This is a genomic window from Desulfallas thermosapovorans DSM 6562 (genome assembly GCF_008124625.1).
Lineage (GTDB): Bacteria > Bacillota > Desulfotomaculia > Desulfotomaculales > Desulfallaceae > Sporotomaculum > Sporotomaculum thermosapovorans.
The window spans coordinates 1-47,849 of sequence record NZ_VNHM01000019.1 but is presented as its reverse complement, the minus strand read 5'-3'; the positions used below and the strand labels follow the sequence as shown (position 1 = coordinate 47,849).

General features: G+C 48.3%; 53 protein-coding genes, 3 tRNA genes, 1 rRNA gene, 1 pseudogene and 1 riboswitch. Of the genes and pseudogenes, 13 read left to right on the top strand and 45 right to left on the bottom strand.

Annotated elements, in window-relative coordinates:
- Positions 1-135, bottom strand: a 16S ribosomal RNA gene (locus LX24_RS13360); the annotation flags it as partial.
- Between the two features lie 422 nt (positions 136-557).
- Complete coding sequence (locus LX24_RS13355; protein ID WP_243131749.1) at positions 558-1,022, bottom strand: hypothetical protein; 465 nt, start codon at positions 1,020-1,022, stop codon at positions 558-560.
- A 321-nt stretch (positions 1,023-1,343) separates the two neighbouring features.
- Between LX24_RS13355 and LX24_RS13350 the strand changes: the two genes are divergently transcribed.
- Positions 1,344-1,823 (top strand): superoxide dismutase family protein, encoded by a 480-nt coding sequence (locus LX24_RS13350; protein ID WP_243131751.1) that lies wholly within the window; start codon positions 1,344-1,346, stop codon positions 1,821-1,823.
- A 12-nt stretch (positions 1,824-1,835) separates the two neighbouring features.
- Here the strand turns inward: LX24_RS13350 and LX24_RS13345 are convergent, their stop codons facing one another.
- The 3 genes from LX24_RS13345 to LX24_RS13335 are packed head-to-tail and all read right to left on the bottom strand — an operon-like array spanning position 1,836 to position 5,532.
- A complete protein-coding gene (locus tag LX24_RS13345; protein WP_166512642.1) occupies positions 1,836-3,284 on the bottom strand; it encodes a PAS domain-containing protein in 1,449 nt (482 codons plus the stop codon).
- 27 nt (positions 3,285-3,311) lie between these two features.
- Complete coding sequence (locus tag LX24_RS13340) at positions 3,312-3,926, bottom strand: response regulator transcription factor (protein ID WP_166512641.1); 615 nt, start codon at positions 3,924-3,926, stop codon at positions 3,312-3,314.
- A complete protein-coding gene (locus LX24_RS13335; RefSeq protein WP_166512640.1) occupies positions 3,913-5,532 on the bottom strand; it encodes a sensor histidine kinase in 1,620 nt (539 codons plus the stop codon). The genes LX24_RS13340 and LX24_RS13335 overlap by 14 nt, the downstream gene beginning before the upstream one ends.
- A gap of 304 nt (positions 5,533-5,836) precedes the next feature.
- Between LX24_RS13335 and LX24_RS13330 the strand changes: the two genes are divergently transcribed.
- The 3 genes from LX24_RS13330 to LX24_RS13320 are packed head-to-tail and all read left to right on the top strand — an operon-like array spanning position 5,837 to position 7,624.
- On the top strand, positions 5,837-6,976 hold the full coding sequence (locus tag LX24_RS13330) for a YeiH family protein (protein ID WP_166512639.1): 1,140 nt from the start codon (positions 5,837-5,839) through the stop codon (positions 6,974-6,976).
- 24 nt (positions 6,977-7,000) lie between these two features.
- Positions 7,001-7,138 (top strand): hypothetical protein, encoded by a 138-nt coding sequence (locus LX24_RS13325; protein WP_166512638.1) that lies wholly within the window; start codon positions 7,001-7,003, stop codon positions 7,136-7,138.
- 18 nt (positions 7,139-7,156) lie between these two features.
- Positions 7,157-7,624 carry a universal stress protein gene (locus LX24_RS13320; protein WP_166512637.1) on the top strand — a complete coding sequence of 156 codons (468 nt, stop codon included), beginning with the start codon at positions 7,157-7,159 and terminating at the stop codon, positions 7,622-7,624.
- Between the two features lie 242 nt (positions 7,625-7,866).
- Here the strand turns inward: LX24_RS13320 and LX24_RS13315 are convergent, their stop codons facing one another.
- Positions 7,867-8,538 (bottom strand): Crp/Fnr family transcriptional regulator, encoded by a 672-nt coding sequence (locus tag LX24_RS13315; protein ID WP_166512636.1) that lies wholly within the window; start codon positions 8,536-8,538, stop codon positions 7,867-7,869.
- 371 nt (positions 8,539-8,909) lie between these two features.
- Between LX24_RS13315 and LX24_RS13310 the strand changes: the two genes are divergently transcribed.
- Positions 8,910-10,151, top strand: coding sequence for a DUF3794 domain-containing protein (locus LX24_RS13310; RefSeq protein WP_166512635.1), 1,242 nt, complete (start codon positions 8,910-8,912; stop codon positions 10,149-10,151).
- Between the two features lie 136 nt (positions 10,152-10,287).
- Here the strand turns inward: LX24_RS13310 and LX24_RS13305 are convergent, their stop codons facing one another.
- Complete coding sequence (locus LX24_RS13305; RefSeq protein ID WP_166512634.1) at positions 10,288-12,165, bottom strand: methyl-accepting chemotaxis protein; 1,878 nt, start codon at positions 12,163-12,165, stop codon at positions 10,288-10,290.
- Between the two features lie 344 nt (positions 12,166-12,509).
- Here LX24_RS13305 and typA point away from each other — a divergent pair, with 344 nt between their 5' ends.
- Positions 12,510-14,288 (top strand): translational GTPase TypA, encoded by a 1,779-nt coding sequence (gene typA, locus LX24_RS13300; protein WP_166512633.1) that lies wholly within the window; start codon positions 12,510-12,512, stop codon positions 14,286-14,288.
- A gap of 71 nt (positions 14,289-14,359) precedes the next feature.
- On the opposite strand, the gene LX24_RS13295 is transcribed toward typA, so the two are convergent.
- From LX24_RS13295 to LX24_RS13275, 5 genes are all read right to left on the bottom strand, one after another.
- On the bottom strand, positions 14,360-15,172 hold the full coding sequence (locus LX24_RS13295) for a JAB domain-containing protein (RefSeq protein WP_166512632.1): 813 nt from the start codon (positions 15,170-15,172) through the stop codon (positions 14,360-14,362).
- Between the two features lie 113 nt (positions 15,173-15,285).
- Positions 15,286-16,041, bottom strand: coding sequence for a hypothetical protein (locus LX24_RS13290; RefSeq protein ID WP_166512631.1), 756 nt, complete (start codon positions 16,039-16,041; stop codon positions 15,286-15,288).
- 25 nt (positions 16,042-16,066) lie between these two features.
- Positions 16,067-16,360 carry a hypothetical protein gene (locus LX24_RS13285; RefSeq protein WP_166512630.1) on the bottom strand — a complete coding sequence of 98 codons (294 nt, stop codon included), beginning with the start codon at positions 16,358-16,360 and terminating at the stop codon, positions 16,067-16,069.
- A gap of 109 nt (positions 16,361-16,469) precedes the next feature.
- Positions 16,470-16,961: a 2-thiouracil desulfurase family protein gene (locus LX24_RS13280; protein WP_166512629.1), complete on the bottom strand. Its 492-nt coding sequence runs from the start codon at positions 16,959-16,961 to the stop codon at positions 16,470-16,472.
- A 57-nt stretch (positions 16,962-17,018) separates the two neighbouring features.
- Positions 17,019-17,279, bottom strand: coding sequence for a GIY-YIG nuclease family protein (locus tag LX24_RS13275; RefSeq protein WP_341473578.1), 261 nt, complete (start codon positions 17,277-17,279; stop codon positions 17,019-17,021).
- 388 nt (positions 17,280-17,667) lie between these two features.
- Here LX24_RS13275 and LX24_RS13270 point away from each other — a divergent pair, with 388 nt between their 5' ends.
- Positions 17,668-17,970 (top strand): hypothetical protein, encoded by a 303-nt coding sequence (locus LX24_RS13270; protein WP_166512627.1) that lies wholly within the window; start codon positions 17,668-17,670, stop codon positions 17,968-17,970.
- A 107-nt stretch (positions 17,971-18,077) separates the two neighbouring features.
- Here LX24_RS13270 and LX24_RS13265 read toward each other — a convergent pair whose 3' ends face one another.
- Together LX24_RS13265 and LX24_RS13260 are read right to left on the bottom strand one after the other, a co-directional pair.
- Entirely contained in the window at positions 18,078-18,431 is a 354-nt protein-coding gene (locus tag LX24_RS13265) for a hypothetical protein (RefSeq protein WP_166512626.1), read from the bottom strand.
- A gap of 151 nt (positions 18,432-18,582) precedes the next feature.
- Positions 18,583-20,277, bottom strand: a complete 1,695-nt coding sequence (locus LX24_RS13260; RefSeq protein WP_243131748.1) for a nucleoside kinase — start codon at positions 20,275-20,277, stop codon at positions 18,583-18,585.
- 290 nt (positions 20,278-20,567) lie between these two features.
- On the opposite strand from LX24_RS13260, the gene LX24_RS13255 reads away from it, so the two are divergent.
- Positions 20,568-20,870, top strand: a complete 303-nt coding sequence (locus LX24_RS13255; RefSeq protein WP_166512625.1) for an AMP-binding enzyme — start codon at positions 20,568-20,570, stop codon at positions 20,868-20,870.
- A gap of 57 nt (positions 20,871-20,927) precedes the next feature.
- Here LX24_RS13255 and LX24_RS13250 read toward each other — a convergent pair whose 3' ends face one another.
- The 21 genes and pseudogenes from LX24_RS13250 to LX24_RS13150 form a co-directional block, all read right to left on the bottom strand.
- Positions 20,928-21,578, bottom strand: a complete 651-nt coding sequence (locus LX24_RS13250; RefSeq protein WP_166512624.1) for a C40 family peptidase — start codon at positions 21,576-21,578, stop codon at positions 20,928-20,930.
- A riboswitch (cyclic di-AMP (ydaO/yuaA leader) is annotated at positions 21,579-21,709 on the bottom strand.
- Positions 21,710-21,894: 185 nt separating this feature from the next.
- A complete protein-coding gene (gene pyrE, locus LX24_RS13245; RefSeq protein ID WP_243131747.1) occupies positions 21,895-22,407 on the bottom strand; it encodes an orotate phosphoribosyltransferase in 513 nt (170 codons plus the stop codon).
- A gap of 45 nt (positions 22,408-22,452) precedes the next feature.
- Positions 22,453-23,541 (bottom strand): DUF763 domain-containing protein, encoded by a 1,089-nt coding sequence (locus tag LX24_RS13240; RefSeq protein ID WP_423244343.1) that lies wholly within the window; start codon positions 23,539-23,541, stop codon positions 22,453-22,455.
- A gap of 80 nt (positions 23,542-23,621) precedes the next feature.
- Positions 23,622-23,933 carry a hypothetical protein gene (locus tag LX24_RS13235; protein WP_166512621.1) on the bottom strand — a complete coding sequence of 104 codons (312 nt, stop codon included), beginning with the start codon at positions 23,931-23,933 and terminating at the stop codon, positions 23,622-23,624.
- A gap of 760 nt (positions 23,934-24,693) precedes the next feature.
- Complete coding sequence (locus LX24_RS13230) at positions 24,694-24,948, bottom strand: alpha/beta-type small acid-soluble spore protein (protein WP_166512620.1); 255 nt, start codon at positions 24,946-24,948, stop codon at positions 24,694-24,696.
- 241 nt (positions 24,949-25,189) lie between these two features.
- Positions 25,190-25,265: transfer RNA gene (locus LX24_RS13225), tRNA-Lys, on the bottom strand.
- Positions 25,266-25,291: 26 nt separating this feature from the next.
- A tRNA-Gln gene (locus tag LX24_RS13220) sits at positions 25,292-25,366 on the bottom strand.
- Positions 25,367-25,372: 6 nt separating this feature from the next.
- Positions 25,373-25,449 (bottom strand) — tRNA-His (locus LX24_RS13215).
- Positions 25,450-25,595: 146 nt separating this feature from the next.
- Positions 25,596-26,084, bottom strand: a complete 489-nt coding sequence (locus LX24_RS13210; protein ID WP_166512619.1) for an HIT family protein — start codon at positions 26,082-26,084, stop codon at positions 25,596-25,598.
- Between the two features lie 108 nt (positions 26,085-26,192).
- Complete coding sequence (locus tag LX24_RS13205; protein ID WP_166512618.1) at positions 26,193-26,873, bottom strand: hypothetical protein; 681 nt, start codon at positions 26,871-26,873, stop codon at positions 26,193-26,195.
- A 195-nt stretch (positions 26,874-27,068) separates the two neighbouring features.
- Positions 27,069-27,257 carry an indolepyruvate ferredoxin oxidoreductase subunit alpha gene (locus tag LX24_RS13200; RefSeq protein WP_166512617.1) on the bottom strand — a complete coding sequence of 63 codons (189 nt, stop codon included), beginning with the start codon at positions 27,255-27,257 and terminating at the stop codon, positions 27,069-27,071.
- 158 nt (positions 27,258-27,415) lie between these two features.
- Complete coding sequence (locus LX24_RS13195; RefSeq protein WP_166512616.1) at positions 27,416-28,288, bottom strand: hydroxymethylglutaryl-CoA lyase; 873 nt, start codon at positions 28,286-28,288, stop codon at positions 27,416-27,418.
- Positions 28,289-28,426: 138 nt separating this feature from the next.
- Positions 28,427-29,443, bottom strand: a complete 1,017-nt coding sequence (locus LX24_RS13190) for a beta/alpha barrel domain-containing protein (protein WP_166512615.1) — start codon at positions 29,441-29,443, stop codon at positions 28,427-28,429.
- A 32-nt stretch (positions 29,444-29,475) separates the two neighbouring features.
- Positions 29,476-30,258 carry an enoyl-CoA hydratase-related protein gene (locus tag LX24_RS13185; RefSeq protein ID WP_166512614.1) on the bottom strand — a complete coding sequence of 261 codons (783 nt, stop codon included), beginning with the start codon at positions 30,256-30,258 and terminating at the stop codon, positions 29,476-29,478.
- A gap of 123 nt (positions 30,259-30,381) precedes the next feature.
- Complete coding sequence (locus LX24_RS13180; RefSeq protein WP_166512613.1) at positions 30,382-31,929, bottom strand: acyl-CoA carboxylase subunit beta; 1,548 nt, start codon at positions 31,927-31,929, stop codon at positions 30,382-30,384.
- Positions 31,930-32,253: 324 nt separating this feature from the next.
- The gene (locus LX24_RS13175; RefSeq protein ID WP_166512612.1) at positions 32,254-32,775 is read right to left on the bottom strand and encodes a DUF6125 family protein; all 522 of its coding nucleotides are present in this window, start codon (positions 32,773-32,775) and stop codon (positions 32,254-32,256) included.
- 139 nt (positions 32,776-32,914) lie between these two features.
- Positions 32,915-33,742, bottom strand: a complete 828-nt coding sequence (locus tag LX24_RS13170; RefSeq protein ID WP_166512611.1) for a YkgJ family cysteine cluster protein — start codon at positions 33,740-33,742, stop codon at positions 32,915-32,917.
- Positions 33,743-33,774: 32 nt separating this feature from the next.
- Complete coding sequence (locus tag LX24_RS13165; RefSeq protein ID WP_166512610.1) at positions 33,775-34,038, bottom strand: hypothetical protein; 264 nt, start codon at positions 34,036-34,038, stop codon at positions 33,775-33,777.
- 24 nt (positions 34,039-34,062) lie between these two features.
- Entirely contained in the window at positions 34,063-34,233 is a 171-nt protein-coding gene (locus LX24_RS13160) for a hypothetical protein (protein WP_166512609.1), read from the bottom strand.
- 296 nt (positions 34,234-34,529) lie between these two features.
- Entirely contained in the window at positions 34,530-36,227 is a 1,698-nt protein-coding gene (locus tag LX24_RS13155; protein WP_166512608.1) for a long-chain-fatty-acid--CoA ligase, read from the bottom strand.
- 151 nt (positions 36,228-36,378) lie between these two features.
- Positions 36,379-36,516: pseudogene (locus tag LX24_RS13150) on the bottom strand (adenine deaminase C-terminal domain-containing protein); the annotation flags it as partial.
- A 198-nt stretch (positions 36,517-36,714) separates the two neighbouring features.
- Between LX24_RS13150 and LX24_RS13145 the strand changes: the two are divergent.
- A complete protein-coding gene (locus tag LX24_RS13145) occupies positions 36,715-37,218 on the top strand; it encodes a DUF2269 family protein (protein ID WP_166512607.1) in 504 nt (167 codons plus the stop codon).
- A gap of 79 nt (positions 37,219-37,297) precedes the next feature.
- On the opposite strand, the gene LX24_RS13140 is transcribed toward LX24_RS13145, so the two are convergent.
- A complete protein-coding gene (locus LX24_RS13140) occupies positions 37,298-38,758 on the bottom strand; it encodes a 4Fe-4S binding protein (RefSeq protein WP_166512606.1) in 1,461 nt (486 codons plus the stop codon).
- 204 nt (positions 38,759-38,962) lie between these two features.
- On the opposite strand from LX24_RS13140, the gene LX24_RS13135 reads away from it, so the two are divergent.
- Positions 38,963-39,595: an HAD-IA family hydrolase gene (locus LX24_RS13135; protein ID WP_166512605.1), complete on the top strand. Its 633-nt coding sequence runs from the start codon at positions 38,963-38,965 to the stop codon at positions 39,593-39,595.
- 79 nt (positions 39,596-39,674) lie between these two features.
- Here LX24_RS13135 and LX24_RS13130 read toward each other — a convergent pair whose 3' ends face one another.
- The 4 genes from LX24_RS13130 to LX24_RS13115 are packed head-to-tail and all read right to left on the bottom strand — an operon-like array spanning position 39,675 to position 42,334.
- Positions 39,675-40,898: a hypothetical protein gene (locus LX24_RS13130; RefSeq protein WP_166512604.1), complete on the bottom strand. Its 1,224-nt coding sequence runs from the start codon at positions 40,896-40,898 to the stop codon at positions 39,675-39,677.
- Positions 40,899-40,931: 33 nt separating this feature from the next.
- Positions 40,932-41,447 carry a PilW family protein gene (locus tag LX24_RS13125; protein ID WP_166512603.1) on the bottom strand — a complete coding sequence of 172 codons (516 nt, stop codon included), beginning with the start codon at positions 41,445-41,447 and terminating at the stop codon, positions 40,932-40,934.
- A 7-nt stretch (positions 41,448-41,454) separates the two neighbouring features.
- Entirely contained in the window at positions 41,455-41,832 is a 378-nt protein-coding gene (locus LX24_RS13120; RefSeq protein WP_166512602.1) for a type IV pilus modification PilV family protein, read from the bottom strand.
- Positions 41,833-41,866: 34 nt separating this feature from the next.
- Positions 41,867-42,334: a prepilin-type N-terminal cleavage/methylation domain-containing protein gene (locus LX24_RS13115; RefSeq protein ID WP_166512601.1), complete on the bottom strand. Its 468-nt coding sequence runs from the start codon at positions 42,332-42,334 to the stop codon at positions 41,867-41,869.
- Between the two features lie 284 nt (positions 42,335-42,618).
- Here LX24_RS13115 and LX24_RS13110 point away from each other — a divergent pair, with 284 nt between their 5' ends.
- Positions 42,619-42,768: an aspartyl-phosphate phosphatase Spo0E family protein gene (locus tag LX24_RS13110; protein ID WP_166512600.1), complete on the top strand. Its 150-nt coding sequence runs from the start codon at positions 42,619-42,621 to the stop codon at positions 42,766-42,768.
- Between the two features lie 26 nt (positions 42,769-42,794).
- Here LX24_RS13110 and LX24_RS13105 read toward each other — a convergent pair whose 3' ends face one another.
- From LX24_RS13105 to LX24_RS13085, 5 genes are all read right to left on the bottom strand, one after another.
- Complete coding sequence (locus LX24_RS13105; protein WP_166512599.1) at positions 42,795-43,127, bottom strand: hypothetical protein; 333 nt, start codon at positions 43,125-43,127, stop codon at positions 42,795-42,797.
- 67 nt (positions 43,128-43,194) lie between these two features.
- Positions 43,195-43,455, bottom strand: coding sequence for a phosphoribosylanthranilate isomerase (gene trpF, locus LX24_RS13100; RefSeq protein ID WP_279233228.1), 261 nt, complete (start codon positions 43,453-43,455; stop codon positions 43,195-43,197).
- 136 nt (positions 43,456-43,591) lie between these two features.
- Entirely contained in the window at positions 43,592-44,383 is a 792-nt protein-coding gene (gene trpA / locus LX24_RS13095) for a tryptophan synthase subunit alpha (RefSeq protein ID WP_166512597.1), read from the bottom strand.
- Positions 44,376-45,560: a tryptophan synthase subunit beta gene (gene trpB, locus LX24_RS13090; protein WP_166512596.1), complete on the bottom strand. Its 1,185-nt coding sequence runs from the start codon at positions 45,558-45,560 to the stop codon at positions 44,376-44,378. The genes trpA and trpB overlap by 8 nt, the downstream gene beginning before the upstream one ends.
- 261 nt (positions 45,561-45,821) lie before the next feature.
- Positions 45,822-46,556 carry a sensor histidine kinase gene (locus LX24_RS13085; RefSeq protein WP_243131750.1) on the bottom strand — a complete coding sequence of 245 codons (735 nt, stop codon included), beginning with the start codon at positions 46,554-46,556 and terminating at the stop codon, positions 45,822-45,824.
- Positions 46,557-46,582: 26 nt separating this feature from the next.
- Here LX24_RS13085 and pgsB point away from each other — a divergent pair, with 26 nt between their 5' ends.
- Together pgsB and LX24_RS13075 are read left to right on the top strand one after the other, a co-directional pair.
- Positions 46,583-47,380 (top strand): poly-gamma-glutamate synthase PgsB, encoded by a 798-nt coding sequence (gene pgsB / locus LX24_RS13080; protein ID WP_243131746.1) that lies wholly within the window; start codon positions 46,583-46,585, stop codon positions 47,378-47,380.
- A 4-nt stretch (positions 47,381-47,384) separates the two neighbouring features.
- Complete coding sequence (locus tag LX24_RS13075) at positions 47,385-47,525, top strand: poly-gamma-glutamate biosynthesis protein PgsC/CapC (RefSeq protein WP_341473577.1); 141 nt, start codon at positions 47,385-47,387, stop codon at positions 47,523-47,525.
- Positions 47,526-47,849 lie beyond the last annotated feature (324 nt).

Here is a 47,849-nt window from a genome sequence, read left to right as displayed (position 1 = left end):
GGTTATCCACGCGTTACTCACCCGTCCGCCACTAGGTTTAACAAAAAGTAAGCTTCTCGTTAAACCCCGTTCGACTTGCATGTGTTAAGCACGCCGCCAGCGTTCGTCCTGAGCCAGGATCAAACTCTCCATAAAAGTTTTATGAAAAATTTAATCTTTGACTCGTTTGTGAATTACTCGTTTTAGCGCTTGCCTAAAAGCCTCTGCCGCCGCCGGTTGGCTTGGGCACCGGCTCTTAGCTTTTGCTTGACGAGGTTTGATGTGTTGAACTAGGTTCAACTTTCATCTCTTTGCACTGTTTAGTTTTCAAGGACCGTGTGGTCGTTTTTCGCGACCGGAATTGTATTGTATCACTTTGGCCAGTTTCGTGTCAATGGCAATTTGTGGTTTGCCATTTACGGCCTGTCTACCATTTTAACCAGTATTGCTCTGGTTTAGTTTATTGCACCACCGATGTGGCGGCGACATTTGTAATAATACCACTGATAAAAAACTTTTGCAACAGGTTTTTTCTTACAAAAACAATTTTAAAGAACAAACGAAGTAGCAGCGTAGCTTTATTCCTCCTCCTCTACAATCCATTCCTCATCCCAGTGCATAATCTTGCTTATCTTGCGCGAATTGCTATTAATAAAATGCGTGGCGAAGTAATCGGCGTCCCTTTCCGATTTTTCATCATCGGCAGTCAAAAAATTTGTGGCGGCCTGAAACCGATGCCTAAGCTCATGCACCAGTGCATGCAAAGAATATAACTGTTTGCTGTGCACATCATCACCATCATCTGTTTGCACAAAGATAAAAAGATAAACCGTATCGGTGGATTCGTCATAAGTTCCTTCCAATTCACCACTGAACTCATCCAGGGAAAAATTATGACACTGGGGATAGAATTTAATAATATCCAATCGCGTTTCATACACCACCAGAGTGCGTGGTTTGTAATTTTTACCCAGGAGTTTGATTATACCCTCAATTTGTTGGTTGGTAAGTATATTTTGATTGTTAATGATCCTCACAGCCATCCCCTCCTTTTTATTGTAAATTTGTAACATTTAGCATAAATGCTGAGTATGATAATTTATGCCAGGCACTTCCACATGACACCCGGGTAACAACACAGTGTAGTCCGTGGACTATACACAACCGGCATATTTTTTATTGCGCGTGAAGAAAGGATGATGCTTATGTCAACAAACAATATCCCGGGCTCGTTTAAATACCGGATTAAAGCCGGAGATACTATGTATAATTTAGCACAAAAATATAATGTTTCATTAAATAATATGCTGGCCATGAATCCAAGTATTGATTCGGACAACCTGAAAATAGGCCAGACAATTAATATGCCCCTAAATAACCCGGTTGCCACGGCAAATATAAAAGGCGGTCCCTTAAGACCGCAGATTACAGGAACGGTTAATTTTTTTGATGTTCCGGACGGCACCTGGGTATGCGCGGATATAAGCGGGCTTCCTCCATACCGACCTGCCGTGGGCAGCGCAAACCCCATAGGGCCCCATGGTTTTCATGTCCATGAATTTGGCAACTGCCAAACAGGCGATCCGGGGGATCCATTTCAAACAGCAGGCGGCCACTGGAACCCCACCAATCAACCCCACGGTAATCATGCAGGTGATTTTCCTGTTTTGTTCTCCAACCAGGGCCGTGCCAGTATGTGTTTTTTCACCAGTGCCTTTAAACCCGAACAAGTTATTGGTAAAGCAGTAATAATCCATCAAAATCCCGATGATTACAGAACCCAACCCGCCGGGAACGCCGGAAAAAGATTGGCCTGCGGGGTTATTCAACGGTTTAACGGCTAAACCTTGTACCGCTTATTGTTCATAACCAGTCTCGTTTTTAACGAAGATCAGAGTGCCGGCATACAGGCCGTTGCCGTCCAGCACGGGCAGCAGTTCACAAAGGACACCGGACCAGGTAAGTTTTTCCCTAACCATATGGGTGGAGCCGATATGCTTTTCCACCAGAGAGGTAAGTTCCGTGCTTACCTCGTCAATTTTCATGCCATCATCCAGGTTGCCCAAGTAATACCTGGCCATCATATTACAAGCTACTATTCTGCCTTCCCGGTCTACGAAAACCAGCCCATCCTGCAGGTGTTCAAAAACCCTGCCCATTGCCTTTCGGCAAAGACTTTCCCGCTCCCTGTCCGGGCCGATAACCACCAGTGAGCCGAGCATTTTACCGTTTTTAATAATGGGTGAACGAATGATATCCAGCAAGCTGTCGGACTTTTTTAAGGTCATCTTGCCACCGGCTTCGTCCACAGGACCGATCAAGTCCTCCAGCGCAGTTTTGCCGGGGGTTATTTTTTTACCGTCGAAAATTTGATAAACCGCATTGTTGGCAAACACAAGCCCGCCGTTATTATTGGTCAGGATGATTCCTTCCTGCAGGTTGTTGAAAACGTTAAAGTTTATATCATCAAAGTAAGAGTTTACATTATTGATATTGGCGGCCTCAACGATAAAGTGATAGATTAGGAAATACAGGGCGAATAGCAAAAGCATGATCACCATAATACGGTAGGTATCAAAGTGGTCGTCCCTGAAAAAAAACAATACCTGCAGATCTGACCCGGCGAGGGCGGTCCTTTGTACATTGTACTTGGTACCGGCGGCACTGTAACTGGTGCGATCGGCCGGGAATTCGGTCAACCCGGGAGCAGTAAAGGGCCATACCACCAACCTGTTGTCATCGTCCACCAGGGCTATTTTCATTTTATCAGTGGTGTACCGCAAAAGAAATTTTTGCTGCAGGTCATTAATGCGGTAAAAAACCAGCAAATAGCGTTCCGGGTTAAGATCCTCCGCTAACCGGACCGCCACCGCCACCTCGCTGACCCTCCCCCCCTGGTTAATGGTAAAGGAATAAGGCCGTCCCTGGCGGGCTTGTTTGAACTCCTTACGAGGGTATATGTAACCCTCTCCCTCCCGCAGTGAGTACAGTACCTTTCCAGCTTCGTTTAAAATTTTGATATCCACCACCCGGTTATTGATGGAAGCCATACCAGCCAGCATTGATTCATCCCGGCTGTTATCGCCGGTAAGCCTGGTGGCAACAATATCGGTATACAGCTCCAGTTCATGCTGAAATGACTGCATTTCACCCAGCACGATGCGCTGGATATTATTTTCGTAGTCCACCATAATGTTCTTTAGGAACCTGAACTCCAGTACAAAGAATATGATTATTAATGATATAAAAAAAATTACGGCCAAAATGGCCATTATTTTGGTGGCATTGTCAAACCTTTCGGCCACGTGCTACAGCCCTCCGTTTCACCGGCCTTATTCAATCAGACCCTTTTTAACCGCAGCCGCCAAAGCTTCCTCCACCGTTTCCACTCCCAGTTTGGTGCAAATACCCTTGATCCTGCGCCGCAAGGTGGACAGGCTCATGAACAGGGATGCGGCTACGTCCTTTTGCGTTTCACCTGCAGCAATCATCTGCAGCACCCGGGTCTCAACATCGGTGAGACCCGTTTGGGGGAGTTTCATAATCACATCCAGACCCAGCCCGGGATACAGGTAATGTCCATCCCGGACGGTAATATCAATGGCCGATTTTATTTCCTCAAAGGAGGCATACTTGGGGATAAAACCATGTACGCCACAGTCCAGCGCCTTTCTGATGAAATACGCGTCATCGTAGGTGGTCAGGGCAATAAACTTTAACCGCGGGTTACTTTTGCTCATCACCCGGCACAATTCCAGCCCGTCACCGTCGGGCAGCTTAATGTCCAGCAAAACCACATCGACATTATTGTTAAGCTTCTCCATGGCCTCCGCGCAGGTCCCGGCTTCCGCCGTTACCGACAGGCCCTCTTCCATTTCAATCAATCTCTTTAAACCCTGTCTGACAATATTATGATCTTCCACCAGCATAATATTAATTTTGCTCATCGTTATCTCCCCCTGCGGTCGCGGGAACAGTCAGAGTCAAGGTGAAACCGTTTGGCCCGCTCTGGTATACCAAATCCCCACCGATTAAATTGGCCCTTTCCTTCATCCCCCATAAGCCGTTACCCATAACCAGCTCTTCCGGTGGAGTACCGTTGTCCGTGATTTCCACCTGTAAAGACCCGTCGGATTCCTTGAAATAAATATCCACCTCACCGGCACTGCTGTGCTTGATCACATTGGCCAGAGCCTCCTGAATAATCCGGTACACAATAATTTCCTCGTTTTTACCCAGACTCAAAGCCCGGTTATGGTAATAAAGGTACACTTTGATACCGTGTAGCTGTTCAAACCTGCCGGCATAAGACTCCAGGGCGGCCAGGAGGCCCACACGGTCAATCAGGTAGGGGTGGATGTCGTTCATAATACCGCGCATATCCATCGCAGCGGCCTGGCACCTGGACCTGAGCCGGACCAGATCCTGGTACAGATCGCCGGATACCTTTTGGACCCCGGATTTAAGCATGTAATCAAGGGCGTGGATAATGGCCGACATGTTGCGCCCCACCCAGTCATGTATTTCAATGGATATTTTCTTTCGCTCCGCCTCAATGGCGTCAAATAAAAATCTTTTGTCCCGTTGGATTTCCAATGGATATGCAACCATCAGCGCCCCGGACAAACCACCGGCATAAAACAATGGATGGTAGTCCACCTTAAGCAAATGCTTCTGTGCCTCGGAATTAACAACAACCTGGTTATTAACCACCGCCTTGCCTTTTAAAGCTACATCCGGCAGGGGCGCCAGCAAGCCCTGAAGCAGGGGAAACCGCACCAGGGCCTGTTCAAGGGGCACACCGTTGATATCACCGGCGTTTACCTGCAATAGATTTTCCGCCGCCGGGTTAATATCAGTAACCATACCGCGACGATCAACGACCACCAGGGCTTCGCCGGCCAAATAAGCAAATTGGCTCAACCGGTTATATTTCACCAGCAGTGGGCGGACCACCTGACTTACGCCGTAAGCCAACAGCAACAGCGCCACAACGGCCAGAAAAACGGTGAATGTCCGGGTGCTGTTTTCCATACCAGTAGCCAGGGAAATATTGTGCCAGGTTTCATCCTGCAGGGCGGACAAAGAAGTACCTGCCACATCCAGCAGTTCAGCGGCCAGCGGCTCGCATCTATCACGATAATACTCCATATACCCTGCTTGCCCTGATTCCATCAGTGGTATAAATTCATTTCTGTAGCGGGTACTGTAAGCTTCGGTCAATTCAACTATTTTCTGCAGCGCCTCCTTACCGGCCCCGGAGGTATTGCGGTTATACATCTCAATTCCTTTGGTAACCACCGCAATGCCTTGCCTATCAAACTCTTCCAAATAATGACTATCTTTAAGCAATGCGTAAGCCCTGGCCGCTGAAACCAGACCTTCGACATCCCGGGCCAGTTCCTGATGCTCGCTCAGGTGGGCAAAATTTTCGCTGACATCTTTAACCCTTACCGGTGTCGTCAGTGAATCATAAAGGTACATTGCAGGTATAAGTAATAATATAAATACAAAGGCTCCGGACCAGTAACGAAACCGGTTTATTTCTTGCACTTTTTCAAATCACCCTTGTCCAACTTTTTAAAAGTTTAGTTTTCGTTACACGTACACATAACCCTGCTAGAAATAACCACTATCTGAAAATAATAGTCAAAATTGAATTAAAGTATTCACCAAAATGGACTATTTAGTGCAACTTGGCGAATAAACCATTCATTTTGACCATGCAGCATTGCCTACCGTCAACCCTTAGCTTATATTGTGGGCACTGCAATTATTAGTAAATACTATTAGCAATATAGAGCATGGCACGGGGATGTTTCCCAAAGATGCACCAGCGGAACTTTGGAGGAATACCATGGCTGATTACACTGAAAAAAGCACCACGGGCTTTTATCCCAAAGCCCTCAGGGTCATACCCGGCCTTTTATTAATGTTCTTAATTGCCGCCCTGTGCATGGGCACCAAAGACCTGGGCCTGCCCCGGTGGATCGGACTGGAGGGTATAATTAAGGAAACCTCCCATTACCTGGGCAATGTATTAAAGATTAATTATGTCCTTCTGGTCATTTTAATCGGCATGGTCATTCGCAATACCATCGGCATCCCGTCCTGGGCCGTGGAAGGAGTTCAAACATCCCGCCTGTTTATTAAAATAGGGGTAATCCTGCTGGGTACGCTTTACAGTCTGGCCGAGGTGGCCACACTGGGAGCCACCTCGGTACTATTGGTTCTGTCCTTTGTTTTTTGTACCATTGTATTTGTTATGTGGCTGGGTAAACGCCTGAATATGCCTACATCTTCAACAGCCTGCCTGGCGGCCGGCATGGGCGTATGCGGTATATCCGCCATTGTTGCAGTTGCCCCGGTGGTAAGGGGTAAGGGGGAAGATGTTGCCTATTCCATTGCCACCATATTAACCTTTGGACTGGTTTGCATGTTCACCTTTCCCTTCCTGGGACACCTGATGGTTTTGTCAAGCGAACAGTTCGGAGCCTGGGCCGGCACAGGCATCCTGAACTCCGGTCAGGTACTGGCGGCCGCCCTGGCCTTCGACCCGGGCACAACGGAGACTCCCTCGGTCAGCCTTAAGGTGGGCGAGGTTTACAACCTGACCAGAGTGATATTTCTGCCCCTGGTGGTACTGGTTATTGCCCTGTATTACTCCAAAACAGCCGGTACCCTGGAAGAACGGGGCGCGAACGTACAAGCCGGTTCCTTCCTCTCCAGGTTCCCCCTTTTCGTGGTGGGATTTATCGTTACAGTTATTCTGACCACCTTTGGTGCCTTCGGCTCCACTGAGCCGGCTTCGGAGGAACTTAAGATGTTTCGGGTTCTGTACAGCTGGTTCTTTGCCATCGGCCTGGCCGGTTTGGGGCTGCAGATTTCCTTTACTGAAATGAAAAAGGCAGGAGGCCAACCACTAATAATAGGAACCGTCGCCGGACTGCTAAAAGCCGTTGGCTCGCTGATTGTGGTATTACTGGTGATCGATTAATAGACGTGGGAAGGTGGTATAACCATGCCTGAAAATAAAACAGAAGCTAACCGGGTCAAGGAAACGGATAAACTTTCGCTGTTTGCCAGCGAACGCCATGAGGACCTTGCTGCCATGGCCGGTGCGGCACTGGTAATGGTGCTGGTTTTAACATTTCTATAATCATAAAAAGGGTTACCCATGGGCAAGCAAATTATTTTCGTCACCGACGGCTCCCCTTCTGCCGATCGGGCCGGGGCCATGGCTTTGGATATGGCGGCGCTAATGAAGATAAACATCAAGGCTCTGTACATCCTGGACCGGGGTTGGGGCAGCTTACTGGGTGATGAATGGATTAACACCTCCGAAACCAGGATGAAGTTCTTCCACTGGTTCGAAGGGGAGCTTAAAGACCGGGCCGGGCAAGTGTTGGAGGAGTTTCGCAACCGGGCGCAAGCAAGGGGAATACCGGTGGAAACCGAAATTGTAACGGGCAATACCTTAAAGGTTATCTCCCGCCTGGCCAGTGAGCCCGACACCAGCCTGTTGGTTTTACCCAACCCCAACTCAACCAAACCGGCCGCAGCCGCAGGTCTCAAGTTCAATATCCGGCACCTGGCCCAAAAAATACAATGCCCCTTATTGTTGGGTCCCCGGGAGCCTTTCTAAGAAAGAAGATTTGGTTCGGGTGGGGTTTAACCCGTACGTTGGGGACATACTTCCGACCCCGATGCCATGCCCCCTCGAGAAGAGGTGCGTCCCCCGGCCGCTAAACTTTAGTCGCACTTATTTCGAGTTTATCGTCGCTAAGACTCTCGCCTCTATAGGCGGGAGTCTTAGCGACGATAATCGAGATTAAACAAAACAAGACCGGTATAATTTGCCGGTCTTGTTTATGTTACTTTACTACCCTATACCACCCATTTAGCCAGTTTATCAGGGTAAATAACCCGTATTGCCCTGCCTTCGTATACAATGCTTTTCTCCTGTTTAAAGGTGTTTAGCAGTGAAGTTACCGTTTGCCGGGAAGTGCCCACCATATTGGCTATCTCCTCGTGGGTAATATTTAAGTTTAAACAGGTTCCATTGATGGTCTTTTGCCCCATCCGCTCACCCATCCGCATCAGCATCAGGGCCAGCCTGCCGGGGGCCTGGGTACAAACCAGTTCATAATTGAGCGCTTCGGCCTCACGCATCCTGGCCCCCAGCAATTTAGCCACTTTAATGGCCAAAAAAGAATGTTGCTCCATCAGTTCCTCAAAATCTTGCCTGGTTATAATTACCATCGATACCTTGCCAATGGTGCATGCAAAACACGTCCGGTTAATGCCCAGTATTGCCTCGGACAGGCCCATTAATTCCCCGGGATTGCGAATACTACCCACCGAAACTTTTTTTCCTTCAGCGGAAAGCCGGTACATATTTACCCATCCGCTTTCGATCAGGTATACCCGGTCGGAAATATCACCCGCGGTAAATACCGTATGTTTCGCGGGATATTGTATTGTTGTGCCGGCCTTTCTGATGAGCATCTTCTCCATGTCATTTAACACCAGGTTTGACCTTGGTATACTGTCACGCATAGTTATTCTCCCCTTAAACAAATGCATGATATTCCAAATTCTTTTAGCATTGCCATAATTATCGACGTTTTATTATCGTTTATTGCAAGAGCTATAAATAATAGCCAAAAAATATAACTTTATAAAAATTATATAATGGTTGATTTCCTTTGGCCAATCGGCATTTGTAATTTTTATCATAACCGCCCCTTATAACAGAACCTCTTCCCTTTCACCAATATGTAGTCATCATTTCTATAATTAATCACTCAATTTCCTCACTTTTCCTAGTTTTTCAGCATATATTTAATTTAACGTATATTATTAATACAAATATCTTTGGTCAACCAGCGAACTGTCTTGCAATTTGTGAGAAAGGGGGTCTTGAAGTAATGCCCATTCAATATTTCTACAGCGAGCCTGATAATGTTTTATGCGTCAAAGTAAAGGTTCCAGTGGTTCTGGCAGAAGTGGAAGTACAGGTTGTTGTGGATAACATCGCCACATTGCCCGAAGTGGCGCAAAAAATTGACCATATTGATGCACGCCTGGATGATTTCGAAGCCAGGCCGGTTTTCGTACACGAAAACGGAGACCGGTGGATTAGCGTTATTGAAGAAGAGGGCTGGGAAAGGTTCGGCTGGCACCGTAAACAACACCGCCAGCCAGTGGTGAAGAAGGTGCTTATCAGCGGCACGCTGCACAAGCAAATATATTATGTGGATAAAAACGATCACGTTAAACACATCGGGGAAGACATACCCTTTACCAAGGAAGTAACCCTGGATGCGGCTCAGCCCGTGGTGGACGAAAATGACGTCTTTGTTCAACTTCACCACAAAAAAATAGACATGCGTTGGAGCCTGAGGCGAGGTTCCAGGCTGTCCCAGACCGGGGTAATGATTTTCCGGGTTAAAGTGGTTGAAGAGAGGCAAATTTTCGTGCAGGTTTGTCCGAAGTTAAACGAAAGGTGTCCCCGGGGTATAAATCTCATTAGAGACGGCGGCCTAACCGCCTGGGCCACTGATACCGTACCCATCTTCTGGAGCGGCAGTAACATTTTGCGCTTTGGCAGTGCACTGTTGGGAGCCGACCCCAGCGAACCAGCTGCTTTGTTCCAAACCATTGACCGGTCCTTCCCTGGTATCTCCCCCGATGGCCGGTACCGCCTGTGTTTTGATGCCAGGGAAATCCCCGGGTATAAAGAGGCACAGCAGGGAACGGCCTCCTATACCCTTACAGCGGAAGTACTGATGTTTGATCAATCCGGCAATATCATCTCCAGTGAAACCCGGAGTTGGAATGCCAGCCAAATTCCCGACGATAACTTTACCAATCTATGCTTCAACGGTACAACGCCCGGGGAGACCACTGAAGTATTGGTGCGTTTCAGCTTTGTACCCATTAATTCCGGCAACAATCCCCGGGGGATGTGGCCACCGCCATGCAAGCCAGGACCACCATGTAAACCGTCTCCGCCACCATGTGTACCACCACCATGCAAACCGGAACCCCCGTGCGTGCCGGAACCTCCCTGCAAACCTGAACCACCACCGGCACCGGTCGTACCGGTAAACACCAGCGCCGTAGTCATCGACAATGTCACCCTGATGTGCATGGGGTTATTAACCTAAAGCTGCCGGCAATTTACATTTGCTTTATTATAAACTAAAACATATACCAGGACCGGGCCCAAGGCCCGGTCCTGTCGCCGGCACGGGGTGCTCCCGGCCAACCCCAAGCGCTGTAAACTATTAACTTTCAACATCATTACGCAATTTTAAATTTAACCACCCCGCGCTGCATTTCATCCGCCATGTTGGCCAAATTCTGGGCAGCTTCGGTCACCTGTTCAATGGCCGTGGCAATTTGCTCGGCGGCACCGCTGAGCTGCTGGACATCCTCGCTGGCCTTTTGGGAACTGGCGGCGGCACCTTTAATCATCCCCATGCTTTTTTCCATGGCCTCAACAATTTGATTCAATGCCTTACCGGCCTGTTCCGCCACCTGCACTCCATCGCTGACTTCAGCTGTTCCGTGCTCAATTGCCTTTACGGCTTCCCCTACTCCGGACTGTATATCTTTAACCAACAGCGTAATTTCATTGGCAGCACCGGCCGACTGTTCAGCCAGCTTGCGCACATCCTCTGCCACCACAGCAAATCCCCGGCCCTGCTCACCGGCCCGGGCAGCTTCAATGGCAGCATTTAAGGCCAGCAAATTAGTCCGGTCAGCAATATTGGTAATGGTGCTGATAATCTCACCGATCCGGTTGGATTGCTCGCTGAGCATGTGCACCGCCCGGGACACATTACCAGCGGCTGCAGCAATGGATTTTATCTTATCCACGGTTTTTTGTACCGCCTGATTGCCCTCCTCAGCCATGATCCGCACCTGCTCCGATTCCCTGGCGGCCCCTGCCAGGTCTTGCGCCCCCCCGGCTGACGCAACCGATACCTGGCTGGCGGTACCGGCCACTTCTTCAACGGCTGCACTAACCTCTTCACTGGAGGATACCAGTTCCTGGCTGAAATCCGCCAGCCGCCTGGAACAACCCTTTACGTTGGAGATCATATCACTTAAATTATGCACCATCGTGGCCAATGCCTCAGCTAAAACTCCAACCTCGTCCTTACTTTTCACTCTTATAACGGGCTGTGTTAAGTCTCCACCCGCCACGGCTCCCACCACTGCGCTGAGTTTGGACAAAGGCCGGGTAATATAGGTGGTGATGACCAAAGTAACTATGAGCACCACCAAAACAGCGATAACGGCCTGAATCTGCATATAGCGCAATTCACGGGTCATCCCGGCAATTACTTCCGAGCGGTCATTAATTATCTTTATATAACCAACCGGCTGGCCACTATAGTCTTCCAGGGGAATGATCAGGGCCGCTTTGCGATCATTGTCCACATATATGGTTCTAGTTTCTTTAGACGATAAAATGGTGTTAATATCACTTTCACTGACTGGATAGGGATCCTCTCCAGCTGTGGCCACCAGCAACCCTTCCTGTTCCTCCCAGGCCACTCCGGAAGCAGGTTTACCGTATATGTAATAATCCCCGCCCATTTGTTGTTGCCACTTCTCCAGTAAGGTGGCATTAAGGCCCGGTCCATATTCCACGCTGCCCACCTGGTCACCTTGAAAGAAAACCGGTAGTACCACCCGGAAGCCAAATCCACCCTTGCCCTCCTCCAGGCCCTGGACAATGTTGCCGGTACTGTTGCATTCCAGTACCGTGTGCCGAAACGAGGACAGGTCGTCGCCGTACTGGTCCGGTGCATGTAACCGCAAAAAAGAGGTGGCCGGAGCCAGGTGAAATTGGAATTGTTCTATACCTTCCCGGCTGACCCTTTCATATATAGGCATGGTTAAGTTTTGCAACCTTTCACGGTCCCGCCGGGCAAAGGCTTCTTGGATTTCCGGATTGGCCGCCACCGATTCCAGGCCCAGCTTGGCCTGATTGAAAATATTGTTCATATCCGCCAACACCCGCTGGGCAACCAGTTCATACTTTTCGCCCTCTTGTTCCAACTGCAAATGCACCTTGCTCTTATAATCCTGGTAAATCAACAGCAATAAGACCAGCGAAATAATTAGGGTTACCGGCGCAATAATTTTTAACCGGATACTTTTACCCATGACCCCCTCCTTGCAAAATAAAAAAATAGCTGACCTGTAATCAGTTTGCCTTGAATCCAGAGCCCCCCCTTACCATAAAGTACATAATTCACCAAAATATCTTTATATCTTACATGAAATTATCAAATAATAACTTTAGTTAATGTCAGCAATCCGACGCTCAGAATGTCATATACACGACAATGAACTATGGGAATTTCAGCAATCATGCTGACTGCAATAACACAGGTCCAAACCCGTAAAAAACTATCCTCTCCCCACCAGCACTGTTGAAAATAACACCCAAAAGGAGTAATATCATGTAGGTAAATAAACAACGCAGGACGCCTGGAAAGGATACAAGCATGGAAAAGAACATGATTCGCAATTTAGCCATTATCGCCCACGTTGACCACGGCAAAACCACCCTGGTGGACGGCATGCTTAAACAAAGCGGCGTTTTTCATGAAAAGCAGGTCATTGAAGAGCGCGTCATGGACCGCAATGAATTGGAGCGGGAGCGGGGTATCACCATTATGGCCAAGAATACCGCGGTGCAGTACGGCCAGCATAAGCTTAATATCGTGGACACCCCAGGCCATGCCGACTTTGGCGGCGAAGTGGAACGCATTGTCCAGATGGTGGACGGGGTTTTGCTATTGGTGGACGCCTTTGAAGGCCCCATGCCTCAGACTCGTTTTGTACTGCGCAAAGCACTGGAAGCCGGCCTGGCCCCTATTGTAGTGATAAATAAAATAGACCGGCTGCATGCCCGGCCCGGAGAAGTACTAGATGAAGTACTGGATTTATTTATTGAGCTGGAGGCCAGCGACGACCAGCTGGAATTTCCGGTCATTTACACCAATGCCCGCACCGGTACGGCCACCCTGGACCCTAGCATCCCGGGGCGGGACTTAAAGCCGCTCTTTGACATTATCGTGCAGAGAATCCCTGCCCCCAAGGGCGAACCACATGCCCCTTTGCAGCTGGGCGTCACCTTGATTGATTACGACCCCTACCTGGGCAGGCAGGCCATTGGCCGCATCCATAACGGCACCATCAGTCTAAAGCAGGAAGTTGCCGTGCTCAAACCCGGCGGTGAGATGCAGCGACAGCGGGTAACCGGGCTGTTTGTCTTCAGCGGGCTGAAAAAGGTCCCCGTGGAGAAAGCCGTTACCGGAGACATAGTGGTGGTAACCGGCCTTTTGGATATTAACGTGGGCAACACCATAGCCGACCCGGAGAATCCCGTACCCTTAAGCTTTGTAAACATTGACGAGCCCACTATGGCGGTGGCCTTTCATGTCAATAAAAGCCCCTTTGCCGGGCAGGAGGGCACTTACGTCACTTCCCGCAAACTGGGCGAAAGGCTTTTTCGGGAATCGGAATCGGACGTCAGCCTGCGCGTGGCCGCTACCGGTACACCGGACACATTTTTGGTATCCGGCCGGGGCGAGTTGCACCTTTCCATATTGATAGAGAACCTGCGCCGGGAGGGTTATGAGTTTGAAATCTCCCGCCCGCAAGTGGTGGAGCGAATCATCGACGGGGTGAGAAGTGAACCGGTGGAGGAATTGACCTTGGATATACCGGAGGAATACGTTGGTATCGTCATGGAGCGCCTGGGACCCCGCAAAAGCGAACTGATCAACATGCAGCACAAAGGTGACGGGCGGGTGCGCCTGGTCTTCCACATACCCACCCGGGGACTGTTCGGCTACCGCTCCGAATTCATGACCGACACCAAAGGACTGGGTATTATCCACCATGCATTTCACCATTACGCACCATACCAGGGCGAAATTTATACCCGGTCCCGGGGATCGCTGGTAGCCTTTGAAACTGGCGAAAGCACCACTTACGGGCTGGAAAACGCCCAGGAACGAGGAGAACTGTTCATCGGACCAGGTGTACCGGTTTACCGGGGTATGGTGGTGGGTGAACATGCCCGGCCTGGGGACCTGGTGATAAACGTATGTAAAAAGAAACAACTGTCCAACATACGCAGTTCCACCGCCGAGATTTCAACTAAATTAACTCCGCCACGGCCTATGAGCCTGGAACAGTGCATGGAGTTTATCGCCGACGATGAACTGCTGGAAGTAACTCCAAAATCGCTGCGCATGCGCAAGCAATCAGTTTAATAGTCCCATAAAAAAAATTATCCCGCCCCAAAAAGGGCGGGAGGTTTCTAGGACCTGCCATAACGCGATCATTAATTGTAAGCACAACCACAAACTCTATACTCACCGGATATAATGCGCTTTTGAAATTCCTGACCATACGGAATGACAACTTTCGGCTGCAACTTTACTTTTTTACCGTCTTCCAAATTAGACAGCAAATCTATTAACCGGTCGAGCAATGTGTCACCGGTATACAGCTTACCCAGCCGGGTCAAAAAATCAAAATCCACAGGCCTTTGTGCAAACAGCCTGGCCCAGTAATGTTTTTCATAATAATTACTTAGTAGTTCCAAATTTTGAGCCAACAACTCATTTATTACATCCAGCGTTTCTTCATGTTCCAACACCAGTGCTATCTGCACAAAAAAACTATACATAAACCGTTTGATTTCAAAACCGTTGGCATGAAATCCCCTATCAATGCAAATTCCCTTTTCCGACAGGGCCCGCCTTTTATGGCCGGTGATAATAATATGATCAATCAATTTAATACCCAGTAACGCCAGCTGCCACTTTAACAGCTCGGTGGCGGCAATATCATCCTCGGACGGAACAACTTCTCCATGCCAGGGCAGTGTGGGGTGGTTATGCACCACCAGCGCATCTTTAAATGGAACCCTATAATTGTCAATAGCATTAATAATACTGCACATCGAAGGCGCCATGGCACATGTTTTACTGCAACACGGCCCACACAGCACCCGGATATTTAGATTCTCATCGTATAACACTAAAACTGCTTGCTCCAAAAACCTGGTGCTGATTCTCCTTACTTCCTCAATGCTAAAAATATCCACTCCGTTACATACCTGTTCGCAGGTTGCTTCTTTGGGGGGAAGCACTTTATATCCCTCGCTTCCTGACCAGCATCCCTACCACAGCTCAGTTTTAACCATTACTACTTTTTACATATATCATAGCATGCAACGGGTGTAATGACAATGAAATTTTGAAATTATGTAAAATTATTAATGCCGGCCATAATGGTTTCGTGACAAAACTGGGCCGCCCGGGCACCCCTTTGCAGCAAAACCAGCAACTGCTGTCGCTCCAGCCCGGCATCCCCCTGCCACGAACGCACATCCTCCATCAACAGGGCCAGTGCCCGGGGATCCCGGGCCAGTTCCATAAAAATAAACTCGGCCAGTTCCCGGTCAGCCAAAGCCAGGGGCATTTCCAGCACCCGGTGGTCCCCGCCGGGGCCGCACAGGCAGCGCACCCAGGCCGCTGCGGCAGCACCCAGGGCATCTTCCACCAGCGCCTCCAACATGGCCGCACTTTCCCGTACCTGGGTACCGGCCGGCGTGTGTAAAACCACCCGGGCCTTTTTACCGGATGACTGTTTTTTCACCTGCAGCAGCACAGCCAGTAACCATTTTAGGTCACTGAATTCACCGCTATCCGGCAACCACCGGGCCAAATCGCTGTGCAGTAAATTAAGCAACGCGCCATATTCATCCTGATCCATTAAATGTTCCACCAGTTTGTCCCGCTCAAAACAAGCACTAATAGATACCGCCTGTTTTTTTAAGGGCAACAGAGACAGCGTTACCAGCAGTTCCGCCCTTTGGCTCAAACACCCGGGAGCCTCGGCCCGCCCGGCCCACTGTTTGGCCAGCCAGGGCTGCTCAGCGACACGCTTATGGTCAACCAGCACACCGTCATCCACTTCACTGCTATCCTTTGGCTCAGTTATCCGTTTAATACCCATGCAAACTTCCTCTCTTCCCGTCCATTTAAAAAAAGACCGCACGGGCCACACTGCCCAGCAAATACAAAAGGACCAGAAAACATAACCCGTAACCAATCAGCCGCTCAATTATAGTTTCTTCCTTTTCCAAGGCAAACATAACCCTGTCCACAAAGCTAACTTTCGGCCCTTTTTCACTACCAATTTTGGTATTGACTTCCAAACCAGCCGGAATAACCCTTTTCAACCCGGTTATATGCTCCGCTGCGTGCCCGGTTTTATTTCCGTCAACGGTAACTGCCCGCCCATAATTTTGCCGCATGACGGTATCAAACTGCATTGATATACCCCCTGTCGCCCATCTGGAACAACTGTTTGCATACATTATATGCCCGGGGATTGCATGACGTCAATAGTAAAATAAAATATATGTTCTATAAATACTTGACCTATATATTTTGGGAACCGGGTTGTTTCGCCCGGGACTTATCTTTACCCTGGTAATTTTCCTCGGAACATACCCGGACCCCCTCCCTGATCAACAGGGCGGCGGTACAGCCACAGCCGGGGACCCTCCGGCCACTAAAGGTTCCATCGTAAATCACGGTACTGCCACAGGATGGACTGCGCTCCTTTAATATAGCCATGCGTGCGCCTGTTTTCCTGGCTACGGCCAGCACTTCGGCGGCTCCCTGTAAAAAGGCGGCCGTTTTATCCGCTCCCTTGTCGGTGAGCACCCTGGCCCTGCCGTCCAGCACATCAAAACCGTCACCGCCCACAATTTCATTGGGGTCCCGGGGTACAGGCAGACCACCCAGCACCTCCGGGCAAACGGGTACCGCCTTACCATCCTCCACCAGCTTGCGTAATGCCGGGTAATCAAATCCATCTCCGCAATACCGGCATTTTTCCCCGGCCAAACAGGCACTGATAATAATCATTAATATGCATTGCCCCCTCTTGACCACCGACCACTGGTCACGCGACCACCTTTATATTCAGCCATGGTCAATCAACATTATTTTTTCCCGCCTTGATAATTTTTTAATGGCTATTTCCCTGCGCAAAGCACTGCTTTTGTCCGGCAGCACCTCATAGTAAACCAGCGTCACCGGGAGGCGGGATCTGGTATATTTACTGGCCTGACCCAGGTTGTGCTTTTGCAGCCGCACGGTCAAATTGGTGGTACAACCGGTATAATAGGTGTCGTCGGCACAGCTTAATATATATACATAATACATAACACTGTTATCATACAACAGTACCTGACCTTTGACAATAAAATATTGACCGGTTATTTATCATATATTAATATACTAATTAAGGAGGGAGGCAATCATGGCTCAAATTAAATACATTTGCAAACAGTGCACCAAAGTTTTTACGTTCAAATACCTGTTTATAAAGCCCCGGCGGGTAAACTGCCCGCATTGCGGCAGTACTAATGTACGGGAAGACAAAAAAACAAATTGCGGTTGTTCAAAGAATGGCCGGTTCACCTGAGGTTAAACCACCGGGAAGCGGCGCTTCCAGATAAATACTACCCGTCCGGTCACGGAATTTTGTCCATTATTTTATTATTTAACACTGGACCATGACACCTATTTATGGTAATATATTACAAAAATTACCATAGGAGATGGTTGAATGATCGATATGGTAGAAGAATATACCGAGTATGATATTGCACCCCTTACCCCGGCCTTGAATGAATTTAGCAGGTATGTCCAGCAAGCAATGGCGGGCATCAATTCCGACGCACTGAATAACCGCTTGATGCTGGAAGCCGCCATATATGGTTACCTGGTACAAACCCTGGATAAATACGGCATGCGCACATTTGGCCTGGCCACCGCTATAAAAAAATATTTTAGCTATTTTGTTGTGGAAGTAATACTAAATGCCCCCGAGCCCAAAACAATAAAGGAGATACGAATACCCGTACGCTAATGCACTTCAGAAACGCATACCAATAATAAATGGCGAGGTGCTTCGGCCCTCGCCACCAACTTGATAGCAGCACCAAAATTGCAGGAATACCGGTTTGGCGAACCGGTTCAACTATCAATTTGCATGGCTGTCACCACAATATAATCCTTATCCCCGATACCCCTGACCGACAGGGTGTCTGCTTTTTCATCCCAGGTGAGCAGTACATCAACACCTCCGGAGCAGTTTATATTCTTTAAATCCACTCTGGCCTGGCGCATCCAATCCTCCGTAAGGTGTACAAAAACCAACTCGAATACATTGCTACGGAAGAACTTAAACCGCGATTCACCCACCAGTGTATAAAAAACTGTTACATCCTTGACCTTTTCATCAAAAATACGCTGGTCAGTCAATTGAAAACTTATCCTTCCGGCCTTCTCCATGTCCTCAGTTAACAGGCCGGCTATATCTAAAGACACCTTAATCCCCCCTCGGATTTACTTTAATCTCTTAACTCCCTACATTCACAATAACCATCCAGACCCCCATGCCGCCAACGCGGCACCGGCAAAGGATAAATATTACCTAACGCTATGCTCTGGATAGTTGATAAAAGATATGACTGGCAGCTCAGTGTCCTAAAAAGCAACTGCCCCCGATAAATTCCCTGATAATGGAGTTGGATGGCACCTCATCCGCTGCCAGGGGTTCAAAATAGCCCAGAAAACGTTTCAAGCGCCGCACCATGGCATATTCACGATTTTCCCGCCCAACCATGTTTAAGACCGGTTCCACGTAACCCTTCAGCACGGCTAATTCATATATTAGAGCCGAATTAAACATAACATCGGCGCTCTCCTGGAACGGGAATATATGCCGTTCTTCACCACGCCGCACCGACGGCCACCGGCGAATGGTCTCCACTGCGGAATACCCGCGGTGATGATAATCCCGCACTGTCCGGCGCAATATCCGCAAATAGGTGGTGGGAATCCAGTTGTGGTTGTCCAGGTTAATTTGGGTCAGGGCACTAACATATATTTTAAACTTCCGCCCCTTGGGAATAGAAGCCGTCAGCAAGTCATTCAGACCGTGAATACCTTCCACAATAAGCAAATCCCGGGGACCCAGCTTTAAAGTTTTATATGTGTCACTTCGTTTACCGGACAGAAAATCATAGGTGGGCATTTGCACCTCTTCACCCTGAATCAAACTAATTAAATGTTCATTGAACAATTCCCTGTCGATGGCATCAATGCACTCGAAGTCATATTCACCGTGTTCATCCCGGGGGGTTAACTCCCGGTCCACAAAGTAATCATCCAAAGATATGGGTACCGGTCTGATACCGTGAATGCGCAACTGCACACCCAGGCGCTGGGCAAAGGTAGTTTTACCCGATGAAGAAGGACCTGCTATCAGCACTATGCGAATCAAGTCCAGGTTATCGGCTATTTGATCAGCAATCTGCCCGATCTTTTTTTCATGAAAGGCCTCGGCCACCCGGATCAAGTCACCCCCTTTACCTTGCAGTATTAACTCATTCAGTTCCACCAGATTATGTGCTTGCAATATACGGCTCCATTTTTCAGACTCATAATAAATATTAGCCAATTTCCCCTGCTCTACATATTCGGGTATCACGGTGGGGTTTTCTTTACGGGGCAATTCCAAGATAAAACCGGGCATGTAATACCGCAGCCTGAACACACCAAGGCAACCGGTATCGGGCACCATGTTACCGTAAGTAAAATCTTTAAACCAGCCGCAGGTATGCACCCATATGGTGGAGGACCTGCGGTAACGCAGCAGATCCAGTTTTTCCGCCTGGTTGGTACTCAATAACAGTTTTTTCATTTCTTCTTTGGGCACCGGATCTATAACCACGGGTTCATTGGCACGGACAATTTCAAACATGCGCGCTTCAATTTGCTCCACATCGGCCTTGCGCAGGGGACGACTGTAATCAACTTCGCCATAGACACCATTACCCAGGGTATGCTCCATCCTCACCCGGCATCCCGGTAAAATTTCGCTGGCGGCCCTCACCAGCAACATCACCAGGCTGCGGGTATACACCCGCATACCATCATCGGACTCCAGGTCAACGAATTCAATGGTGCTGTTTTGATGGACATTCCAGCGCAAGCCCACCAGTACATTGTTAACCATGGCGGCAACCACGGGGGATCTGCGCTGAACAGTGTCATATTTCAATAATTCCTGCAAAGAAATACCGGGCGGTACCTCAAAAGACCCGGCGTTTGCTATATATACCCTAATCCTTTCAACACCGTCGGTTATGGCATTATTCTTTTCCGTCACATCTATCCATTCCTTTCCCTTCAGGAAACATGGCCAAAGATTATACAGCCAGTTAGTTGGGTTATTTTGTTTAAGTATTCACAAAACAGTCCCTGTGTGTAAAAGATAACATAGAGGACGTGATAATTCAACAATTGGACAACTTGTTAATAATATTACGGCAAATAATGTTTTCCACTGGATCAAAAAAAATAACCGTTGGGAAAAAAACTGTTGCATTTGAGCCATCTTAATAGTATAAATATTATAAATATTCTGTTAAATTTTTTTATATCCGAGGAGTGAATCCTATGCTCAGCACATTATCACCCAACAACCTGGTTCTGCAATTGAAAAAATTGGAACGGGCGATAAGCAGACATCCCCACGTAGCTGACGCGGTGGTTGTATCTTTAAACACACCCGCCGGTGAAACAAGAATCAAGGCCTTTGTTGAACCAGGGGACCCACCACCCACAGCCGAAAGCATCAGGGAATATTTCAATGAAAATTGGGCCGGCAACCCAATACCCATAGATTTTATTTTTAGAAGCATTCCCCGTACCCCCTCGGGCAAGGTAATCAGGCAGCAGTTGATCAACAGCGAAGCTTAGCTTGCTATATGCTAAAAACCCGCCAGTTCAGGCGGGTTTGTTTTACTATACATTTGGTTACCGGGGTATTATCCTGGAAAAGCCTAATAAATGATCCTTCCAATACGAGCCGTAAACCGGGGTTATATCAACCCCATTGCTTGAAGTGGCACTGATAAAATTACCGTTACCCGTATAAATACCAATGTGTGATATGTAATCGCCGGTTTTAAAAGCCACCAAATCACCGGGCCTGGCTTCACTTGCCGGTATAGCTTGTCCCATATGATACTGCTGCGCGGCAGTGCGGGGTAAATCGATACCAAACCGGGCAAATACATACTTTGTATAACCCGAGCAATCAAAACCGCTGGGCGATCCCCCTGCCGAAACATAAGGCACCCCCAAAAACGAGCGAGCATAATCAATAATTTCATCAATACGATCGCGGTTTCTGGAAACTTGGTTGGCCATACCGGCCTGGACCGCATCGCCACCGGCACTGCTTCCCGGCACAACCAGCAACCGTTGACCGGGATAAATGGTTATGGAATCAAGGGCATTTAATGATGTGATTTTTTCCACCGTAGTGTTGTAAATCCGCGAGATTTTCCAAAGGGAATCACCTGAGTTGACTGTGTGATAAGTGTCGGCCGAAGAATGACCGGGCAGGATAAACAAGGATACTCCCAGCGCAAGTGAAGTAAAGAATACCTTTGCCTTGGACATGTTGCCTCACTTTCTACACCTACGAGGTTAGCTGACGGGTTAGGACGAAGTGACAGCCCCATGCTTTATTGCATTTCACCCCAAAACTGGTTCCCCCGCTTCCCGTAACGGGAACTCGGTGACAAAATTTTTATTCGCCCCCTCTTATTAGGTACGTTACCTTATTTTATATGTTTTATTTTAACCAGTCAAAAGAATGGTTGTTTATTTTGCCGGAATAGCTCGCTTTTATAAAAAAAAGGCACTTTTTTTGGTTGAATTAACAGGCTTGTTTCATACCTGATAAGTTGAAAATGGCGGGTTTTGGCCCGCACTATTACAAGCCAAAATCCGCCGCGGTAAATATAGACTCCACTCGAACACCCATCCCCTCAAGGGTCTGGGTACCACCTTCCTGCCTGTCCACCAGGGCAATGGCCTTAACCACCTTACAGCCGATTGCCCGCACCGCCTCCACAGCTTTGATTACAGATCCGCCGGTGGTTATTACATCATCAACCACAACCACCCGCTGGCCCGCTTTTAATGGCGGCCCCTCTATTTGCTGCCTGGTGCCGTGCTGCTTGGCCTCTTTGCGCACAATAAACAGAGATATGTCCAAGCCCCGCTGGTAGGCCACCGGTCCCAGCGCCCCTACAATGGGATCGGCTCCCATGGTCAGTCCCCCCACCGCATCTACCTGATCGTCCTTTATCATATCGCAAATAAGATGGGCGATTAAATAAGCCCCCCGGGGATTCAGGGACACCTTCCGGCCATCAAAATAATAATGGCTGGTCTTACCCGAGGAAAGCACCACCGGCCGGCGTTCAAATGCCTGGCTATCCAATAGTTCTTTAAGCGCTTCACGATTATCTATTTTACACACCTCCTGTTAATGGCTAAAACCCTTTTGTAATGCAGCCAGACGGCCCAGTGCGTCCATTTTATCCCTTTCACCAACCCGCACCCGCCGCAGAGCTGTTTCCAGCATGCCTATAGAACGGTCATAGTTTTTTCGATCCACCGGGTAGGGGTGACCGTCTTTGCCACCGTGGGCAAAGGAGTAACGCACCGGGTCTTTAAAGCTGGCCCGTACCCCGTATACCACTTCCCCCACCAGGGCAAAGGCCCGTACCGTAGCCGGGCCAACCCCCCGGGCACCCAGCAGCTGCTCATAATTTTCCGGTGCCAGGTCATACAGGTAACGCAATGTTTTTTCAATCCTGCTCGCCTGGGGCACCGGATGGGCGGCGGGCAATTGCAGCATGGCGATTTGTTCCCGGGGCAAAGCAGCAATCTTCTTCAATGTCGCAACAACCTCATCCGGTCGTTCCCGGGCCTGAAAGACCGATACATCACGGGCTCCGGCACTTTCCCGGGACACCATATTTAATATCTTCGGCCCTAAACTGCCGCAAACAGCAGCATGGGGTTCCTCAACAAAGTTTTGTAGATTATCGCTGAGCCAGTGGTAACGCCTGGCCCAACCGTTTTGGCCGTTCATACCCTGCTGCACCACCGCCCAGCTGCCATCCCGGGTAAACATAAAAAAGTGCTGGTAAATCTGATAGCCGTCTTGCACTGCTGCCGAATCCACCTTGGCACACATCCGGCTGGCATACTGCAAATCCGCCACATGATCAGGCAGCCCGTACAGGTCGGTATAATTTGCTATTTCTTGCGGGGTCTTACGCGAGGTCATGGCCTTGCCCCCCGCAAAGAATATCCCGGCATCCCCCTGGCGATCGGCCATACCCTGTTTTAATGCCCCGCAAAGCACCGTGGTTAAACCCGAGGAATGCCAATCAAATCCCACCACGCAGCCAAAGGCCTGAAACCAAAAGGGATCGGCCATGCGGCGCAGCACTTCCCGGGGACCGAATTCCTCCACCACCGCTTCCACAATGGCGGCACTGAGGCGCACCATCCGGTCAAAAAGCCACCTGGGGCAGCGATGCCCATGCAAAGGTAAATTAGCTATACCGGTGCGCATTAATCCACCCCTTCCAAACAGGTGTTTGCATTATTTTACACCTGAGGGATGACACCGTCAATCGTTCATTATTCCTTTTCAGCCAGGTTGACATAAATGGCTTTATCCTCGGGATTAAACTCGGCGTCAAAATTGCCCCTTTTCCCTTCCAGATCGAAAAATTTAAATATCCCCCGAGCACCAATTTTATTTTTATTGAGCAGCAAACCACCTTCGGCCACCGCTTTTATTCTTAATTGTTGAGTTTCCCTGTCGTAGGCCACTTCAACCCGGTCACCCTTTAACTTATCAGCCAGTTTAACTCCCAGTCTAATATGGTGTTTTGTAAAAGCAACGACGTTATCCTTGGACGATCTTGGTTTATACACTTCAAAAGCCAAATTTAAGACCTCCCATGCATAATTTTATTTTATTTATTACCGCAAACGAACACATATAGTCTATTACATTTTCTTTTATAATAAATATTAACATAAAAATAATAACATATAAACTTTTTTCCCCATACATTTTCGTTTGAAACCAAATAAGATCCTGCGTGGCGCAGGACCTTATTTTCATTTAATATCATTATTTTACACATATCCGGGCATAAAAACATAAAAGCGATCTAAAATACAACAGAGTAAATAATGCTAAAGATACCTTTAAGTTTTATATGGGCAGTTTAACGTCATACCCGGGACAGTACCGGGCACCCTCCCTTGCAGTGTGTCACCGGACGGAGCATATAACGCTTGGCTAACATAATAATCACCTCCCCTATATTCATATTATTTTAACTCAAGTAATATTATGAATAATTAAGATTGTTTTTCGCACGGACATTTAATTATCTAAACTAATGCGCATAAAAACCCGGCCTGTTGAAAAATATACTGTTAGGCAGTACCACGGTCACTTTTCTCCGAAGTGATGCAAAATGCAGAATTATATGAAGCCAGGTTAATTAATCGAAGCTCGTCGAATTTGTAAAATACTCCGCCTAAGCTTCCTTCAGAACCCAGAGTTGCCGGTGACGCCCTTGACTACGGGTTCTCTTCCCGCTGGTTAGGTGACAGGGTTTCTTGCAACCCACCGGCTCGGCTGGCATGCCGGGCGAATACATAAAAACCGGCCCTTTAAAGGACCGGTCTTATTCTAAGGAGTCGGCTGCTGGTTGGTAACCTGAGGAGTAGGTGGTTGTTGACCCTGGGCCAGGCTTTGCTCATAAGCGGCGATCATTTTCTTGACCATATTACCGCCGACGGCTCCGTTAACCCTGGAGGGCAAATCGCCAAGATAACCCTGATAGTTTTGAATTCCCAATTCCGCCGCTGTTTCATATTTAAATTGTTCCATTGCATTAGCAGCCTGCGGTATCAGTTTTCTGTTCCTTTTTTGTCCTTGTGCCATAAGAAAAACCTCCTTGTTGATTGTTTTTTTTCTGGCGGTGTTTTTATGATGCCCGTTATAATAACGAGTATGTGTGACACAATTTAGCGCCAAAGGAACAAAAAAACCAGAAGAATTAACTTCCCCGCCACCAAAGCTTGCCTTTCAAACAGAATCCGCAAGCATTTTTCCGCGCAATCATTAAGGCCGGTGTAAGGCAGCACAACAAAAAAATCCCGTGACAATAATCACAGGATTTAACTGGTGACCCATCCGCGACTCGAACGCGGGACACCCTGATTAAAAGTCAGGTGCTCTACCGGCTGAGCTAATGGGTCATATGCGGTCGCATAGCGACCGGTTTTGGCTGGGGCGGCTGGATTCGAACCAACGAATGACGAGTCCAAAGCCCGTTGCCTTACCGCTTGGCTACGCCCCAAGAAATTGGGGTGGATGATGGGATTTGAACCCACGACCCCCAGAGCCACAATCTGGTACTCTAACCAGCTGAGCTACATCCACCACATTACTATATAAATGTCTTTTCCTCAACGCAAGAATTATCTTATCATATCCCTTAATTAAAGTCAAGAAATGTTTTCTAGTAATATTAACCATATTTTTGAGCCATATTTTCTGGCGATCACAATTTTTGTACGGTAGAATTACTACTCCTGCTCCAATGCCTGTTTCAGTTTGGCAAAGGTAGTCTCCAAAGCTTCAGATATTACCCGGACATCACCCAACACAGGCATAAAGTTGGCGTCACCTTCCCAGCGGGGCACTATGTGGATATGCAAATGCCCCGGTATGCCGGCCCCCGCTACTTTACCCAAATTAATCCCCACGTTGAAACCGTTGGGATTAAACGCTTTACGCTGCACCTTGACCATATGCCGGGTGACAGCAAATAATTCCTGCATTTCATCAATATCCAGATCCTCAATATCACCCACGTGGCGATTGGGTGCCACCAGCAAATGACCATTGTTATAGGGATAGATATTTAAGATCACAAATACCTTGTCGCCCCGGTACAGGACGAAATTTTCCCTGTCTTGCTCCAAACCCGCACTTAACTTTGCACAAAAAATACACTCCGAGCCATGTTCTTTACCTATATAGACACCGCGCCATGGCGCCCATAGCCTGTCCATATCCTTGCCCCCTGTGCCGTTGTTAATTTTTATATAGTAACATTTTCTTTATTCGCGGGGCAAATCCTGCCTGACACCAGGCCCCAAGCACCAATACCCCGGTATTTACTACTTTCTCTGCCACACTTCCAACTGCGGGTAATATTTATATGACTGCCCGTTACCCCGGCCGAAATAATTAAAAGAAACCAGCCGGCCACTGCTGTCGAATTGCATTTCCCCCGAGGCGTCCCAATGGGGACAAGTTAATTCATTATAAATTACTATTTGTCGCAAGTTGTCGTTATGTTCCAAAAAATCAATAAATTTATTTAATACACCGATGGCTCTTACCCGGTCATGTTCGTGGTTCCAGACCCCGTATTTTTCTTTACCCAGCAAACCGCGCAGCAGCTGGGGATGAAATAGAACTATATGATTGAAAAGCCCGATGGGAGTTATTTTCGTGCTGCATTGCCAACCCGGCAGGTTCCAAAGTTTAATCCGCACCCTCTTCAACGTCGCCAGCAGAGGCTTTCTTTCCGCCACCACGGACTGGCAATGCTCGCGCAAAACCTCTATACCGTATTCCAGCAGCAGGCGCTGCACCTTTTGCCCCACCAAATCAGCGCCTTTAAAATCGGGCTTGTCCCCAAAATATGAAAATCTTTTAACCTTCACCAACTGGCTCATCACCTTTTGGGGGACCTCCATGAGAATATCGTCCAGTATTATGCGTTCAATCATGTCAAAACCAAAATCACAGCCCATTTCCAGGCCGTCACCGGTTACTCCCAAGATGTAATACAAGCTGTTCACCTCCAATAATAATGATAAAGGTTTTTACTTCCGGCAACAACGATTTATAATGTCGCTTCCTGACTTCATTTAACGATGTACCGGACAAAATTTGCGCCGTCAAGTAACAAATGGTCGAACATATAAAATAATAAACCCACATCCGATGGGACATGGGTTTATTATGCGATCATATTTAATTTTATATTATGATTCGCTAATGGTAACAGCACCGTTCGGGCAAACGCTTACGCAGGTTTCGCAACCCAGGCAGTCACTGGGATCACCGGAGACGGTGGCTTTATCGCCGTCCATTTCCAGGATTTCAGCCGGGCAGGAAGCAGTGCATTCGCCGCAACCTTCGCATTTATCCGGGTCGATTTGCACCATGAACATGTAAAGGACCTCCCTCTCTCCAATTAATTTCCGGGGCTCGTACCCCTTAATGCCGGTTAATTAACCGTCTATCTAATTGTACAAAACCCCAACGATTACGTCCATAGTAATTTTTGCGAACCATAATAAAAAATAAGGCTAAAGCTGTTTTATGTCGATTACGGCCCGCCCAAACACTGTTCCAAATACCGGGTACACCGGTTCAATCGTGGAAGATCCACTCCGGTCTCAATACCCATATTGCCCAGCATCTCCACCAGGCCGGCGGTGGCCAGGTTGCCGGCGGCACCGGGCAAAAAAGGGCAACCACCCAACCCGCCAAGGGATGATTCCAGCACGCTTACCCCTGCCAACACGCCGGTAACGGCACTTGCCAATCCCCACCCCCTGGCATCGTGCAAGTGCAGCCCCCAGCATACTTGCGGGTAACGCCTCTTCACCTCATGAACCAGCTCATATACCTGCCGGGGATTACCAAGGCCCGCTGTATCCGCCAGCCCGACTTGCCGAATACCCGCCTCCAGCATACCTTCAATGATTCTAAAAACATCACCGGCACCGATAACCCCCTGGTAAGGGCAACCAAAAGCTGTGGCCACGGTACCCCGCACCTGAAGCAGTCCTCCGGCCAGGCGGCATATTTCTTTAATATTATTTAGCGTACCGGCCACTGAACAATTCAGGTTGGCCCGGTTATGGGCTTCACTGGCGGAGGCCACCACCACTATCTCCTTTAGAGGCGTATGCCGCACAGCCAGCGCCCTTTGCAACCCTTTGACATTGCCCACCAGGGCACTGACAGTCACCCCGGGATCAAGCCCCTCCAACCCGTTAAGCACGGCTTCGGCATCACTTAACTGGGGCACAGCCCGGGGATGCACGAAGGAAGTGGCTTCTATGGCCTTGATACCGGCACCGGCCAGTTGCCTGATTAAAGCAATTTTCATAGTGGTGGACAGCATGACTTTTTCATTCTGCAAGCCGTCCCTGGGGCCAACCTCGCGAATCATAATTTTTTCAGGCCAATACACCGCCCGCCCCCCCAACTTCGTTAATGACAACCTTTGCCAACCAATGCCATCACCGATGGCCCGTTGGACGATGCAAAACAGGCTCACCTGCCGGCATGGGTGTTTTGTTTATGCTAATGGTACGACACCCGTTATGGACTAGAAACCGGTAGCCCCCTTGGGAATACGTCCTGTTTTAATGCATTCGCTACGCAGCCGGCGGCCCAGAATTTTCTCCACCATACGACCTATTTCCAGCACCCGGTCCACATCAACGCCCGTGTCAATGCCCATTTCGTCCATCATCACCACCATATCCTCGGTGGATACCAGGCCGACGATATTGGGGTCCTGGTAATAATATGAACCGGTACCCGATACGGGGCAGCCGCCCACAAAATTAGCAGGCTGGCCGCCCGTACCGCCCATGGTGCATTCAAAACGGGTAATACCGGCCTGCAGTGCAGCCAACACATTGGCCAGGCCCCAGCCCCGGGTAACATGGAAGTGAGCTATGTGCAAATCGGGGTTGGGGATAGCATCCAAAATCATGGAAAAATACTCGTATACTTTATTGGGCGGTGCAGACCCGTCATGATCGGCATGCTCAATATCGTCGGCCCCCAGTTCCAGGTACCTTTTGGTAAACTTTACCGCTTCTTTCAGCTCGGTGGGTCCTTCGATTGGGCAACCCCAGATGGTACTTACAGTGCCGTTGACCTTAATGCCCGCATCATGGGCTTTTTTAATGGATTCTTCCGTCATCTTCCAATACCCCTGGTGATCCAGCCCCGAATTTTTATACATGTGCGAAGCCGATGTGGATACCATCTGCAATATACGGGTGGGACCATAACCCTTTTTCTTTAATTCGATAGCCCGGTCCACCGCCTTTTCCCTGATGGTGATGGCAGTGAGTTCAACACCGGCCAGCTTATCTTTCACTCTCCTGGAGTTATACAGTTTATAGAAAAGTTCATCGGCATCGGCAAACTGGGGCATGCCCCGGGGATTTCCAAGGTTGGTGACCTCAACATCCTTAAAACCTGCCAGTATCAACTCTTCCAAAACCCACAGCTTGGCATTGGTGGGCACAATTATTTCCTCATGCTGAAAACCGTCCCTTACGGTTATTTCACCTATACGCACTTTTTTGGGATATTGCAGCTGAAACATATATACCCTCCTCACAACCAAAAAGTAAGTTTTTACCTGCCTTTATACACAGGCTTACGCTTTTCATTAAAAGCCAGCAACCCCTCATCCCGGTCCTCGGTGGCCAGGCAGACATTGTAACACTCGGCTTCCAGGGCCAAAGCAGTATGCAGCTCCAGTTCCAACCCCAGGTTGATTGACCGCTTGGCTTGCTGCAAAGCCACCGGGCCGTTTTTAGTTATCTCTCGCATGATCTCCATGGTCTTTTCCATTAACTGATCCGCCGGCACCACATGGTTAACCAGGCCGATTTTATAAGCATCCCGGGCGCTGATACGCCGCCCGGTAAAAATAAGCTCCTTGGCCAGATTACGCCCGATTACCCTGGGCATAAGCTGGGTACCGCCCCCACCGGGTATAATGGCCAAACCCACCTCTGGCAGGCCAAAGGAAGCCTTTTCCGAAGCAATGATAAAGTCACATCCCAGGGCGAATTCACAACCGCCTCCCAGGGCGAAACCATTTACCGCCGCCACCAGCGGCTTGGGGAACTCGGCCACTGCCGTAAAAGTGCGAACGAAAAGGGCCCGCTGTTTTTTCATTTCCTCCCGGGTCATGTTCTTTCTTTCCTTGAGATCGGCGCCTACACAAAAGGCTTTGTCACCTTCGGCGGTAAAGACCGCAGCAAACACATTGTCATCCAGTTCCATTTCCTCCAAGGCGGACAGTATCTCCCGGGCGGTTTGGGTACTCAGGGCGTTCATGGCCCCGGGCCGGTTAATGGCCATGATAGCTACGTGGCCCTCCCTGGTTAATTTGATGTTCTGGTATTCCATAACGCAACACTTGCCTCCTTATCAACAATTCCTCGGGTAAACGGCACCATTTGGCCCTGCCGTTTCGACAAAGAACCGCGCTTTACCGGCTAAAAAACACCGGCATAAACGAGTACATAAAACTTAAACGGGGTAAACCGGGTGTTTGCGTTCCGTGAACACCCTGGTCTTGGACTCGTATAACGCAAACCGTTTAATTAGCTCATCCCGCAGTTCGGCACCGCTCACTATATGGTCCACCACCAACTCCGAGGCCAGGCGGTATATATCCACGTCCCGGGCGTACTCTTCCCGTTTTTGCTGTACAAAGGCAGGCCGTTCCTCGGGGGGCAGGGCGTTGATCTTGTTTTCGTATACCGCATTCACAGCCGCCTGGGGCCCCATTACTGCAATCATGGCCGAAGGTAGGGCCATGCAGCAATCGGGTTCAAAGGCCGGCCCGCACATGGCGTAAAGCCCCGCCCCGTAAGCCTTGCGTACCACCACGGACACCTTGGGCACCGTGGCCTCGGACATGGCCGAAATCATTTTGGCTCCGTGCCGGATAATACCCTGGCGCTCCACGGCGGAGCCAATCATAAACCCGGGCACATCCATTAAAAATAGCAAAGGAATATTAAAGGCGTCGCACAAGTTCATAAACCGGGCCGCTTTATCCGCCGAATCGACAAATAGCACACCGCCTTTAGCCAGGGATTGGTTGGCCAGTATACCCACCGCCCGGCCGCCAATCCGGGCCAAACCCGTGATTAATTCCGGGGCGAACAACTTTTTAATCTCAAACCAGCTGTCCCGGTCAATAAGCCGGTTGATTACTTCATACATATCAAAGGCCTGGTTTTCTTCCACCGGTACTATTTCTTCAATATCTCGCCCCGGGGCAGGCGGCTGTGCATGAACCAAAGGAGTTTTTTCCCTGTAATTCTGGGGCAGGTAGGTGAGGTAGCGGCGGCAAGCTTCGATGGCCTCCTGCTCCGTAGCCGCCAGCAAATCACCGCACCCGCTGACACTGCAGTGCATCCGGGCACCGCCCATTTCCTCCAGGGTAACCTTTTCAAAAATCACCATTTCCGCCATCCGGGGTGAGCCCAGGTACATGCTGGCATTACCTTCCACCATGAACACCACGTCGCAAAAGGCGGGAATATAAGCCCCGCCCGCGGCGGAGGGTCCAAATAGCAGGCATATTTGCGGTACCATGCCCGACATCTTTACCTCGTTGTAGAAAATACGACCCGCACCCCGACGGCCGGGAAACATTTCGATCTGGTCCGTAATTCTGGCCCCGGCGGAGTCCACCAGGTACAGCATGGGCACCTGCATGTTCATGGCCGTCTCCTGAATACGGATAATTTTTTCCACCGTGCGCCAGCCCCAGGAGCCTGCCTTCACCGTAGAGTCATTAGCCATTACACATACAGTACGCCCGTGAATTTTACCCACGGCTGTCACTACACCATCAGCCGGCAGGCCATCCGCCAGGTTATTGGCCCACAGTCCGTCCTCCACTGTGATGGAACCGGGATCAAGCAGCAGTTCCAACCTCTCCCGGGCGAACAGTTTGCCCTTTTTGGCATTACTGGCATGGTACTTGGGAGCACCGCCCTTTTTAATCATAGAGGCTTTTTCGTTTAGCTCCACATCAAGGGCCTGCAGGTTTTTATCACTCATCATTCATACCCCCGTAAAAGAAAGTATATTGTGTAAATATTTTTTACATTTTTAAATGGTTGAATATTTAGACATTTTATTCGCCAAATATCCCCCCACCGTCTATGCGGCAGTCATTGGCGCCCTTTTAACAACCATCACCTCCAATTGGCGCACCCGGGTTTAATTTATTAAAGTATTTATTAAAAGTTATAATGCAAAATCAATACCAGCTTTTATAAACCCATTCGCCTGCTATATACACTATATATAAAATGAGGCCGGCTAAAGCCCCAGAGCAGCATTACCGGCCGTTAACAACCATGTGCTACTTTTGTTTACAATTTACTCCTCCAGTGTGAACTCCCAGGCACAGTGGCAACCCTCTTCAGGCTCATCGGGCGGGCAGCAAATACACCGGGTACTGATACGCGGGTCGATGGTACGGGCAAAACCGCTATATTCCACCAATCCTACGGGCTTGCATGGGAAAAAGTCCATTTTTTTACGCTCCCGGGCTGCCTGCACCCGGCAGGTGTTCATTCGAAATACCAGCTTATTGGGCGCCTGGCGGATAATTTCCTGCTTATTTAAAAAGGCATACAGGCGGAACCGCAAAGCCTGCTCCAGGGCATCCAATCCACCCTGCTCGGGCAGGCCGAGAAACTTTTTAATCCGGTTGGCCTCGTTGACGGTAAACTTTTCCCAGGCTGCGGCATCGGCCTCAATGGCCTTGTCCAGGCCGTATTTTTTTTCTACAGCCTGAAACCATAGCCCGTCATGAGCCAGCCAGCGTTTACTTAAATCAGCTACAAAATCAATTAACTGCTCCCGGGTTAAATCATGTATGTTTTTGACAGATGACATAACAAATCCCCCCGCGAAATTATTTAATTATGTTCATATGCAAAATATATGCCTGTGATTTTACACCCCGCCCGGCGGCAAAAATCCCGGGCGATAAAAATGCCCGGGACAGTTAATATATCAAGCCTGCTTTTCAGTTTTATGCACCGGCAAGCATGACCTTCCGCACCCGGTCCATCAGGCTGCCGGTAAAGGCATCTACACCAACCTCGGCCTGCGGCCCGTAACCAAATCCCGAAGCTATATCGGTGAGAATAAGTTTAACGGCTTGCATGCGGCGGCGGTGGAATTCCCGGTGCTCAATTTGTTCCTCGCTGATATTAAGCTTGTTACGCAGCATATCCGGGGCAAACAAAAATGGCATTAGCATTTGTATTATCTTTGGGCTTAGCCATTCCCGGCACTGTAGTACCCGTACCGCATAATCAACCAGTTCGGTATATTCATCGGACATTAGATAAAAATCCTGTGCAGCAGTATCATCAAACCATTCCTGGACTGTCCAAACCCGCTGGGAGGTGTGGCCCAGGCAAAACTGCATGCGATCCACCATAAAAATACGCTCTTCTTTGCGACACCGGTCACCGTCCCGGTGGTAGCGCACGGCCCGGCCCAGGGGATAAGTGCGGCAGTTGCGGGACCGGGCCGGGTATATGGAACACCGGCCATCCTCCAGCATAAATGCACAATGCCCCTTTGCGGCGCTGGCCAGCCACACCAGGGGCCAACCGCTGTCCCGGTCGGGTTCCGTTGCACAATAACGGGTAAAAAACTGCTGGCCGGGCATGTCAAGGTGCCGGGCCATCACTTCCACATCCCACGGGTCCAGTAAAATGGTGATGTTTTGACAGCACCGGCCCATACATTCCGGCCCGCAGGCAAAGTTAAACTTGTCCTCCATATTGAGCTGTTCCAGGGTGCCATTGGTCAACTTCTCCATAATCCCTTGTTGAAAATCCAAAACCATTAAGCGCTCTCCTTCCCCGTACTCCCCGTATTTTAAGTCACAATAACATTATAACACACCGGCTTGATACCATCACCGCCCGCCACGGCAACATCAAGAACGGTAAGGCCCTGGCCGGGCGCCACACTCGCCACGGCAAAGTAGCCGTCCCAGTACCGGTGGTGATCAAAGGGCTTTTCCGCCCCCAGCATCACCTTGTCCCAACCGCACCCGAAACAGCGATGAAATTCTTTTTTAAAGGTTATCTCTTCGTCCACATCGGGCAAATCGGTCCAAACAGCTTTAAGATTGCCCACGGCAACCACTTTACGGGGCCAGTCTCAACCGGGCTCGTAAAAATATACGGGCACAACGGTGCCACCGGTTTCTATTTTTTTCAACAACCCGCCATCCATGGTACCAAAAACAACCATCCCCCGGGCAGCCGCAATGCGGCTGGCGGTGGCCAGTTGCTCCCGGTTGATGGCAGCCAACAATATCTGGGCCGGCATTTAATTCCATTTCCTTTCTACACGTTTTCTTACCTGTTTGAAAAGTATATAGATTAACCTTACACGGTGGCGCCGGGTGTTGAAGGATTAAAAATTCTTTAACTTTCAATCCTTCAACACCTGACACCAAAGCTTGTTTTCCAACGACTATTTAACTAATTCATTACTAATATAAATTATCCTGCCCTTCACATTAATATATACATTCTGCCCGGGGAGAGCCACATTGCTGTACGGGTCAAATCGGAGTAAGCAGTGATAACAAAGCAAACACTATCAACCTATCTTTTTTTTGTTTACTTTTTAGCGGCCTTTTCCAGCTTGGCCTTTTCCTCCTCCACCAGGATGCGGCGCAATATTTTACCCACCATTGTTTTCGGCAATTCATCCCGAAACTCAACCTTTTTAGGCACTTTGTATTTGGCCAGGTGTTTGTAACAAAAATCTATGATCTCCTGCTCACTGGCCTGCTGCCCCTCCTTGAGAATGATATACGCCTTCAGCGTCTCACCCCGGTAGGGATCGGGCACGCCCGCCACCACCGCTTCCTGCACTTTGTCGTGTTCGTATAAAACTTCCTCCACTTCCCGGGGATAAATATTGTAGCCACCGGCAATAACCATATCCTTTTTACGATCCACTATATAAGTAAATCCCTGCTCATCCATCCGGGCAATATCCCCGGTGTACAGCCAGCCGTCCCGGAGCGTTTTGGCCGTTTCGTCAGGCATATTCCAGTACCCTTTCATTACCTGGGGCCCCTTGATACAGAGTTCTCCGATCTCACCCAGCGGCATTTCCCGGGTGCCCAGCTCGGTATCCATAATTTTTACATTGGTATTGGGCACGGGCTGGCCAATGGAACCCGCAATCCTGGTCCCATAAATGGGGTTGCTGTGGGTAACCGGGGATGACTCCGTTAACCCGTATCCCTCAACCAGTTTACCCCCGGTCAAGCTCTCAAACTTTTCCTGCACCTCCACGGGCAGCGGAGCAGCCCCGCTAATACAGGCTTTTATAGATGAAATATCATATTTTTTCACCTCGGGGTGGGATATAACCGCCACGTACATGGTGGGTGCACCGGGAAACAAGGTAGGACGGTACTTGTTTATTTGCTGTAATACTGTATCAATTTCAAAACGCGGCAGTAGTATCATGGTGGAGCAGCAGTATATGGCAAAGTTCATGACCACCGTCATACCAAACACGTGAAAGAACGGCAGGGCGCCCAGTATTCTTTCCTCCCCCTCCTGGCAATCGGGGAACCATGAGCGAACCTGCATTACATTGGCCACCAGATTTTTATGGGTTAGCATAGCACCCTTGGACAACCCGGTGGTCCCCCCGGTATACTGCAGCAGAGCCAGGTCATTTTCAGGATCCAACTGCACCCTTGGCGGCTGCGGTGAATGCCTCTGCAGCAATTCCTTAAACCGGAGGATCCCCCGGTCTTTGGGAACGTCCAGCACCTGTCCCTGTTTTTTAGCTTTTATAGGATAAAGCAGATTAAGGGGCAAAGGTAAATAATCCTGCACGCCGGTGACAATTAAATTTTTAACCCTTGTCTGTGGCAGCACATTAAACACCTTCTGACCAAGGGCATCAAGATATATTAATGTTTGAACATCGGCATCCCTAAGCTGGTGAGATAATTCTCTTTCCATATAAAGGGGATTGGTCATCACTGCCACGGCACCGATACTGACAATGGCATAGTACGCAATCACTGTTTGGGGACAGTTAGGCAGCATCACCGCCACCCGGTCCCCCTTTTTCACCCCCAGGGCATCCAGAGCCGTGGCAAACCTGTCTACCTGCTCTTTGAGCTGGGTAAAGGTCAACTTATGGCCCATAAAAATCGTGGCAATGTTATTTGGATGCCTTTGGACGGCCTGTTCTAAAAGATGGTAAAGGGGTACACTGGGTATCTCTATCTGTTCGGGCACCCCTTCAGGATAATACTTGGTCCAAAAAAATTCTCCCCTAGCCATTTAAATGACCTCCTTAAAAAAATTCACTGAATGATTAATCATTCAAAAAAGGTAATAATTTAAACTTTCTAATTATTTAAACAATATCACAAAAATAGAAATTTTTCAATAATGTAAATTTTAAAATATTACTCGGGTTGCTCTCTATATACTAATATTGATAAATAGTTACAAAATCGACAAACTTAAATTCCCGGGTATCCACCAAGCCCCGGTTGGTTATGCGCAGTTCCGGCAGCACAGGCAGGGATAGTAGTGACATGGTCATAAAGGGGGACACCAAATGACAACACCAGCCGCTCCCGCAAATGCACCGAGTTGCGCACAGATGAACCGGGGATACCGAAGTAACGTAGATAACCGCCTCATATAATTGCCTTGACAATTATATGAGGGCGGTTATATTTAATTTAAACCGGTGGAACAGTGGATAATTATTTACTTACATATGACTTGTCCATTTTATATAATGAAAGGGGTAGGACTAATGCCAAAAATAGGCCTTACGGGAAAAGCGTGGTTAAAGGGTTTCCATATCTTTTTTGCCTGTATGTGGATCGGCTCAGCCGCAGCCATGCTGCTGCTTGGCTTTGTTAGAAACCACATTTCCAACGGGAATGAACTCTGGGCGGTCAACATGTCAGTGAAATTAATTGATGACTTTATCATTATCCCTGCGGCAATAGGCTGTTTGATTACAGGTATTTTATTTTCATGGCTAACCAACTGGGGTTTTTTTAAATATAAATGGATCATCCTTAAATATATAATTAATATATCAGCAATCTTATTTGGCACCTTTTATCTGGGTCCCTGGGTTAACGGCATGGAAGCCATCTCCAGGGTTGAAGGGCTGGCGGCGCTGCAAAATGCAACATACTTGCAATTTGCTGCAATGAACAGGTATTTGGGTTCATTGCAAGCCTTTGTCCTGGTTCTGGCGGCCTTTATTTCCGTATTTAAACCCTGGGGGAAAAGGGCTGGTAAATAAAGGGTTTTTATTTCAATATGATTGATTACAATTTCACAGAGATTAAAATGGGCCTCGCACGGGCTTTTCGGACAGCCTCTTAAAGTTTGGTAATCCAGTGTTTATCCGTTAGCTTTACCACCGCCACAAGTGTATTAATAAAAGCGGAACGGAATGTATCCCTGACCAGCGCTTTTTTAACCGGGGGTAGTTTCAGAATACCCCCCAGGATACCCCGCATCACCCGGTGGGTGACGGCACCGGGATCGTCAAATATGTAGTTCTGCAGGGTTCCCCTTTCCAGACAGGCCAGTATGTTGCGTTCAAAAGTGGTCTCCGGGGGCAGCACCCTCTGGCGGCGTTTTCTAAGCCGCAGTGCCCGAAAAACACATTGCGTTACGCACACCCCGCACCCCAGGCAGATATCTTCATCTATTAAGGAAAACTTCACGGGTTTCTGTACGCTGCCGGAAGCCGGCCCGGACACGGGCTTGCTTTCCGGGTAACCAAGGGTTTCGTTACCCTGACCGGGTAGCGGAGCGACTGCGTCCAAACCAACCGGTGCTCCACCCCGGGCGGGCAGCGCACCGGCCAGCACCGAATTGGCCGGATTACCTCTTTGGACAGGCGCCAAACGGATGGCCTTTACCGGGCAAGCCGCGGCACACCGGCCACAGCCCGTGCATTTATCACTCTCCACAGTTGCAATAAAGCCGGAGGTTTTGATAAAGCCGGGATACCCGAACCTATTGATGCCCTGGAGCATATTGCAACAGCAAGCACAGCAGCAACAAATAAAGGTGACGTTCCTTTGCACGTTATCGGCGCAAAACACCAGCCCCAATTCCCGGCAGCGGGCCAGGTTCTCCATTGCCTGACCGCGGCTGACCTGCACGGCCATATTATGCCTGATCAAATAATCCGCAGCATAACCAAAGGACATGCAGGTGTCCAGGGGCACGGAACAGTTTTTGTGGCCGCTGTGCAGCTTCTCGTGCCGGCAGGCACAGGTACCGATGGCATATTGCCTGTGGCTGTCCACAATGGCCTCGGCTTTTTCATATGGCAGAATTTCCACCACATCTTCCGGTGCCACCGCATCTGTATATGGTAGAGCCCTGGCCAAGGCGATTTGCTGCCCGTCACCGGCGTTAGCCCGGTAAAAATCCCCGCTGCCGGACAGGTAGGCGTAAAACAGGTTCGCCGCAACCGTGGGGTTAAAGCTGCCGCTGCGCATCATGGTAAACTCGAATATACCGACCATAAGCGGAGAGGGCATGTAATAGTACCGGCCGTCATGGTAAAGGTCCAGCACCAACCCCTTCTCCGCCAAACTTGCCAGACGGCCCTGCATTATTTCAGGATCAATGCCGGTTATACCGGCAATTCTATCCGCACTGGAAAGCAAGTAGGGCATTTGCACCACCAGGTCCGCTTCTTCTTCGGTGTACAACTCCTTGAGTACCCGGTGCAGGGCCTCGTTCCAAGGGGATTTCACGGTGAGATTGTCAATTTTCTCGCCCAACCTGCGATATATATCCTTACCCGCCATGTGCCCCATAAAACCGGCCTTCCCTTCGGTTTACTTTTCACACCCTTTAAAATTCTATGGTTTAAATATATACTCCTGCAGGCAGCCCAAGCCGGCCGCCCAATTTAGAAATATGGTAAACTACATTTACGAACACCAAAACCAAACACCAAAACGCCGCCGGTTATGTAATTGACAGCGTTAACCGGAAGTTTTTATATGGGGAGTGTATAAATGATTAAACATGTCATTTTTGATTTCGACGGTACCATTGTGGAATCACGTTACCTGACCGTTGAATTGCTAAATGAACTGGCCCCCAAATACCGGCTCAGGGAAATAAAGGAAGATGAGTATGAATACCTGCGCTCTTTATCCATTCCCCAAAGGTGCAGGGCCATTAATCTTCCCTTTTACAAACTTCCCCTGCTTAAACATGAATTAACCCAAAAATACAGACGGGCCACCCGTTCTTTACAAGCCAACAAAGGCATGAAGGAAGTACTGCAACAACTCAAAGCAAAGGGACTGGCGCTCAGTATTATTTCATCAAACTCAGCCAACAATATTAAAGATTTTCTGGACCATAACAATATTAACCTTTTCGATAACATTATTTCCTCAGGTGGAATATTTGGTAAAGACAAAGCCATTGGGGTTTTTTTGGCCAGGCACTCTTTAAGCAGCAGTGAAGTGATTTATGTGGGGGACGAATGCCGGGATATTGTCGCCTGCCGGAAAAACAACATCGGAGTTATTGCCGTAACATGGGGGTATGACGCAGAGGAACTGCTGGCGGATTGCGGCCCGGACCTGTTGGCGCAAAACCCCTCGGAGATATGCGATTTTATCCTGTGCCAAATGTAGCACGGGCCAAAATGCCCGTGCTGCATTCATTTTTCCATATACAGTTCTGATTCATTGAAAGCCGCACCCCGGCGATACTCTAAAAAACCGGGTACTGTTCCTTCCATTGTATTTCTTTTATTTGTATGTTTAAAGCCCCTTCAATGGGCTTGATATTGCTTGCCTCATATACTTCAAATGCAAAAGGACCTGTTACCGGCGTATCGTGTAAAAATTTCACATCTCTCACGCAAGCCGAACCGTACAGCTTCGCACCATGCCGGATGACCAAAGAACCACTGGCTATAATGTTAGCCTCAACTACCTCCCCGTTGATAATCACATCTTTAAAGCTCACCAGCGTCAAACCGCCCGCGCCTGTAGTCCCCGTTGAACTTTTAAGGTCTCCCATCACGGTAATGGTACCGGTGGAAAAAAACAGTGCGGTACCGCTATAGTTCCCTTCAATATCTAAATCCCCATCCACATAATAAAAACCGTTATAGGCAGTCATTTCCCCCGTTTCCCCCGGCTCCCTGATCTCTTCCGGTTCCTCCCCTTTACCTGCCCCCGTATTAATGCCGAAACTAACGCCCCCATCGAACACCTTTCCACTATTATCAGCCATTTTAAAATAATATTCCACATCAAGATCGGGGAAAGGGGGAATGTACCGGTAACGTTCATGTATTTGCCCGGAAATGTTATTGTCAATATCAGCGCCCTTCACATCGCCGCTTGCAACAAGATCGCCGTCCCATTGTACCGGGAATGTAAATAGATTAATGCTGCCGTTTAAAACCAAGTTCCCTGCCCCTGTTAACATGAGCATGCCATCAAAATTAAAATCACCGGGCTGGTCCGGCAAAATCATAAAACCGTTAAAATATTCCGCAGGATCATATACAACAGCCTCACAGTGGAGTGTTTTTTGAGCCAACAGTTCGCCGTTAACGGCTTTCCGTTTACCCAAAGACCTGATGCTCAACAAGGTGCCGATAATTTGCTTTGACTTGCCGGCCTCCACTGTGGCTGTAACGCCGCTTTTTATCTCTGTTTCCGGAATGACAGTGCCAAAGTTATCACCACCCGTTTTGGGCACGCCGTTCAACAAGGCGGGCTCCGCCTTTACCATCGCCAGGGTCTTTTCAATACCGGCATCGGCCGCGTAATAAACCCGGAGCAGTTCTTCCTCCCTGGTTACATTTACATAGCTCATACCCACAATGGCTCCCAAAACCGTGGTGGATATAAAAAGTATTGTGGAAATTATAATGATCAAAATAAGAGTATGTCCATCCTGGTGGCCGGTGAACCTGCCCATATGCTACCCCCGGTTTGCCATTACCACAACCCGTTATCTTTGATAATTTTTCAACGTTACCGTCGTGCTAACCTCCATTTCACCGCTGTTGCCCTTTTCCCCCGTTAGAATTAAAGTAACTGTCCGGGTATCCGGTCCCACCTGATCGGGTATTACAGCAAGTTTGTGTACATATCTGGCCACAGGGTTATTGCCAAACCCGTTTACTGAACGAATCAATTGATAAGCAGCCTCACTGTCTCCACTCACTTTAATGGCATAGGAAATGACATCTTCATTGGAATCATCTACCACTTTAAAGGTAATTCTACCCCGCCCGCTATTATCGCAAGATAATAATTGAGAAGCCAGGCGAACTTCCCGGGAAATTCTATTTATGCCAATCCTTAAATTTTCCTGCACTTCCACTCTGTCCATATACAAAAAGTAACTTTTTAAACCAAAGGCAAATAACGTATTAACCACGGCCAGGCAAACAACCATTAAAAACATGGCCACCAACAATTCCACAAGGGTTATTCCCTTTTCGTTACTCCTTCGGACCAACATTTTTCTATCACTTTTTTGCCCTGGCTCCCACCAGGGTTACTGTTTTTTCAAGGCCGCTTACCGGCTCGGTATAATAAACCGTCACAGTGATTTTTTTTAAAAGATCGCCATGCTCATTATCACACTTTACATCTATGGCATATTGAAAATCTCCGCCGGCACCGGGGAAAGATGTTTTACCCACCGTCACAACCGACGTGTAATCCATGCCTACAAGTTCATCCATCTTCCCCTGGGCCAACTCCATAGCTTTAAACTGTTGCATAGATGCCGCCGACTGGTTCATAGATGTTGAGAGTGAGAATAATATGACGGCGGCACAAAAGCCCAAAATAAAAATTGAACATAAAACCTCCATCAATACAAATCCCCGCTCATTACCCACCCGAAGTTACCCCCTGTAGCAGCTGCCACTTCAGCTATTCATTCCATGAAGGCGGCTTGTCACTTACTCTGGTACGTCCCGTGACGGCGGCAATAATAACGTACTGCATTATACCTGTTTTTTTACTCTCCAACCTGATAGTACCACCCACTTTAGGCGTACCCTTGGGACCAAAGTAAATAGTATTGCTGGGGAAATTAGAATACGCCAGATCCACTCCTGCCGGCAATTCAACCAATCTATTGACGCCGCTTGACGGGTCTCTGACTATGTATCTATCATTGTGTAAATCAAGCCTAATATAGAAGGTGCTGGAGTCCTTAACCAGCGCCTCCTGGGCAACCGACACGATCTCTTGCTGCAGCCGCTTGCAATGGGCTTGTAATTGGCATTCGGCCAGATAGTTTTGCATGGTTGGCACAGCTATGGCGGCTAAAATGCCAAGGGTTAAAATAATTAAATTTAGTTCAATTAGTGTAAAACCTTGCCTTTTCGCTATCATGGCTTAATGACCACACCTGCGCGATAAAACCGGGCTGCAGCCTTTTTAAACCTTTAATGTTAATATTTTGACAAATAATAAAAAATACCTCCTTACAGGGAAAAATTTACCTTTAAACTATAAAACTTGGCCGATGCAGCTTGCTAATTTCCAATTTTTTACTTATTTCTTTTTTACAACGCAAATAAAAAAAGTCTAATATAAATATCGACATTATTTTATGTTTATTTTTGCAGGAAATATCACAAGTGATCAGGAAATGTATAAACCCGAGGTGATTTGTAATGTCTCGGGAGGAAATACTCTTGGAAATAGAACACCTGCGTGCCAGATTGTATAATCTGATCGACGCAGGCGCAAGTTTCGATGAATTGCTTCAAGCAAGTCAGATGCTGGATAATTTTATAGTTATGTACCACAGGGTCGCCGCATAGGTCGCTGCCCCGGGGATTGTTAGCTGTTAAATTTTTTTCTCCGCCAAGACCTTCCCGTTAATGTCCACCAGTGTTATCGTGGACGGTTGATACCCCCTACCCATGCGGTAAGTTGTTTGCAGTCTGGCAATGGTATCCACATGGGCAATACCGGTAACCCTTTGGATACTGGTAACCTCACAAACTCCGTTGTTGTCTTTATCCACGACTTTATACTCTGAGATCGGATCCACCCATGTATCAATGTTTTCCAAGAGTGCTTCGTTTCCCTTGTACATGCTCTCATCCAGCAAAATAGTGTGTTTTAGCCCGGTTTTCCAGTCCTCAAAACCAACCCTGTAGTCCCCCAAATACTCCACGGCAAACCTGCCTTTACCCATATCAAAGGTATTGGGAGCATTGAAAAGCTCCTGCCAAGCAAACAGACTATTTGGCAACGGAGACAGATGTTAACAGGCGCGATAATGATTCAGCATCCTTTTCCCCCGGGCTGTTCTCTACGCCCGTCATGACATCGATGAAGTCCGCGCCCGTCCGCATTAAAATATTGCCGACATTACCGGCATTTATTCCACCTGCAATAATAACCGGCTTTGTAGATAAATTTATCATCTGCGTGCAGAACTTAAGATCCAGTTCGGCACCAATTGCGGATGCATTTGATGGCACACGGGAATCTGCAAGCAATCCATAAACACTGGTCCTGCACAGTTCCTCTATAATTGTTTAAATATCCGCAGTTCCAAATTGCAAGATACGATCTTCCATTACAGGAGGAACTGTTTTAATAAATTATATCCTCCTAAAAAGGTTTTCCGTGTGTTCATGATTTATTTTTAACGGCATCATCTATGCCTTTTTTCATACTGCGCACATAATCTAAAACGGGTTCAACGCTGTCTTTGCCGAATTTTGCCACCAACTTTACAATTGCACTTCCGACAATGACGCCATCGGCCAGCAGGGCCATACTGCCGGCCTGTTCAGGTGTGGAAATACCGAAGCCGATGGCACATGGAACACCGGTAACTTCCCGCACCTTTTGCACCATTTTGCCAAGGTCCGTTGTAATCTCGCTGCGTACGCCGGTTACGCCAAGGGAAGATACGCAGTAGATGAACCCCCTGGCTTCTTTGGCGATCATAGTTATCCGTTCTTGCGAGGTGGGGGCGATCATTGAAATTAAATCGATTCCGTGGAGCTCACAGACATCCGCCAATTCGTCTTTTTCTTCAAACGGCATATCAGGAACGATGAGGCCGTCGATGCCGCATTCGGCACACCGGCTTAAAAACTTTTCCTTCCCGTAAGTGAAAATAGGGTTGAGATAAGTCATAAACAGCAGCGGCACATCCGTTTTTTGACGAATTTGTATGATCATCTCAAAAAGTTTATCAGTGGTGCAGCCGCCCCTCAACGCGCGTTCGTCCGCCTCCTGAATAACGACGCCTTCCGCAACCGGGTCAGAAAACGGTATACCAATTTCAATCAGATCAGCGCCCGCTTCCGCCATGGCGAGGACCAGTTTCTCCGTGGTTTCTATATCGGGATCGCCGCCCGTGACGAAGGGAATGAATGCTTTACGATTTGCAAAGGCCCTGGTAATTCTACTCATAAAGTGATACCCCCTTGTACCTGGCAATTGCCGCTACGTCTTTGTCACCTCGTCCCGAGAGGTTAACGACGATGATTTGGTCCTTCGCCATCCTGGGCGCCAGTTCTTTGGCGTAGGCTACGGCGTGTGCACTTTCGACGGCGGGGATGATTCCCTCGGTGCGGGAAAGATATTCAAAGGCATCTACAGCTTCCGCGTCCGTAATTGGTACGTACTGAGCCCGGCCTGTATCGTGAAGATTTGCGTGTTCCGGCCCGATTCCCGGATAATCAAGTCCCGCCGAAATGGAGTAAACCGGCGCGATCTGACCGTATTCGTTCTGGCAGAAATAGGATTTCATGCCATGGAACACGCCGACTGTACCATTAGCAATCGTTGCCGCATTTTTGGGGTTATCTACGCCAAGCCCGGCAGCCTCACAGCCGATAAGTTTTACCGACGGGTCTTGAATAAACTCATAGAATGCTCCTATAGCATTGCTGCCACCGCCGACACAAGCGACGATCACATCGGGAAGTTTTCCTTCGGTCGCCATGAGTTGTTCTTTTATCTCTTTACCTATAACCTTTTGGAAATCCCGTACAATGGTCGGGAAGGGGTGCGGCCCCATAACCGAACCCAGGACATAAAGTGTATCATCCATACGTGCTGTCCACTCACGCATGGTTTCGTTGACGGCGTCTTTTAAAGTCATAGTTCCGCTGGTGACCGGATGGACTTTGGCACCCAGCAACTCCATGCGAAATACATTCAACGCCTGGCGTTCGGTGTCTTCCTTGCCCATAAAGATTTCGCATTCCATATCCATCAATGCAGCAGCCGTGGCAGTGGCAACACCATGCTGCCCGGCACCCGTTTCGGCGATGACACGGGTTTTCCCCATGCGTTTAGCCAGCAGCACCTGGCCCAGAACATTGTTAATTTTATGGGAGCCCGTATGGTTAAGGTCCTCCCGTTTGAGGTATATCTTTGCGCCGCCAAGATCCTGTGTCATCTTCGCCGCATAATACAACAGTGAAGGCCTGCCAGCGTACTTTTTCAGTAAACCATCCAGCTCATTTTGAAAATCAGGGTCGTTTTTATAGAACTCGTAAGCCTTTTCAAGTTCCCAAACGGCCTTCATCAATGTTTCAGGCATATACTGCCCGCCGTAACGGCCGAATCTTCCCTTTTTCATATAACACACCCCCTGGTTACGTTATTTAAAAATAAAAAAACGGCACTCAAACGAGTACCGGTGTTTTACTATTCTCCGGCTCATCTCAGCTCTACTTACTCTAACTTTATCTAAACTAATCTCACCTAATTTAATAACTAACTATCTTATTTAGATTTTAATTAATTTTATATAAATACATGAAGGTTGTCAATTTGATAAAACGGTTGCGGCTACGTATTTTTTTACAGTAAATGGGTCCAACCCTGCAACCCCCAATCATTACTTCGGGTTATAAGATGGGAACTTGATGTAAAAAGTCGTTCCCTCCCCCAATTTACTCGTGACATCTATGCTACCGTCCTGTAACTGAACCAGCTTCTTCACAATCGCCAACCCCAGGCCGCTCCCTTTTTCCTGCAGGTAACCGCCACGCTGGTTCTTTACCTGGTAAAACCTGTCCCAAATGTGCGGCAGGTCTTCGGGGGCTATACCAATACCATCATCCTCAATGATTAGCACCACTTCACCCTGACGGACCCCCACCCCAACCTTGACAGTGCCGTTCTCAGTGGCCCGGACGGCATTCTTCAGCAAGTTCCTGATTATCTGTTCCATCCGGTCAACATCACCGAGCACGACCGCGTTTTCTGTTTTTTTCTCGAACAGAATCGAGGTATTCTTGCTGTCCGCCATTGCCTCCATGGAAATAACCACATCCCGGGCCAGGGGGACCAAGTCCACCGGCAGTTTTTCCACAGTGACATCGCCGCTTTCCAGGCGGGTTAGCGCCAATATGTCGTCTACCAGCCTGGTAATATGAATTGTTTGGGTATAAATCGTATCCAGGTACCTTTTGAGCAAAGCTTCATCCTGGACCATACCGTCGCGAATAGCCTCTACAAATCCCTGCACAGCAGTCAGAGGGGTACGCAACTCATGCGATATCTCCGCAAACAATTGGGCTTTTTCTTCTTCCATCCTGCGGCTTTCGGCATGCATCTCCCGCAGTCTCACCGCCAAATGGCTGAGCTGGCCGGACTTTGGATTTTATTGCAGAGTCCTTTACGGCTACAATACCGAAAAACGGAACCCTTATTATTGATGATAGCAAATATAATGACTATTTTACTGAAGAAGCAAAAAAAAGAAACTGCAAGGTAATAATTGCAAATGTACAAGAGATCCCGGATGGTTACCTGGAGAAATTCAAATATGTGATTTTTCCGGAAAATGTCGCCATTGCGTTGGCTGTTGCTAAAGCGCTGAACATTAACAAAGATACTGCGTTAAGGGGGATGTTAAACGCCAATCCCGACCCGGGTGCTTTGATGATTTATACCCTGGACGAGGAAAGCCCTACATATTTTGTTAATGGTTTTGCCGCCAATGATCCCAATTCCACACGAATGATTTGGGAGCATATAACAGCTCTTGGTTACCCGACAAAAAATCCCATGGTAATTGTAAATTGCAGGCCTGATAGGGTTGACAGGACATTACAGTTAGCAGAAGAGGTCTTGCCAAACATGGATATAGATATTCTTGTTGCTATGGGTCAGACAGTAAATCCAATTACCGAAGGAGTAAATAATAAAAAAATATCTCCCAATAAATATGTAAATGCTGAAGGTTTGACTCCCCGTGAGGTTTATAAAACAATTAAGGATTCTCTTAAAAATAGAGTAACTTATGGCATTGGCAATATTCACGGCGGTGGCGACGAATTAGTTGAATTGATAATTCACGACTTCCCCTCTGAATTAAAAACCCGCTTCAACCGGGAAACAGGTCAGGTGCGACCAAGTACCACAGGAAACTTAGCTATTAAAGGAGGATAAATAGTTGCTTGTTACGACTGTTGCCACAGTTATAATTTTGGGTGTTGTTTTGAGCTTATTATTTACGGAAATTACCGGAATCCTACCTGCCGGTCTGGTTGTGCCGGGATATTTAGTTTTACTCATGAGCCAATTGCAAAATTAACATTCCGAACCAAAACACCAAAAGCTAACAACCGATAAACACAAGCCAAAACAAGAATTAGCTTGTTTCATGGCGTAATACAGGTATATGATCAAACCTAACGCAAAAAAAGCGCAAAAAACCACCTATGGCTTCTTATAGCACAAATAACAACAAATTTAACAAACCTTTTTGGGGTTATAACAACTAAGCAGCCGTATTCAATAGCTTGCTTTTAATCTGCACCATTGTCGCAGCTATAAACGTAATCAAGCAAACCATGACATCAGTAAAAGCCTTATCTATGCCACGCTTGGTCAGCCAATCCATGTAAAGGTGGTCCTT

What these genes read in the sequence shown, in the direction of transcription:
- LX24_RS13355 (WP_243131749.1), bottom strand. Translation starts at nt 1,022, where the DNA reads ATGGCTGTGAGGATCATTAACAATCAAAATATACTTACCAACCAACAA.
- LX24_RS13350 (WP_243131751.1), top strand. Translation starts at nt 1,344, where the DNA reads ATGCCCCTAAATAACCCGGTTGCCACGGCAAATATAAAAGGCGGTCCC.
- LX24_RS13340 (WP_166512641.1), bottom strand. Translation starts at nt 3,926, where the DNA reads ATGAGCAAAATTAATATTATGCTGGTGGAAGATCATAATATTGTCAGA.
- LX24_RS13330 (WP_166512639.1), top strand. Translation starts at nt 5,837, where the DNA reads ATGGCTGATTACACTGAAAAAAGCACCACGGGCTTTTATCCCAAAGCC.
- LX24_RS13325 (WP_166512638.1), top strand. Translation starts at nt 7,001, where the DNA reads ATGCCTGAAAATAAAACAGAAGCTAACCGGGTCAAGGAAACGGATAAA.
- LX24_RS13320 (WP_166512637.1), top strand. Translation starts at nt 7,157, where the DNA reads ATGGGCAAGCAAATTATTTTCGTCACCGACGGCTCCCCTTCTGCCGAT.
- LX24_RS13315 (WP_166512636.1), bottom strand. Translation starts at nt 8,538, where the DNA reads ATGCGTGACAGTATACCAAGGTCAAACCTGGTGTTAAATGACATGGAG.
- LX24_RS13310 (WP_166512635.1), top strand. Translation starts at nt 8,910, where the DNA reads ATGCCCATTCAATATTTCTACAGCGAGCCTGATAATGTTTTATGCGTC.
- LX24_RS13305 (WP_166512634.1), bottom strand. Translation starts at nt 12,165, where the DNA reads ATGGGTAAAAGTATCCGGTTAAAAATTATTGCGCCGGTAACCCTAATT.
- typA (WP_166512633.1), top strand. Translation starts at nt 12,510, where the DNA reads ATGGAAAAGAACATGATTCGCAATTTAGCCATTATCGCCCACGTTGAC.
- LX24_RS13290 (WP_166512631.1), bottom strand. Translation starts at nt 16,041, where the DNA reads ATGGGTATTAAACGGATAACTGAGCCAAAGGATAGCAGTGAAGTGGAT.
- LX24_RS13285 (WP_166512630.1), bottom strand. Translation starts at nt 16,360, where the DNA reads ATGCAGTTTGATACCGTCATGCGGCAAAATTATGGGCGGGCAGTTACC.
- LX24_RS13280 (WP_166512629.1), bottom strand. Translation starts at nt 16,961, where the DNA reads ATGATTATTATCAGTGCCTGTTTGGCCGGGGAAAAATGCCGGTATTGC.
- LX24_RS13270 (WP_166512627.1), top strand. Translation starts at nt 17,668, where the DNA reads ATGATCGATATGGTAGAAGAATATACCGAGTATGATATTGCACCCCTT.
- LX24_RS13255 (WP_166512625.1), top strand. Translation starts at nt 20,568, where the DNA reads ATGCTCAGCACATTATCACCCAACAACCTGGTTCTGCAATTGAAAAAA.
- LX24_RS13250 (WP_166512624.1), bottom strand. Translation starts at nt 21,578, where the DNA reads ATGTCCAAGGCAAAGGTATTCTTTACTTCACTTGCGCTGGGAGTATCC.
- LX24_RS13230 (WP_166512620.1), bottom strand. Translation starts at nt 24,948, where the DNA reads ATGGCACAAGGACAAAAAAGGAACAGAAAACTGATACCGCAGGCTGCT.
- LX24_RS13210 (WP_166512619.1), bottom strand. Translation starts at nt 26,084, where the DNA reads ATGGACAGGCTATGGGCGCCATGGCGCGGTGTCTATATAGGTAAAGAA.
- LX24_RS13200 (WP_166512617.1), bottom strand. Translation starts at nt 27,257, where the DNA reads ATGTTCATGGTGCAAATCGACCCGGATAAATGCGAAGGTTGCGGCGAA.
- LX24_RS13190 (WP_166512615.1), bottom strand. Translation starts at nt 29,443, where the DNA reads ATGTTTCAGCTGCAATATCCCAAAAAAGTGCGTATAGGTGAAATAACC.
- LX24_RS13185 (WP_166512614.1), bottom strand. Translation starts at nt 30,258, where the DNA reads ATGGAATACCAGAACATCAAATTAACCAGGGAGGGCCACGTAGCTATC.
- LX24_RS13180 (WP_166512613.1), bottom strand. Translation starts at nt 31,929, where the DNA reads ATGAGTGATAAAAACCTGCAGGCCCTTGATGTGGAGCTAAACGAAAAA.
- LX24_RS13175 (WP_166512612.1), bottom strand. Translation starts at nt 32,775, where the DNA reads ATGTCATCTGTCAAAAACATACATGATTTAACCCGGGAGCAGTTAATT.
- LX24_RS13170 (WP_166512611.1), bottom strand. Translation starts at nt 33,742, where the DNA reads ATGGTTTTGGATTTTCAACAAGGGATTATGGAGAAGTTGACCAATGGC.
- LX24_RS13160 (WP_166512609.1), bottom strand. Translation starts at nt 34,233, where the DNA reads ATGCCGGCCCAGATATTGTTGGCTGCCATCAACCGGGAGCAACTGGCC.
- LX24_RS13155 (WP_166512608.1), bottom strand. Translation starts at nt 36,227, where the DNA reads ATGGCTAGGGGAGAATTTTTTTGGACCAAGTATTATCCTGAAGGGGTG.
- LX24_RS13145 (WP_166512607.1), top strand. Translation starts at nt 36,715, where the DNA reads ATGCCAAAAATAGGCCTTACGGGAAAAGCGTGGTTAAAGGGTTTCCAT.
- LX24_RS13140 (WP_166512606.1), bottom strand. Translation starts at nt 38,758, where the DNA reads ATGGGGCACATGGCGGGTAAGGATATATATCGCAGGTTGGGCGAGAAA.
- LX24_RS13135 (WP_166512605.1), top strand. Translation starts at nt 38,963, where the DNA reads ATGATTAAACATGTCATTTTTGATTTCGACGGTACCATTGTGGAATCA.
- LX24_RS13130 (WP_166512604.1), bottom strand. Translation starts at nt 40,898, where the DNA reads ATGGGCAGGTTCACCGGCCACCAGGATGGACATACTCTTATTTTGATC.
- LX24_RS13125 (WP_166512603.1), bottom strand. Translation starts at nt 41,447, where the DNA reads ATGTTGGTCCGAAGGAGTAACGAAAAGGGAATAACCCTTGTGGAATTG.
- LX24_RS13115 (WP_166512601.1), bottom strand. Translation starts at nt 42,334, where the DNA reads ATGATAGCGAAAAGGCAAGGTTTTACACTAATTGAACTAAATTTAATT.
- LX24_RS13110 (WP_166512600.1), top strand. Translation starts at nt 42,619, where the DNA reads ATGTCTCGGGAGGAAATACTCTTGGAAATAGAACACCTGCGTGCCAGA.
- trpA (WP_166512597.1), bottom strand. Translation starts at nt 44,383, where the DNA reads ATGAGTAGAATTACCAGGGCCTTTGCAAATCGTAAAGCATTCATTCCC.
- trpB (WP_166512596.1), bottom strand. Translation starts at nt 45,560, where the DNA reads ATGAAAAAGGGAAGATTCGGCCGTTACGGCGGGCAGTATATGCCTGAA.